This window comes from Vibrio barjaei, assembly GCF_001639065.2.
Lineage (GTDB): Bacteria > Pseudomonadota > Gammaproteobacteria > Enterobacterales > Vibrionaceae > Vibrio > Vibrio barjaei.
The window spans coordinates 1-57,671 of sequence record NZ_LQXO02000005.1 but is presented as its reverse complement, the minus strand read 5'-3'; the positions used below and the strand labels follow the sequence as shown (position 1 = coordinate 57,671).

Sequence of the window (57,671 nt, the reverse complement as noted above, 5' to 3'; positions counted from 1 at the left end):
GTACTTTGGTAGGCAAACGCCAGCCCACTTCCAATGATTAAGCCCGTCACATTAACAATCTGCCTGCATTATAAATTTGATGGCATATTACTCAGCCACCAAGGCATATAGAATAATATAATAATTATATTGCTAGATATGGGACGGGGTTCATATTAAAAGACCGAAAAAACACACAAAATAGAGCTAAAGGTTTAAGTTGTAATCTCGCCACTATTTGAGCTTTATGCATTGGTTCTCATTTGAAAATCGCCGATTTTCTATATTCAAAAGCGACAATATGTTTACTGAAATATTCAAATTCGATGCTTTTTTAGTCAAAAATGTACAACAAAAAGGGTGCTTATTGATTAAGTGGTATTGTCCTTTTCAACGAAACATAGACCGCTTAGTTTTTTTCCACTCGAGTAACCGTTCTTGTGGAAACATTGGTTAATTTGACGGAATCGCTGATACTTAACTCATTGATGACTTTTAACTGATAGATTTTTCGTGAAGCTCTCGTTCGACTTGTTGTCCATGATACTTTCCTTCTTCTCGATCCTTTATGATTACCTTGATCATAGAGCCAGCATATTCATCAGTGATTTGAGGAAAGAATGCAATGTGATTGGTCGGTAACGCCGTTGACTATACTTGAGCTGGTGATTCACGCCTGTATTAGTTCGATGATCGAAAGCTGGTGCGATTAAGCGATGAACACGCTTCGTGTAAGACTCAGTTGACAGAGGCATCTCGATCTGAGGGAAAGCATTAACCCACCCACAGCGCAATTTAATTACCCAAGGTTTGGGTATGAATAAGCCATTAAAGCCAAGCATCGCGAAATTTTATCCATTCCTGTCTAGGTCGTAAGTGCTTTGCAATGACGGGAGAGCTATATGCTTAGTGAGAAAAATATTGCCAAAGTCTTTGAACTGCCTTCCATAACAGAACAAACCGAAGCATTAAAAGCTGCCCTTTTAGCTACTGAGGCCAGTGATAACTTTACTGCAATCCTAGTCTCTATTGAAATAAGTGATTATGCGCTGTAAGTAGACAGGTATTATCTCTGTCTATGTCGGGTTTTATAAAGTTACATTTATTACTTTAACTAATTAATGTCCAAAACTTTTCTAGAAATTGATTAAAATTTAGTGCTCATACCGTGATGGGGCGCGTGATAAAGCTGCTTACCTGAATCAACTGTAATATCCACCAACAATTATCTAAAGAACATAAAGTGATGACAAATTTAGGAGAATAAGAGGTTCTGTGAGTTGCCTCTTAGCAACTCACTTTTTTATATCTATTGGCTCGTTTTCTCATATCGCGGCATGACGATCAACTATCGCTATCACATCCTGCACCGACTCCACGACATAATCCGCAATTGAAAACGCAGGGTTATTTTTAAAAGGCATAGCAATGGTGGCTAGTTGCGCAGCAACAGCGGCTTTCACACCTGTTAGGCTGTCTTCTAATGCGAATGCCTGATCCACTGGAATATCTAATCGCTGACAAACTGCCAAATACACATCGGGAGCGGGTTTGCCGTTTGCTACGTCTTCTGCGCTTAACATCAAATCAAAGCTTTCCTGTATGCCTAGTTTTTCCGTCACCGCATGAATAATTGGATAAGCAGAAGAACTGGCTAGAGCGAGGCGAAAGTCTCTTTGTTTCAAGTCTGAAATCAGTGTCGGAATCCCCTCAATCGCCTCGCCTTCCTGCTCGACAAGTGCAACTACTCTTTGCATTATCTCTGATTCCAGCACCTTGGCATCCACACTCAAGTTAAACATTTGAATCCATGTAGCAGCGATATCGTCAAGTCGTTTTCCCATAGTGTTTTCAATACAGTCGTCAATCGTGGCGCTTGCTCCGTAATTAGCTAACACTTCAATCTGCGCCTTTCGCCAAAAAGGTTCTGACTCAATAAGTACGCCATCCATATCAAACACAAAAAGTGACTTTGTCGTCATGTCTTATCCTACTTCAATCTGAATAAACTCTATGGATAGTATAAGGTTATCCCGGCCAGTGGAATAGAAAGGTAGGCCGCAACCGACACTTGATTGCAGCACTTTGTGTTTTACAATTTGCTCATATCTAGCTTGTGACCCAGAGGCTCGACTTGCACGTCGGCGTAGCCCATTGTCACCGCCTCAAATTGCTTACTCATTTCCAAAGCATGTGCGGCATCTTTAGCAAGCACCGCCACCAAATAAGTGGGTCTGACAACACCATTCTCTAAATTCTGAGTATTGATGTACGACGAGGTTACCGTGCCAACTTGATTAAGTGCTATCACTCGCTGTAAATCAATGCCCAATACTCGGTCAATTTCCAAAGGCTCTAACCCAGACTTCCAAATGAAGGTGAGGCCAAAATTATTCGCTTGCGGTGTGTTGTCTAACCACTTTGAGCCCAACAGCTGAATGTGGTTTATTCTTACCAAATTTTGTTGGTACAAAGGTAAACTTGCTAACTGGTCACGCACCGATTGCTCGCTTTCTGCTTCCATAACGAATTTTAGTAGCTGCGTTTTCTGTCCGCCTACTAGGCTATTTTCGACAAACATGTCTTTGATTTTTCCGTTATCCACCAGCTTCTTGAATGATGCTCGCTGTTCCGGCATCGTCTTAAGTACTTGTGTGATATCATCAGTGTTCCACTTTAACTCAACGCCATAATCGTACGCATAAGCAGAGCCAGCCCCTACAAGAAGTGCACCGATAACAAATAGATTTTTGATTATTTTTCTCATGACTTTACCTTCTAATTCAAATGATACTTCTTACCAACGTGAGCGATAGCTGCGGTGACAACTTTTACACGTAGATTCCGCGGCCTTTAGCCCCTTCTCGACTTCTTCAATAGATTGATTTTGCGCACCAAGCGCCACCTGCTGATAACCTTGTTGCATCTGTTGCATTAATCGATTGAATTTATCCGGCTTACTCCACACGCTTTCTTTCGCCTTACTTCCTTCTAGAGTCCCTAAAGCAAAGGCACCGTTTAGCGCATCACTGTTAACCACAAGTTGCTCGCTCGCTTCTAACAAAGTCTGCCAGTCGGGATCACTGCCATCGAGCGTTTTTTTAACGGCCTTAGTTTGTGACTCAAGGGCTGTAAAGGCTTTTTGCCGCGCGTCTATGATGTCTAATGTTGCTGAGTCCGGAGCGGAATACGCTAGAGATGAAGTACCTGTCGATAATACGAGCAAGAATACTAATTTGGTCGTTGAATGATGAGTGAACATATTTCCTCCACCTGATTTGTACATCGTTGTTGATGCATTTAATTTACACAACAATTATTGCATACGCAACAGTTGTTGTGTAAATTAATGTCAACTATTTAAGACTAAAGGATCAAATTATGCAAAAAGTTAAAGTTTGGGATCTTGCGACTCGACTCTATCACTGGATTCAAGCCCTTGTTTTTGCGGGGCTAGTATTCACTGGCTTTAGTAATCAAGGGCCCCATATTCAATTGGGGCTAGTTTTATTTACATTACTGCTTTGGCGCGTGATATGGGGTTTTATTGGTAGTGAAAGTAGCCGATTCCGTTCTTTTCTTAAGCATCCAAAAACAGTTGTCCGATATACATTCGGTAAGGCAATCTCATATGTTGGGCATAATCCGCTAGGTGCAGTCATGGTTGTTGCAATGATCGGTACATTACTCATTCAGTGTGTTACCGGCATGCTTTTAGCTGGAATATTTGATGGTTTGGAGAGTATCGGCATTTTTATTCCCGAGCCTCTTTATGACATTGCAGACACCATTCACGTAGTATTCGCTGACATGTTACCAATCATGGTCGCGCTGCACGTTGGAGCCATCGTTATCTACAAACTACGTGGCAAGAGTCTACTAATGTCTATGTTTACAGGACAGCAAGCGCTCAACGCAGATGTACAATCTCCTACTTTATCGAGCAACTTTAAAGCGTTGTTAGTGCTAATCATCTCAATATTAGTTACGATGACAATAGTTGCTTTTTCAATGGTGTAAAAATGAAGACAGAATTCGAACGCCAAACCAGCTTTGGTTGGCTACTAAATGTTGTGGCAAATCATGCATCAAAAGAGTTTGATAAAAGATTAAGAGAAAAGGGGCTGACGCTCGCGTTGTGGCCAACTCTAATGTGTTTGTGGGAAAAGGAAGGCGTCACTCAGCGAGAAATCGCGCAGATGTCCAAGGTAGAAAGCTCAACAACGACTAGAACACTCGATAAATTAGAAGCTCTAGAATTGGTCGAGCGACGTGCCGACCCAGAAAGCCGTCGTTCCTTCAGGATCTTTCTGACAGGCAAAGGGAAAGCCCTTAAAGAGGAAGTCATTCACCTACCGGTCGAAGTTAATCAAGCGTTGCTAGCCGGGCTTGAAGAAGAAGAACAAAGAACTTTGATCGCGACATTACAGAAGCTAGTAGGGCGTATTTAAGTCCATCGGAGCCACTCATATCGCTTTAACTGAATTGTTTGAATGCTTATGAGTGGCACAACGGTTCGACTCCAGAAACACGTCAATTATCAATAATGGTTTGATAATCTTTCAAATCTCTCATTATTTTTGTTTTATTTAAGCCAAGATAAGATGTTGTTACCCAGTTACTACCTACCAAAAGATCCATTCTAACGAGGAAATACCATGGCCAAGCTGACTATTGTCGCTAACATCATTGCAAAACCTGATCAGATTGAACTTGTGAAAGCAGAGCTTCTCAAACTCATTGATATCACACGTAAAGAACAAGGTTGTATAAACTACGATCTACACCAAGATAATGAAAATCCTGCGCACTTTGTATTTTACGAGAACTGGGAGTCGCGCGAGCTGTTAATGGCACATTTAGCCGCGCCACATATTGCTCAATACAAAGCAGCAACCGACGGCGCCGTTGAGAGTTTTACGCTTAACGAAATGACTCAAGTTGGCTAATTGCCACCAAACTATTGGCCAAATAGTAACGCCCTAATGACAAAAATCGCCCAAATTTGTAAGGCAAGGTATTCTAGCTTTATCCATAAATCCATAGTTTTACCGCAGTCCATTGTATGAACTTTTACGGTAACAAGGTATGTGAGGATTGACAGTGAAGAATTCTCAGAACAATGAATACAGCGTGAAGGTTATTAATAGTGCTGTTAGATGCTGGTCATTAGGGTAACAACTAAAGTACGCCCAAACGATAGTTTGGGCGTACTTTTACTACTGTTTCTCAAAAGTTCCTGTACTTTTGATCATCACATCTAGAAAGCCTGATGCGTTACTTTTATCAGAGGCGGAGCTTTTCATCTGGCTCTGTGCGCCCTTCAAGCGAGCCATAAGCTCTTGTCGCTGCTTCTCAACATCACTAAGTGTTTCTTTTTTATCAGTCATGATAGCGTCTCCAAATAAGTGAGAGAATGCCACCTAAACTAATTTCATTCACACAAGGTAACAAGGCTGTACCTATTCACTATCCAATTAGTTCCACCCATCCACCTTTCAAACGTTGTAATATGTATAAAAAGTTATATTCATTTCAATGACCTACTCAAACTCTATGCGGTGGGCTATCTATTCGGTTTTAAAATACACCTTAGTCAACAATGGTATCGAAACTCACTTTTTGCTGTCTTTATCCTTTTTGTTAAACAGTCCATCTAAATACTCCATTGGCATAGGGAATAAAATGGTGGAACTTTTCTCTCCAGCAATTTCTGTCAACGTTTGCAAATACCTTAGCAGCATGGCATTAGGCTCTACAGACATCTTACTCGCAGCTTCAACCAATTTATCAGACGCTTCCATTTCTCCAGAAGCATGAATAACCTTGGCACGTCGAACTCGCTCTGCTTCTGCCTGCTTGGCTATTGCTCGAATCATACTTTCATTGAGATCCACATGTTTGATCTCAACGTTAGACACCTTAATACCCCAACCATCAGATCTAGCGTCTAAGATTGCTTGGATGTCAGCATTTAACATGTCTCTGTTGGCTAGCATTTCATCTAGCTCGTGCTGCCCTAACACCGAGCGCAGTGTTGTTTGTGCTAACTGCGATGTCGCCGCCATATAATCTTCAACATTAATAATGGCTTTTTGTGAATCAACCACTCTGAAATAGATCACTGCGTTGACACGAACCGACACGTTATCTCTACTAATGACATCTTGACTAGGCACATCCATAACCACGGTTCGTAAATCAACCTTTACTATTTGTTGAATCAAAGGAATGACAATAATTAAGCCCGGCCCTTTCACTGTTTGAAATCGACCTAGAAAAAAGACCACTCCACGCTCATACTCTCTCAAGATATGAAACAAACTAAACGCCACAAGTAGCGCTAGGACAATGAGTGCGACTGGGGTTAGTAGGCCATGAGTTATTACTTGTTCAATCATGCGCTTTACTCCCTGATAGTTTTTTTACCACCAACGTTAGTCCGTTGACTTGAGTAACCTCAACCATGTCTCCTGTCTGAACAGGCCTATCGCATATTGCGGCCCAGCGTTCACCTTCAAGCCAAATAAACCCCTGATCATCTATGTTTTCTGATGCCTCGACTAACGTACCTAATAGCGCTTCCTCTCCGATTACCGCCTGTTTTTTTCTTAACAACCAAGCACGTCGCAATACAAATATAACGAATGTCAAAGACGTTAATGCAATAAACAAAATCAACTTGACCGAGACTTGAAAAGCAGGAAGGTCAGTATCAATCAGGAAAATAGAGCCTAGTACAAACGCTACGATGCCGGAAAAACCAAATAATCCAAAACTTGGTATGAAAGATTCGGCTATCAACAAAGCAATTCCAAGTACCATTAACCCAACTCCCACGTAGCTCACTGGCAACATCTGCAGAGCATACATAGCGATCATAAGACATATCGCCCCAGTGATACCTGCAATACCAAAAGAGGGACTATAGAACTCCAGAATCAAGCCGTAGATTCCAATCATCATCAATAGGTAGGCGATATTCGGGTTAGTGATGGTAGAAAGAAACTTATGCCGCCAATTAGGAGCCTTAGGGACTAGCTGAGCTTCCTTGAGGTTGAGTTGTACGGTTTGCTCGTTGAACACCAGTATTTGATTCTCTAGTTGTGAAACCAGTTGTGCTGGCGAATCGGAGATGTAGTTAATCACGTTAAGCTCTAAAGCCTCCTGAGAGGAAAGTGTTGCCGCCTCTTTTACCGCCTTTTCGGCCCATTCAATGTTCCGCCCCCGTAACTGAGCTAGAGAACGAATGTAAGCAATAGAATCGTTGAGGATTTTTTTCTCCATTGCAGAAGGAATCTGGTTCTGGTCTTCGCCTTTTTCTGGTTCCGAGCCTGCAATATTCACAGGAGTCGCGGCTCCCAATGTTGTTGCAGGTGCCATAGCGGCGATATGACAGGCGTAGAGCATATAGGTGCCAGTGCTAGCAGCTCTGGCACCTTTAGGGTAAACAAGGCAGAGGATGGGTTTGGAAGATGCGAGTATTTCTTGATTGATATCTCTTAAACTAGAAACCAAACCGCCGGGAGTATCTATCGTGATGATAACCGCTGAGATCTTCGGAGACAGGTTGGCACTTTCGAGCTCTTCGAGCACATACTCCCCTACAGCGGGACCGATGGCTCCACTGATACTAAGAATGGGTATGGTTGTTCTGGTTTCCTGAGCCAAAGGTATATTGGCTGTCATACTACCGAGAATGAGCAACAGGAAAGCCAGGACGCTTGCTGTGGCTGTTCGACGCATATCCCCTTCCAAAGTAGGGTTACTGTTTAAGTGTAGTTCTCAGTCGAGAACTACTCAAGAGAGCGCCAAATCGTAGAGTTCACTTAATCGCTTTAAAAAAGCGGAGAGGACGATAGACTACAAACTGTAATCGTTACGTTCATCATTTTGTTCAGAAAAGTACTCCACAAATTCAAATTGCATATTATGCGTATCCATATAGTAAGCACTACGTCGATGTGGGTGGTCGCCCCCCCAATGGTCTAATTCATATCCAGCCTGCTTTAGCTGCTCCACTGTCTGATTCAGATCGTCAACGACAATTCCAATGTGCTTTACCCCAGTCCAGTGTGTATTCCAATCTTCCACTTGTTTATCGCCACCCGACTGTAGAGCAATATAAGAGCGATCATCTCCGACATGAAACCACTCCACTTCTTTGCCATACCATTCTTCCATCTTTCCCTGACCTCTAACGCGCCAATCTGGCAATGCTGCCAATAAAAATTCTATCGTTTTCTTAGGGTTAACTAGCGTAATGTTGGCATGTTCAATATATCCATTCATTGTATTATTCCTTCTTTTAGTGATTGAATCTTAGCTTAATTCCTCAAGTTAACTTGAGGTCAAGAACTATTTAACAGCGAGGTCATAAGTAGAAGTTATCAGACTATTAATAACTGATGATTAGTGTCTTTTTAACTAATCATTAAACTAGCCCTCATCGAAACAGAGCACGGAATGCAAACCACAAGCAGGATTGCTTTTACAATTAAGGGTTAGTAATGAAAAAGTTATTTCTTGCCACCGCTATCGCAGCAATCTCAACTGGCGCAATTGCAAATGCAGATTTTAGTGGTCACCGTGTTGGTATAGGTGCTTCAAACCTAGAATTTAGTGATTCAGCGGGAAGCTGGAATTTAGGAACGGGCGTTAAAGTTGAATACGGTTATGACTTCAACCAAATCTTTGGTATCAACGTGTCATATGCATGGAACCAGGACGATGTTTACGTTCCATTCTACGACGAGACATTGGATTACAAAGCTCGTACCTTAAAAATTGATACCGATATTGGTTACGCCTTTGACCTTGGTCAAGCGTGGATCAAACCTTACGGTGTAGTTGGTCTTGCTTTCCTAGGTGATGAAGTTAACACATCGAACTTTGGCAAAATAACTGGCAATGACTCAAGTGTCTATTTAGGTGCTGGTGTTCGTGGCCAATTGGACATGGGGCTGTATGCTGACCTTCGCGTCGACTTACCAATGTACGGTGATCTTGACGCGGACTACCTATCATTTACGGTTGGTTACAAATTCTAACCTATTAAATAACAGGCAGTTAAACCACCTATCCCAAGCCAATGTGATTCCACGTTGGCTTTTGACGTATTTCTAACATTGAGAGTGCTAACATTCCCATGCCATCCATAAAACTGAGTAATCCAGTGGCTAAAGACCGCTTTGCTAATCTCGATCTTAATCTTCTTCGCGTCTTCAAGGTGCTTTACGAAGAGAAAAACATGCGTAAAGCGGCGGAACGATTGTACGTATCTCAACCAGCCGTCAGTCAATCACTACAAAAATTGCGTCATCAATTTGATGACCCGTTATTCGTTAAAGTGAAATCAGGTTTAGCACCAACACCATTTTCTGAGCAGCTATCGAGCTCGTTACTCCCTCTACTGTACGATATTGAAAATGTCATCAATGATAGCGATGTCTTTGACCCCGCTCAGCTAGACCAAGACATTACCATTGCTCTCTCTTCGAGTTTTGTTTTCTCCATTTCTGGTGAGTTGTATCGCTATTTTCGTGAACATGCTCCGGGCCTGCGAATCCATATAGCATCGTGGAATGATCAAACGGTAACCGCTATTGAGAAGGGAGAAATACTATTAGGGATCAATGCTGAACTAACCGACAGCTACCCGTTCATGGAAAAGCGAACAATTGGTGATATTAACGCCTGTCTGCTTGTTAGAAAAGACCACCCGATTACTAAGAAAAAGGTAACGGTTGAGTCTATGTCGAAGTATCCATTAGCACGACTAATCGTCAGCAACTACAGTAAGTATACAAGCCCTACCGTTGAAATCTTTAAAGGGTTGGGGCATCCACTCGAGGTGGGATTTAGCTCTGAATACCCAGTCGCACTTATTGATGTAGTTCAGCAATCAGACATGTTTATGGGAACCTCAAACTGCTTCCCAATACATAACTATCCAAATTTAGTCATGCTCAGCCCTGACCAAGTGTTACCAGAAGCGCAGTATCCTGCACTGTCCTATTTCCACAGTCGCCACCAAAACAGTGCGTTGGTCAACTGGCTCAATGAGTCGATTACCCATATTTTTCAACAACGTAAAACCGAAAATGCGAATTACCACCTATCATCGGTTAGCAACCCGCTAGAAACAGCGTAACGCACTCTTCTATGTATTGTTTGCGCTGCACTTCAGTTTGCACACCACTCTCGCCCAAAAACGCCCAATAAGCTGCTTTTCCGTGAAACATCAGCAGAAGTTGCATCGCCGCGTTTTCTGAATCATTGGGAAGAGAAATCGTGCCTTTTTCGTGGTGGCGTTGAAGATAATTGGCTAGAACATGGAGCGTTTTTTCTGGACCAGATTTTAGGTATAGCGCAGAAATTTGAGGGTGAGACTTCACCTGTCCTACTGCATTTCGAAACGTTTGCAGAACTTGCTCTTCAAGATGCATGTTCTGAAAACGAACACCAAACTCTACCAACGTAGGCTTGATCGGACTATCCAAACTTAACGCCGATTCATCAATCGCGCGCTGCTCACATCGGTATTGGATGCAGGTTTCGAACAACAGGTCTTTAGTTTTGAAATGAGAATAGACGGTTTGCTTTGAGACATCGGCTAGTTTAGCGATCTGATCCATACTCACCTTGTAGCCATGTTCGCAAAACAACTCACCCGCCGCTTTTAATATCTGTAGTCTCTTCTGTTCACTTTTTTGGATCATGCTCACAATACCAGTAGCAACCTTTGGAATAACTAATTTTTAACACAATCAAACTAGACAGTCTAGTTTGATTGTGATTATTCTATGACCAATAGGTTAGGTTTATAGGATGTCTATGATGCAAACAAAGCAATTACTAACAAAAGCATCAGCACTAGCAATTCTGATTTTGCTGCAAGGTTGTCAAAAATCAGAACAACCAGAGGTAAAGGCGGTCGATCCTTTGACTGTCTCCACCACTGAAATTACGTTAAGCCCTTCATACAAAGTTCAAAGAGAATACGTTGGAACGGTGAAAGCAGGTCAACAAGCTAATCTTGGCTTTGAGCTATCTGGTAAAGTGGATGCGTTGTTTGTCGATGTGGGTGACGTTGTTGAAAAAGGCGCACCACTCATTAGGCTCGATACTGATTTATTGGTCACCGAAGCTAACCAGTTGAGGGCGCAAAACAATGAAGTGCGAGCCCAGCTAAAGCTCGTTGAAGCCAATCTAAAGCGTCAACAGTCTCTTAAGTCGAAAGGCTTCAGTGCAGAAGCTGAAATAGATGCTCTCACCAGTCAAGAAGGTGTATTGCAAGCCAATCTTGTACGGTTACAAGCCGCGTGGAACGCGAACAAATTAAAACAAGAAAAGTCGACCATCCTTGCCCCTTATTCAGGCGTTATAGCCAAGCGACATGTCTCTCTTGGAGATGTTGTCAACGTCGGCACACCAACCTTAGTACTGCTCGCCAGTGCCGGTAAAGAGGCCTTTATCGGTATTCCAGCTCAACAACTTGAGCGCGTTACCCAACTGACGTCTCCTGACGTACGAGTCTCTAGCACTCATTATGGCGTCACACTTCTTAATCCGGGAGCGATGGTAGACACCAAATCACGCAGCGTGTCACTTCGCTATCAGTTTCCCGAAGATGCTCATGTTTTGGAAGGAGAACTGGCCTATTTGGCATTCGAACAAACGATTGACGAATCAGGTTACTGGGTTCCACTCACCGCGCTTATTGATGGCTTGCGAGGAGTGTGGAATGTTTATGTCATAGGCGCCGATAGTAAAGTAGAGCGTCGCAGTGTGAACGTCTTATACGCCGATAGCCAGCGTGCCTTCATCAATGGTTCACTTGCCAATGGCGAGTCTATCATTGCCAGTGGCCTACACCGTGTTGTTCCGGGGCAACCCGTACAAATAAGCTCTCAATAGGTGGTGATATGAAAGCAGTTCAAATCATTACCAATACTCGGTTACTCATTTTAATGACCGCTCTGTTGATCGTAAGTGGTCTCGCCGCATTTTCGTCATTACCAAGAGCAGAAGATCCCATTATCACGAACCGTTTTGCCAATGTAACGACAAGCTTTCCGGGCGCAAGTGCCGAGCGAGTCGAAACCTTAGTTACTGAGGTAGTGGAAAACAAACTTAGGGAGCTTAGTGAAGTCAAACTACTAAGTTCAACATCTAGGCCAGGCATCTCTATTGTCACAATAGAGCTGAAGGATGAGATTACGGAGCCAGAGCCAGTCTGGTCCAAAGCAAGAGATAAACTGTCCGACATCACCCCTGTTTTGCCAACTGGTTCAGGCGCCCCTGATTTAGACAGTGACCACACCTACGCCTTTACCATCATTTCCGCGCTAACTTGGGACGGCCCTGGTAAAACAGATATTCTAACATTAGGACGTTATGCTAAAGAGTTAGCTAAAAGACTCAGAACATTATCAGGCACTGAGTTTGTTGATGAATACGGCATGCCAAAAGAAGAGATTCAAGTTAACCTGCGTACCGCTGACACCGCGGCGTTTGGTCGCTCAAGTATCAACATCGGTGATAGCCTAACAGGCGCAGACGCGAAAAACTCTGCCGGGCAACTGGTCAGCCATTTTGCCCGCTTTGGGCTGGAAATTGAGTCCGAGTTAGATTCTATCGAGCGAATTAAACAAGTACCTTTAATCGTTGACGATAACGGTCATATTATTCGACTCGAAGATGTTGCCAGCGTCACCCGCAGTCCTAAGACACCAGAAAGTGAAATGGCGCTCATTGATGGCGAACCCGGTGTTATTGTTGCAGCTCGAATGGTGCCTGAGTTACGTGTTGATCAATGGACCGCTAGAGCAATGACGGTCATTGAACGTTTTCAGCAGGATTTACCCAGCAATATCAAGGTTAACATACTCTTTGATCAACAAGGTTACACGACGACACGTTTGGTCGATCTAGGGCAAAGCTTGCTTATCGGTTTTAGTCTGATTCTGATTGTACTGTTTGTGACTTTAGGCGTAAGAGCAGCCGTGCTGGTCGCTATTGCGCTGCCCCTGACTTCGATGTTTACCCTGTCACTAATGAAAATGACGGGCATCCCTATTAACCAAATGTCGGTGACAGGACTTATCGTCGCATTGGGAATCATGGTGGATAACGCAGTGGTCATGGTGGACACCATCCAAAGCTATCGATTAAAAGGTCAGGCTCGCTTAGAGGCGACCATCAATGCACTGTCACATCTATGGGTGCCATTGTTAGGTTCAACACTCACCACCATTCTCGCCTTTGCTCCAATTATTCTGATGCCCGGCGCTACTGGAGAATTTGTAGGCGCAATTGCGATCACCGTGTCCTTTTCTTTAGTGGGTTCTTATATCCTCTCACACACCGTCATTGCTGGGTTCGCGACTATGCTATTGCCTAGCCACGCGTCGGGAGACCATTGGTACAATACAGGGCTTCGCATTCCCGCTTTGACCCATGCTTTTGCTCGTTCAGTAAAACTGGCGATCAAACACCCTGCTATTTCTTTGCTGCTTGTCTTAGCCGTTCCCATTACTGGCTATTGGAGTATTTCTCAACTGACTGAACAGTTCTTTCCACCTTCGGATCGAGACATGTTTGAGGTACAAGTATTTTTACCTCCACAAGCCAGTATTTACGCGACTGAGGCGTCTACGGAGCTTGTGGACAACATCATTCGTTCCTATGAAGGTGTAGAGCGAGTCGATTGGTTAGTTGGCGCTAACTTCCCATCGTTCTACTACAATTTACAAGCCACGCAAAACAACGCGCCGTACTTCTCACAAGCCATGGTTAAAATGGATTCATTCCAAACCGCTAATAAAGTCATTCCAGAGCTTCAGGAGAGGTTAAACAGAGAAATCCCTTCCGCTCAAATTTTGGTGAGAAAACTAGAACAAGGTCCTCCGTTTAAAGCACCAATAGAGTTACGAGTCTATGGTGAGAATCTCGATACGCTCAAATCTATAGGAGAGGATATCCGTCTCATTCTTGCCAATACGCCTCATGTCACACACACCAGAGAAACTCTACAACCTGGTACACCAAAAGTCTGGTTAAAAGTGGATGAAGATACTGCCAAGCTCAATGGCATTACGCTCAACCAGTTTGCCAACATGTTGCAAGCGACATTAGTCGGGCGAGAAACTGGCTCAGTCACTGAAGGCAGCGAGTCTATTCCTATTCGTGTACGTGTTGCTAATGAAGAGCGAGAAAACCTGTCACACCTTGGCAATTTACGTCTGCCTATTTCTTCCAACACCTATACCACAGGAGTCAGCGTCTCGACACTAGCCGACCTTGAACTCACCACCAGCCGTGGCGCAATCACCAGACGCAATGGCGAGCGCGTTAATACCATTGAGGGCTATATCCAAGCGGGAGTGCTACCACAAACGGTACTTAATGAGTTCCAACAACGTTTGTCCCAATATACCTTACCGGCGGGTTATCATATCGATTTTGGTGGTGAGTCCGCAGAGCGAGACCGCTCTGTAAGTCTGCTTATTTCGAATATTTCGGTTGTAGTGGTCTTGATGATTTTGGTCGTCGTCATGTCGTTCAATTCGTTTAGACTAAGTACGATCATCTTTATGGTAGCGGGATTAGCTGGAGGATTAGGGCTGCTCTCTGTGTGGGTCTTCAACTATCCATTTGGCTTTACCGTCATCATCGCGATGCTGGGCATCATGGGACTAGCTATTAACGCGGCTATCGTAATTTTGGCGGAGTTGAGATTAGATGAGAAAGCTTCGTCAGGCGACATCGATGCTTCCGTCGATGCAGTTATGGCATGTACTCGCCATATTACCTCAACCACTATCACTACCGTTGGCGGATTTATGCCATTGATTATCGCAGGAGGAGGCTTCTGGCCACCATTCGCCGTGGCTATCGCAGGTGGTACCGTCCTCACGACATTGATCTCTTTTTACTTTGTTCCTGTTGTTTATCGAATGATGGTTAAACCTCGCAAGCAAAGAAGCCTTAAGCCAGAAGCTAAACAACAGGCGCTTTAAGCAGTGCTGAAAGAAACAAAAAACACTCACCTCAAAGACTGGGGTGAGTGTTGTTTTCTCTTAACAGCGGTCGTGAGTATTAGACCAACTCCCTTAATAATTTAAACGACTCAGGTGCTCGGCCTCGTGTCGCGATAAAACCTATCATGTCATCGTTGTCATTAAATGCGGTAGCTAAAATACCATTAGTACTAGCGTCGTAGTTCCAGCGAGTAACCTGTTTATCATGGACAACGCCAGCAAACTGAATTGGGTAGTTTGGCGTTTTTACCTTAGTCAGCATAGTTGGTAATGTCAGCTTTGTGGCGTCTCCCGTCAACGTTTTAGCAAGAGCACTCGCACTCATCACGATAGGTTGTAAAAACGCCCTTACTTCTCCTTGAATTTCAGCACAGTCACCTAGGGCGAAGATATTGGCAGTGGAAGTACAGAGGTAATCGTCAACGATAATACCTTTGTTCACTTCCAGTCCCATGTTTTTCGCTAATACCGTGTTGGCCCGAAGACCAGCACACACGAGTATTTCATCGACCATCAACTCTTGACCTTGATTCAAAGTAACAAGTTTTGCTTCTGGACCTTCATCAATATGAGTCACAAACGCATCGGTGATAACCTTAATGCTTTCTTGTTGCAATGCCTGCTTGAGTTTCAATTCGATGTAGTCAGGTAATTGGTTCTGCATTAATCTTGTAGCAGGTTCAACTAAGAAAACCTGCTTTCCAACACTCGCAAGATCCAGTGCCACTTCCACGCCAATTAACCCACCACCCAGTACTAATATACGAGATGCGTTTCGCCAACGTGTTTGATTTTTCTCGTAGTCAATTAACGAATTGTGAGTAAGGAAATCTTGGGATGCAGAGCCTTTAAAGACTGGAATAAAGGGACTCGCTCCCGTCGCTAAGACCAGTTTTGCAAAGCCCAGCTTTTCACCCTCCACTTCAAGAGTCTGCAGCTGAGGGTCTACATGCTCGACCCAAGTGTTGGTATATAGCGCAATACCATACTCTTGTGCGAACGGTTCTGCCCGCTTAATGATGACCTGTTCAGCGGTTTGCATTTTGGTGAATACATGACTTAAATCTGGCTTGTTATAGTCATGTCCGTCATCACCCGTCACTACAGCCACTGAGACTGAGTTGTCGATACGCCGCAATGACTTAACCAATTGATAGGCAGCAAAACCGCTCCCTACAATGACAATGTCGAACTGCTTCATGCCACGCCCTCTTTAGTGTGAGGTGCAAATACGTCTTTCCCTAGGTTACATTCTGGACACAAGAAATAGTCAGGCACATCGTCCCAAGCCGTCCCTGGTTCAACACCTTGATTCGGTTCTCCTTGAACTGGATCATATACCCAATTACATACCGTACAAATCATGCATTGGCAGTCGGAATCATGGGGTAACTCGGACGTAGCTTTACCCTCATCGCTCGCCGCCGTATTGAATTCAATAGGAGTGACATTGAGATCGCTCAATGCCCACTGCTTGGCGATCTTTTGCCCATAGGCTTTGCACTCTCTCATTGCTTTGCCATCGGGACGCCATTTAGTTTTAATACTCTCGGTTGTTTCAAAGCCTGCGTCTGTCAAGCGTGTATGAATACGGTCAACAGCACCACCGTTCCAACCATAACTACCAAACGCAGCTGCTTTCTTTTCTTTGAACCTTAAACCTGTTATCTCTTCTAGCATGCCCGCAATTTTCGGCATCATCACATTATTCATGGTCGACGATCCTACGAGTACACCTTTCGAACGGAACACATTCGCCAGTATTTCATTCTTGTCTTGGCGCGAGACATTGAAGACCTTCACTGCGACGCCTGGATCCACATCGTGAATGCCTTGTGCGATGGCATCAGCCATCATTCGAGTGTTATTCGACATGGTGTCGTAGAAGATAGTGATGCGATCTTCTTGGTAGTTATCCGCCCATTGCAAATACTTCTCGATAATTTGAATCGGATTGTCACGCCAGACGATGCCGTGAGAGGTCGCAATCATGTCGACTGGAAGATTAAAACTTAAAACTTCTTTGATTTTCGCTGTCACTAAGGCACTGAATGGCGTCAGAATATTAGAGTAGTAACGAAGGCATTGCTCAAACAGTTCCGCTTGGTCCACTTCATCGTTAAATAGGCGCTCATCACAGTAATGTTGACCAAATGCGTCATTACTAAATAGCACTGCGTCTCCTGTTAGATATGTCATCATACTGTCCGGCCAGTGCAACATTGGCGCTTCAACAAAGATAAGCTGCTTGCCATTGCCAATATCAATGCTATCGCCCGTCTTGACCGTTTTAAAATTCCACTCAGGATGGTGATGGTGACCCACAATAGAATCGATGGCGGCTTCTGTGCAGTAGATTGGCGTATTGGGGATTTTTTCCATTATCGCAGAAAGTGCACCTGAATGATCTTCCTCAGCATGATTGATGACGATGAAATCGATAGAGTGCAAATCGATCTCCATTTCTAAGTTTTGCAAGAACTGATAACTAAATTTGTGGTCAACAGTGTCAATCAATACTGTCTTTTCTTCACGAATAAGGTAACTGTTGTAACTCGTCCCCTTTGTCATTTTGTATTCTGTTCCATGGAAGTCTTGAACCTCCCAGTCGCGTTGTCCTACCCAATGAATGTTGTTTTTTACGTGAATTGTCATGTTACTACCTTATACATAATCAACGTGGCATTTAATCTATCTCTTCTATTGCATCGAGTGTGCCAACTTTTCATGAAAACATATCTCATTGTATTTAAAGGATATTAATTCTATTTAGCATGTAAAATTATCTTTATGACAAGACTTAATAGTAATCATTAAGACTAAATATTGTTTATATGACAAACCAAAAGATAGAAAAAGGCTCCTGTATGAGGAACCAAAATGGCCTGGAGGCCTAATTCATTGATTTTTCGATCACCGCGGTTAGTGCATGATGATTACGACTTAGCGTGGAACATTGTTTGGCCTTGCTTATCACTCTCAGACCAGAAATTAATATTAAACTGAGCATCATCACTTATCTCAATGCGATGCCAGTATTGTGGGGGGCTGGTAGCAAATTGTCCTGCATGAATGACAACTTTTGTTTCTGGCTCTACCGCATTTTCATCCGCAAACCCATAGTAGGTGACTGTACCTTCCATAACACATAACTGTCCAAACACACCCTTTGCAGTATTGTGATGGGTGAGTAACGCCTGTGGCACAATGTCTGAGGTGAAAAATGGAGTAGAACGTTGAATGGTCCAATGTGAAGGAATTCTTAAATGGCTCATGGAAGTCTCCAATACTTTTATCAGTAAAATTAGAATGTTAGAAAACGTGATAGCAGTGTAGCTAGCCACGACGATGTTCGGTTTGAAACAGCTCTTGGTGTGACTTCAAGGCTGGTAATTTGATACCACTCTGCATTCGCCTCTTGCAAAGGACTGTCTAAGTGTAATTGTGTCATAACAACCTCACCTCTACGCTTAAATAATAATGATTATCTTTACTAATATTAAGCATATCGCGGGCCATGGAGACAGAAACAAGCACTATTTTTGCTAACTACCTGAATACATTTATGAATAAGGCTTATCAGATAACTAAACACTCATCTTTCATATCTTACTTTGTTTATTCGATAATCCTTAAACTTGGTCATTATGATAAATAATTTGTTATAGTGACAAAATTAGCACTGGTAATGGAGCTTCGTTATGAGCCAATTTCGTTCGGCATGGTTGCAGATTGCCCTAGACATCACATCCGGTATTTCAGAACAAGATCGCTTTGATCGTTTACTTTCCACCATTCGCCAAGTTCTTCAGTGTGACGCAGCGGCACTACTCAAGTTTGATGGTAAGTCTTTTGTTCCCTTGGCTACTGATGGACTGAGCGCGGATGTATTAGGCCGCCGTTTTGAAATAGACAATCATCCTCGATTTGAAGCAATTGCGAGAGCAGGAGACATTGTTCGTTTCCCTGCAAACAGTGATCTCGCCGATCCCTATGATGGACTTATCCCAAACCATGAAGGCAATCTAGAAGTTCATTCTTGTGTCGGTCTCCCACTTTTACTACAAGATAATCTCATCGGGGCGATCACCATTGATGCTTTCAATCCAACTCAATTTGATACGACCGCAGACAAAGATCTCAGGATACTAAGTGCCTTAGCTGCCAATAGTCTTCATACCGCTTTGTTAGTAGAAAAGCTCGAGCGTTCTGGAGGAATTTCAGAGTCCTCCAGCTCTACTAAACTGGCCCGTCAGGATGCAGCAGATATTATTGGTCAGTCACGACCTATGGGCGCATTAAAACAAGAGATTTCAGCGGTTGCGGATACCGATCTGTCGGTACTGATTATTGGAGAAACAGGAACAGGTAAGGAGTTGGTAGCACAGTCTATCTATTCACAATCCTCTCGCAAGGACGAAGCTTTGGTTTATCTCAACTGTGCTGCACTGCCAGAGTCCGTCGCAGAAAGTGAGCTATTTGGGCACATCAAAGGCTCATTTACCGGCGCTATCAGCAATCGCAAGGGCAAGTTTGAATTGGCTAACAAGGGAACGTTGTTTTTGGATGAAATTGGTGAACTTTCTCTCGGATTGCAAGCGAAGCTATTACGAGCGTTGCAATACGGCGATATTCAAAGAGTCGGTGACGATCGAAATATCAAAGTAGATGTCAGAATCATTGCCGCTACTAACCGTGTCATGCACGAAGAAGTGAAAGCAGGCCGCTTTCGAGCAGACCTTTACCATCGACTCAGTGTTTTCCCTATCTTTGTCCCACCACTAAAAGAACGTGAGGGTGACATCGTTTTACTGTCTGGTTTTTTCGCAGAGCGATGCCAACATAAGCTCAAGGTGTCTAGCATTAGTTTAAGTGATGAGGCACTTTCCAAATTACAGGCATACGACTGGCCAGGGAATGTGCGAGAGCTTGAACATGCTATTAATCGAGGCGCTGTCATTGCTAAAGCACAAAGTACCTCGTCGCATGTTTCTATATTAGCGCAACACATCACACTAGATGTTCAATCAGAACAACACCAGCGTGAGACAGAGCCGCAGTTCACTTCTTCCGGCCATACAACACGTACATTGAGCACATCCGCCTCGCTCAAAGATGCTGTCGATGAGTTCCAAACTCAATATGTTCGAAAAGCCTTTTCGGATAATAATCAGAATCTAAGTGCCACGGCAAAACAGTTAAGCGTTAACCCGGGTAATCTGCATCGTCTAATGAAGCGCCTTAACCTGAAATAGACTCATATTTATAGGCATCATCAAGGGCATCATCGTGTGCCCTTTTCTTTTGCCTACAGAAGATTCGATAACAATTTCTCACCCGAACGATTAGAAAATGTCGTGTGTAAAAGCCACACAATAGGAGTAGAGATCAACATGTAACAAATTTTGTCTGTTAACATTTATCTGGATATTTAAACCACTTCCTAATAAATACTAAGGATAAAATTATGTGGAATAAACTAAACAAATCCATGATGTTCTGCCAAATGATGTTTGGCCTTTCATTTTATGGGGTGATGGTCATTCTCACGAGGTTTTTTCTAGAAAATCTCGATTACAGTGAAGCGGACACTATGATGGTAGTGGGTGCGTTTTCATCAATCGGCCCCTTATTCGCTATCGCAGGTGGCTTTATAGCCGACAAATTTTTAGGTGCGTACCGCTCATTGACGATTGCTTATTTCGGATTTACTTGTGGCTATGTATTGCTTGTCGTCGGAGCTTCAACCGTCAACATCCCTTTAAGCCTGGCAGGTATTGCTTTAGCAAGTTATGGACGTGGCTTAATGTCCCCTTCTTATCCAAGCCTTTACAAGCGTACGTTCAAAAGCCAAGAAGACTTCGAGAATGGTTACCCTGTAAATTACTCAGTGAACAACATCGGTGCTTTATTAGGTCAATACCTATTCCCAATGTTCGTTCTCGTCATCGGTTTTTACGGTAGTTTCTTGCTATCTGGTATCTTGGCGTTTGCAGCGCTATTCACGTTAATGACATTCCGCAAACAGCTTCAGGGCGTTGGCGCAGACATCGACCAAGCATCCGTCTCTAACGCAAACTGGATTAAGTTCGGCATTACGTCCATCGCCATGGTTGGAATGGTGTTCTTTATGTTCTCCAACATGGACATCGGTAAGAACATTGTTTATGCCATTGGTTTGGCAGCAATTGGCTATTTCATTTCTCTGATGTTCAAAGCAGAAAAAGCGGACGCGCTGCGTATGGGCACCATTTTAATCGTAACGGTTCTGACTACTGCATTCTTTGTCTACTACGGCCAAATGATGACTTCGATGACCATGGTAACCATCAATACTATGCGTGGTGACCTGTTCGGTATCATTCCAATCGCACCGGAAGCGTCAATGTCAATGAACCCATTATGGTGTATTGTTGCAGGCCCAGTTATTGCAGCTACCTTCTCGAGTTTGGAGAAGCGTAACATCCATTTCACCACAGCAACCAAAATTGGTTTCTCTTTCATTCTGACTGCCATTGCGTTCGGTATTCTGGCGCTAGCCGTAAAAAACATCGGCGAGAGTGTCATCATTCGACCTGAAATTTTCTTAGTTATCCACTTCTTCCAAGCCTTTGCAGAAGTGATTGTCGGTTCACTGGTTGTGGCATTTATTCTGTCTGTAGCACCGAAACATATTGAGAACTTCTCCGTGAGTTTATTCTCTGTGGCGATTGCACTATCTGGGATTGTGGGCGCTGTGTTCTCAACCTCTATCGCAGCGGAAAAAGGCCAAGAAATCACTCAAGAGTTTGTTAAGACAGTATATGGCGACTACTTCTCACTACTTACTGTACTCGCAGTAGTGATGGTAGCAGTAGCCTTCACTGCATCCATTGCTATTCGTAAGATGCTAGCAGCCGCTGATAAACACCAGCCTCAAAGCGAAGCAGAGCTTACCGAAGCTGAAAGCTAAATCAAACAAATAGCGTAGCTAATTGGTCAGCGGTTACTGGTTTACTAAACACGTAACCCTGACCATATTCACAGCCATGAGAGCGCAAGTATTCAACTTGGTCTCCATTCTCAACACCTTCTGCCACGATCTTTAGAGAAAGCGTTTCCCCCATGACAATGATCGCCTGCACGATAGCGTTGCTGTCATTTTCATCAGGAACATCGCAAATAAAAGAACGATCGATCTTTAGTTTGCTGATCGGTAATCCTTTTAAATACGACAACGACGAATACCCGGTCCCAAAATCATCAAGCGAAATCTCGATTCCCAACTCTCTGATTTGATTCAAGGTATCTACCGCAAGTTGGTGATCGATAAGTAAAAAGCTCTCGGTGATTTCGATCTCCAATCGCTCAGCTGGAAAATTAGTGTCTAGCAGTTTTTGTTTGAGCTTGGTGACAAAGTTAGGATGTTGCAGCTGTAACCCAGAGACATTAACCGCAATTTTACCGAACGCGACACCCTGATCGAGCCAGCGGCGACCCTGTTCACACGCTTCACGTATTACCCAAGCTCCAATTCGCTGGATCAGCCCCGTTTTCTCCGCAATGGGGATAAATTGAGCTGGGGCAATCACACCTAATTCAGGATGATTCCAACGTAACAAGGCCTCTACCCCTATCAGCGTATTATTCGTCAGATCATATTGAGGTTGATAAACGAGGGACAATTGTTGCTTCTCAACTGCATCATGCAGCGCAGACTGCACACGTACATGGAGAACCGAACTGTAGGTTAAGTCTGGAGAATAAAACGCGTAGCCATTGCGACCGTTTTTCTTCGCTAAATACATGGCAGTGTCCGCGTTCTTGAGTAAGGTTTCGCTGTTTTGACCATCTTGCGGGTACAAGGCCACACCAATACTCCCGGACACTCGTAGCGACTCTTGCGCATCTAACTCAAAAGGGCGATTAAACACACCAAGCGTTTCATCGATTGTGTCCAACAACTGCGCTTCACTGTCATAATCAGTCAGAATAATCACAAATTCATCACCACCAATACGTCCAATATTTGCTCGGTGATGAAGAACGTCCGTCAATCTGTCCGCTACTTGCGACAATAATCTATCGCCATATAAGTGCCCCTTACTGTCGTTAATGTGCTTGAAGTGGTCTAAGTCTAAAAACAGTGTCGCAAATTGCTCGCTATGGCGCTGACCACCTTCAATGCTCTGCTCTAATATACTTGTTAGATGAGAACGATTCGGCAGATTGGTAAGAGGGTCGAAGAATGCCATTTTGCGCAGTTTCTCTTCATGCGCTTTCTGCTTTGAGATGTCCTCAAATACACAAATGTAATGCAAAAGCGAATTGCCATCGTCATTGATGGTACTTATCGTCGCCATTTGAGGATAAATGCTGCCGTCTTTTTTGCGGTTAATAAACTCGCCTTTCCAAAGACCCGTTTCTGAGAGTTGTTGCCAGAGGTTTTGGTAGAATTTATCGTCATGGTGACCCGATTGTAGGAATCTGGGGTTTTTACCGATCACTTCAATAGCTTGATAGCCCGTGACTTCTGAGAAAGCGCTGTTTACATCCAAAATCTTGCCATTTTGGTCGGTAATCATCATACCTTCTTGAAAGTTATTGAATATTTCTGATGTGATCGACAGTCTGACTTCGACTTGTTTCCGACGGGTGACGTTTCTCGTCATGCCAATGATACCAATTAGCTCCCCATCTGGTTGCTGAATTGGTGATTTGATGGTTTCTAGCCAGACATCATGACCATATGCGTCACGACTGGCGCACTCTTCCACAGTCTCTTGGGCGCCAGAGTCTATGACTCTATCGTCGGCTTTTTGGTAATGCTCTGAGCGACTTTTCGAGAAGAGCTCAAAGTCAGTCTTACCAAAAATCTCCGAGCGAGGAAGGTTCCATGCGGATTCTACGCTTTTGTTGACGGCGATGTACTTCCTATCCGAATCCTTCACCCACACATGATCGTCTAAAGCATCAATAAATTGTTGTAGGGATGGGATTTGTTTTGAAGACATGATGATATAACTCGAACCAAACGTGATGAAGTCGCCACCTAGATGACGTTTCAACACATCGTACTAAATACTGAACAAGTTTTATAGCAAACCGCTGTTTAATTAACCAAAATGTGCAGACGATATATAAATCCAAATGCACATCTTAGTTTACATTGATATTACCATCACGCTCATCATACATATCTGGGGTGACATGAAGACCGCCCGAATATCCGGCTTTTTCCAGCATTTCACGCACTTCTTTCACATCATTTGCAGTAACAACGTCTTCTCTAGCCCCTAAATATGACCTCACGAAGGTGATCAATTCAGCTAATCGTGTATCCGATAATACGTCCTCGAAACTTGCCATAGGCATAAAGTTTCTGTCCTTATCAATGTACGTTGGCTGAAGTCCGCGAATCGTTACTGCAATCGTGTTGAATGGGTCACTGTGCATAATGATGCCATTGTTAAGTAGTGTTGGAGCGATAGGATCACGCCCCTTACCATCTTCCCCATGACATGCACCACATGTTTGGTTGTAAGTGGTATAGATCTCCGCAGCGTAGGCCGCCGCATCAAAGCCGGTGGGTTGTAACTGCACCGCATTTTCATCAATAAAATTGTTAGTGTCTCCGCTCAACAGATAGTAAGACATGGACTCAATGTCTTCGCGAGTCATAAGACTCAGACTGTTTTTGATCACATCTGCCATCCCTGCAAATGCCGTCCCTTTCGAGGAGTGACCGGTATGAAGGAAGTCTGTCAGACTTTGAATATCCCATCCGTCAACGTATAGCTCAGTAGCTGTGATATTTGGAGCATTCCAACCATCTATTAAATTGCCTTGGAAGATTCTGTCGTTTTCAAGCGCTTGAGCGATGTTCCTCGGTGTGTGACATTCGGAGCAATGCCCTAATCCCGCCACCCAGTATTTGCCAAGCTGCCATTTATCTACATCATCTACTTTATCTTTCAGCTCATCAGGCACTTGGTAATCAATTGGCGTTCTATCCGCAAATACAATGTCCCAACCAAGTAAGCCAAGTCGGATATTTGAAGGAAACATCATCTTATTGGGGTCATTTTTGCGAGCAACCGCCGCAATGGACTGCATGTATTCCCACAGATCGCGCATATCCTGCTCATTAACGTACTGATAGGAGGTAAATGGCATCGCAGGATACAAGTAGCCATGTTGACCTTTGCCATCAACCAACGCTGCACGGAAGTCTTCGTAGTCGTAACTACCTATACCTTCTGAAACGTGGGGTGTTATGTTGGTCGAATAAATGGTGCCGAAAGGTGTAACGAATGGCAGACCACCAGCAAACGGCTCTCCCCCTTCAGCACTATGGCAGGCGACGCAATCACCTGCATGCGCCAGATACTCTCCACGCTCCACTGACGACGCATCAAGCTTGGCAAGTCGAGAATTGTTGTCCAACCGCGCTTTGGTTATGTATGCACCAATAGCCAAAATTTCATTCTGAGAGAGCTGCTGTCCAAAGGCTGGCATAACATTGTTTAGGCCTGCACGAATGGTGTGCTGAATTTCCTCTATACTGCCACCATGTAACCAGATGTTGTCAGCGAGATCAGGTACGCCTTGCTCTATATTCGGAACTCTGCCATCCCCATGGCAGGAAACGCAATGTTGTATAAATAGCTCTTTCCCCAATTGGACTTTGATTTCAGGTACATCGGTATGGCGTTGATTTAAAGAAGCTAAGTAATACGATATTTTGGAAATTTCATCCGGTCGCAATACATCAATCCACCCCGGCATTGCACCGTTTCGACCTAATTCTATAGAGTGAATAATGGCAGCATCCGATCCTCCATATAGCCACTCATTATCGATAAGGTTTGGAAAGTGTTTTGCGCCTTGTGCATTGTCACGATGACACGCCGCACAATGAGTCTGAAAAAGCATACGTCCAGATTTCACTATATTTGGCTCATTCGCTAAGGCCAATAACGAGTCATCAGTAAGTTCGGAAAACTGCTGCGCTAGTGTGGTATTTGGACGACTCAGTTTATCGTTAGCTTGGTCGTAATCCATCAGCCCTTTCCAACTGCCGACTCCGGGATACAAGATCAGGTAACCAACAGAAATGGCAAATGCAACAAAATACGAAACAAACAACAATTTTGGTGGCGGCGCATCGTTCTCATCAATGCCATCAAAGGTATCTAACACTCTGTCTTTGTCAGCTTTGTGATTGTTGCGCCAGTACTTAACGACCACCAGCACCATTAGGATGAAAAATACAACAGTGCCGACAGCAGCCCAAAGGCTCCAAAAATGACTCATTGTCCATCCTCCTCTGCAGTATCTACACCCAAACTTTGAAGGTAGTGAATCAGTGCTTCACCTTTTGTTTTTCCTCTCACTTGCAGTCGAGCATTGGCAATTTCATCATCAGTATAAGGAACACCTAAGAACCTAAGGGTTTCCATTTTCTCTGTGATGTCATCTCCCGTCAGAACCTGTTCGAACAACCAAGGGTAAGCAGGCATAATGGAAGTAGGCACAACTCTGCGAGGGTCTATTAGATGTATTAGGTGCCACTGGTCAGAGTATTTTCGCCCGAGATTAGTCAAATCGGGTCCCGTGCGCTTCGAGCCCCATAAGTTGGGAAACTCATAGATGTCATCCGGCTCTTGGTTAGCCCTGCCGTTTCGCTTCATTTCGGGCTCAAGCGGCCTCACCATTTGAGTGTGACAGACATGGCATCCTTCGCTGATATAGATATCACGACCAGCCACTTGGATCGCCGTAAGCGGTTTGGCAGTGCTGTTCGCAACAAGCTCCGGTGTTCGCAGTAAGTTTGGAAGTACCCATACTAAAATAGAGAACGACGCGACCACTATGGTAGAGACAATTAATATGAAGACTGACTTGGTAAAATCTGCACTCATGTTAAGCCTCCTTTGCGATTAACGACATTGGCATTTTGACGGTCTTGTATATGTTTACAGCCATGAGCAGCAAACCAAGCACAAACAGCGCACCGCCAAAGAATCGAAGGAATAACCAAGGTGCTTTAAAGTTCATCGCTTCCACAAAGCTGTATACCAATTCACCATTATCGCTTTGTGCTAACCACATATAACCCTCACCTATACCTGCTACCCAAAGCGAAATGGCATAGATAGCGACACCAGCATGAGCAAGCCAGAAGTGCCACTTTATGAGACGCGGCGACCACAATTCTGTTTTCCCCCATAGTCGAGGAATGAAATAATAGAATACCGCTATACCCGACATTCCAACCCATCCAAGAGCCGCTGAGTGAACATGCCCTATAATCCACTCCGTGTTGTGTGCAACCATGTTGAACCAACGAATCGCGAGTAAAGGCCCCTCAAATGTCGCCAAGCAGTAGTAAAGAATGGCTGAGAAGAAGAACAGCATGATGTAGTCAGATTTGAGCTTTTGTTTGTTCTGAAGCAGGGTCATGGCACTGTTAAATGCGCCCCCCCAAGAAGGTAACCAGAGGATCAAGGACATCACTATACCGATGTTCTGAACCCACACAGGTACAGAAGAGTAGACCAAGTGGTGAGTACCCGCCCAAGTATAAAATCCGACCAAGCCCCAGAAATGAATTATGGACAAACGATAAGAGTAAATCGGACGTTCAGACACTTTTGGGATGAAATAGTAGTTCATGCCAATGATGCCGGCAGTGAGCAAGAAACCAACGGCATTATGTCCCCACCACCACTGTACGATGGCATCCTGCGCACCTGCGAAGACAGAATAGGATTTCATTAATGAGGCGGGCATCGCGAGGTTATTGACGATAAATATCATCGCAATAACAATAATGAATGCTGCAAAGAACCAGTTAGCAACGAAGATATGAGAAACTTTCCTTTTCGCTATTGTTCCAAAAAAGAGCACAGCATAAAGCACCCAAACTAAGACAATGAGAATATCAATCGGCCACTCGAGCTCCGCATATTCTTTTGAAGTTGTATAGCCAAGAGGCAATGAAATCAGTGCAAGCAACAGCACTAATTGCCAACCCCAAAAGACCATCCAGGCAAGGCTCTTGTTGAAAATCTCACACTGCCCAGTTCGTTGAACAATGTAGAGCGAGGTACCCATTAAGATATTGACCACGAAGCCGTAGATAACGCCTGAAGTATGAAGCGGTCTAAGTCGTCCAAACTGGAAATACTCGGAATCAAGGTTGAGCGCAGGCCAATAGAGCTGAGCTGCCAAAATAACGCCAATTGTCATACCCGCCACAGCCCAAATCAACGAGGCGATGATGAAGTATCGAACAACTTTAGTGCTGTAGTTAGGAGATGTCGTATCCATAAAAGCTCTCCTTATTGTTTAGCATCATCAGAGCCAAGTTGAGAGTAGTAATAAGCAATGTCGGAGATGTCTTGTTCGCTCAAAGCATCGGCTTGCTGCTGCATAAGGACAGCGAGTCCCCCTGAACGTTCTCTAGTTTGATAACTGCGAAGCGAGGTCATGAGATACCCCATTTTTTGACCCCGCAGATTTGGATAGGATTCAATGCTGGATATGCCGTCGGCGCCGTGGCAGGTCATACAAACTTTTGCTTTCTGTTCTCCAACTTTGAAGCGTTCATCTGCATGAGTGAAAGAAGAAGCACTGAGTGCTCCGAGAAAACAAAGTAAGGGTATGGAAGAGACATATTTACCCATGACACAATTCCTTATGTGGCCTGTGTGATAAAGCTACTGCGTTACTTCAACTTTATTCGTCTGTATAAAATCTAGCTGATTCAGTACGTTGTTAGTGTTGAATGGCACTCTAGGGTGCCAAGAAACGTTGCTCTAGTAACTCCTACGCCTACTTGTACGGTGTGGCGCAATAAATGGGGCAAACTTTAGTTGTCTCTAAAACATAGGAAGGGTAAAGCGGATATTCAAATATTGAGAGGGATTAAATCGCCTTCGCAATTGACGAAGGCGAATGGAGTTTAGGCAAACAAGGTGGTTTTTAACTCAGCAAGAGACGTTACTTCGTAATGAGGTGCAATACCTTCTGGTCGCGGATGACCTTGTGTATTTAACCAACAGGTTTCGATACCAAAGTTAAGCCCACCGAGTACATCGGAATCAGGGTTATCACCAACCATCAGTATCTTTGATTTACTCGGGAGGCCCATTAATTGGTGGGCGTGCTGAAAGATACCGTGGTCAGGCTTCGCCACACCTACTTCTTCCGAGATAACCACATGCTCGAAGTAGTCACTTAATCCAGTACGCTCAAGACGAATCGCTTGTAGTTCCGTAAAACCGTTGGTAATGATGCCAAGTTTGGCTTGACCATTTAATGCATCGAGTAGCTCCTTCGCACCCGGCAGCAAGGTACAAATATCAGCCATAGCTTCTAAAAATGCACTGTTCATTTCTAGCGGAGTGATACCAAGTTTAGTCGCCCAACCTTCAAAGCGAATATGTTTGAGTTGTTCTGCGGTGATTTTTCCGTCTTGGTAATCAACCCATAATGGTTTATTAACCAACTGATACTCTTCGTAGTCATCACTAGAGAAGTTTACGCCAAAACGTTCAAACATTAGTTTCATACCACCAAAAGAATCAAAGTGGAATAAGGTTTCGTCGGCGTCAAACAAGATCCAATCGTACTTCATTTTTTGTTTTCCATTCTATTTACCGCGAGATTATATACCTAACTCAACTCACGGTGCATCTTGAGATTGTCACTCTCCGTGACAGAGTTCGAATACATGCATGCTATGCATAGATTAATTCACAAAATGTCATTTGAGTCATTCAAACCAGATCATTACACTTCGCGCTCTTTTTAAACCACTATTGAGCGTCATGTTTTCACAATCCATTTTTGCTCAACTCGTGAGAATGTTGTTGCTATTGGTTATCACCCTAACCGCAGTGCACCACTCTCCTGTATTGCTGGAGCTTATTGCAAAACAGGCAGTGCATACTGGGTGCCACCAACAGAACCCAACCGATCCTATGGATCATTCTCATCACCATCATTAGAGCGTAATTATTAATGAGTATTTTTCGTTTTCCCCCATTAGTTTGGTTGGGTATCGGCATCTTGATTGTCAGCTTGGGTATACGACAGTCATTCGGTATTTTCATGATGCCTATTTCCGAGCACTTCGAAACTGGGCGAGAGTTCTTTAGTTTTGCGATCGCATTGCAAAACCTTTTGTTTGGCCTTTTCCAACCCTTTGTCGGGATGGCGGCAGATAAATGGGGTTCAAAACGCATTATTTTAATAGGTGCTATCGCCTATGCATTAGGTCTCTATCTGACCTCAATAACGAATGAAACCAGTGTTCTTTATCTATCACTAGGTGCGCTTGTTGGTCTAGGTTTGAGCGCGACAAGCTACGTCATCATTCTAGGAGCAGTCGCGAAAGTCGTACCGGCGGAACACGCCGCAAAAGCATTTGGCTTAACCACAGCGGCCGGATCATTCGGTATGTTTGCCATGATCCCAGGTGCTCAATTAATGTTGGATGACATGGGTTGGCAAGGTGCATTACAAGGTTTTGCTGCCTTGTGCACTCTGATGGTTGCGTTTTCACTATTTATGAAATCCTCACGTCAAAATAACGCAGGTAAAACACCGATTGAAGACAACGAGCTAACGCTAAAACAAGCACTAAAAGAAGCATTTCATCACAAAGGTTATTGGTTAATTCATGCTGGCTTCTTTGTTTGTGGCTTTCATGTGATGTTTATTGCTACGCACTTGCCAAGTTATCTTGCCGATAAGAACCTGCCAGCAAACAGCGCAGCCCTTGCGCTTGCCTACGTCGGTATTTTCAATATCTTTGGTTCGTATTTTTGGGGGCTAATGGGTGACAAATACAGTAAGCGCCATGTCATGTCGATGCTGTATTTATTCAGAACAGTAGTAATTGCTGCTTTCGTTTCACTTCCCGTAACAGAGTACACAGCGGCGTGGTTTGGTGGTGCGATTGGCTTCTGCTGGCTTGGCACAGTACCACTTACTTCAGGTTTAGTTCGTCAGATTTTTGGTGCTCGCTATCTTTCTACTCTTTACGGCTTGGTGTTCTTCACGCACCAAGTGGGAAGCTTTTTAGGGGCATGGGCTGGTGGTAGGATTTACGACTACTATGGTTCCTACGAACCGATTTGGTGGTCGACAGTAGTCCTAGCCTTTGTGGCAGCACTGATTCACTTGCCGATAAATGACAAGCCATTACGCGTTGCCGCTACTGCTTAATTGAATAAAAAAAGCCCCTCTAACAAGAGGGGCAACAGTACCATCGCTTATAGTTATAGTGATATGCCAATAAATTCGGGTCACTCGCTAATTGTTTGATTCAATGGAATCGCGCGATAACTGGAAATTGTGTTCAAATGCGATTAACCGAAGTCACCATTTACATAACCTTGAGTACGGTCATCCGCTGGGTTTGAGAAAATAATCGGTGTTTCATTGTGCTCAACCAGTTCTCCCATTAGGAAAAATGCCGTACGGTCTGAGATACGACGCGCTTGCTGCATTGAGTGAGTCACGATAACGATGGTGTAGTCTTTCTTAAGCTCTTCCATCAACTCTTCAATTTTATGTGTCGCGATAGGGTCAAGTGCCGACGTTGGTTCGTCCATCAGAATGACATCTGGTTCCATTGCAATAGTACGTGCAATACACAGACGTTGCTGCTGACCACCAGATAAACCAAATGCATGCGACTTAAGACGGTCTTTCACCTCATCCCAAAGTGCGGCACCACGCAAAGAGCGCTCTACCACCATATCAATGTGCTTCTTATCTTTGATGCCTTGAGCACGCAGACCATACGCCACATTCTCGTAAATACTCATTGGGAATGGGTTTGGTTTTTGGAAAACCATACCGACTTTAATGCGAAGATCAGCCACGTCGATATTGCCATAGATGTCAGTACCATCCATTTCCAGCGAGCCAGTGATTTTCACACCTTCGATCAGATCGTTCATACGGTTTAGACAACGTAGTAACGTTGATTTGCCGCAGCCAGAAGGACCAATCAACGCCGTCACTTGGCGAGTTGGAATCGGTAGGTTGATCGATTTCAGTGCTTGGTTTTCACCGTAGAAAAGGTCTAGGTTTTCAATATTAAATTTGTTCATAGTCTTAATCTCTAAATTCTTTATCGTGCAATGTCGTCATGTTGGGAGTGGCGAGGCTCTTTATGTTCTGGCTTTGCCACTCAACGTCAATAATCTCTGTTAGTACGTTGCTGTATTGAAGCGGCTAGCGATAAGCTTAGTCAGCATATTGATAAGTAGTACAACTACAATCAATACCGTTGCTGTGCCATAAGCTTGATTCCACTCTTCTATTGTGAACAGTTCCGTTGTGAGTTTATAAAGGTGAACCGTTAGTGTACGACCTGAATCCATCAATGAATCCGGAATACGTGCCACCATACCAGCCGTTAGGAACACTGGAGCAGACTCACCAATTACACGACCAATACTAAGAATGACCGAAGTTAAGATACCTGGCATTGCGCTTGGCAAAATAAGGCGCCAGATAGTGTAGATTTTTGAAGAACCAAGAGCGTACGAACCTTCACGATAAGTTTGTGGTACGGCCATCAATGCTTCTTCTGTAGTACGAATAATAACTGGCAGGATCAAGATACTCAGTGTTAATGCACCGGAAAGAATCGAGAAGCCAAAACCAAGAATAACCACGAAGAACGTCATACCAAACAGACCGAAAATAATCGACGGAATGCCAGCCAACGATTCAGTACAGAATCGAATGACCTTCACTAACTTACTGCCAACTTTGGCATACTCCGTTAAGTAGATTGCGGTCATGATGCCTAGCGGTGCAGCTACTGCAATCGAGGCGATAACCATGTAAATGGTTGACACAATCATCGGGAAAATACCGTGCTCATCGCCAGTACGCGTATAGTTATCGGTAATAAAACTCCAGCTTACGTGTTGAAGACCATTTGAAAGGATGTACCAAATAATCCAGAACAAGAAACCCACAGTAAGTGCAGCAGCGGCCCATACAAATGCATTCAGAACCGCGTCTTTATTTTGGCGCGCTTTTTTTAGTTTAACTGTATCCATAATGATTACTTCGCTTTCTCACGGTTCAAGTAAAGTAGTGCAGCGTTTAGCATCATGATAAACACCAATAACACTACGCCAGTCGCATACAATGCATTAGCGTGAACACCACTTGCGTAAGACATTTCGATCGCAATGTTTGCGGTTAGAGTACGCGCTGAGTCGAGGATACTTCCCGGCATCGCAGGCGCATTACCCATGACCATGATGATTGCCATGGTCTCACCAAGTGCGCGACCGATACCTAGAATCACACCCGTCATAATGCCCGAGCGAGCAGCCGGTACGAGTAGTTTGAAAATGGTATAAATCTTTGAAGCACCAAGTGCTAGTGAACCTTCTTTATAGGTGCGAGGCACTGCACGAATCGAAGTTTCAGATACGGTAATAACCGTTGGAAGAATCATCACACCCAACACAATGATACCCGCAAGAATCGTGTTACCCGCAGGAACATTAAAGATTTGCTGAATCAAAGGCACAATGATGACTAGACCGAAGAAACCGTAAACAACCGAAGGAATGCCTGCCAATAGTTCAACCGCAGGGCGGATAATGTCCGCCAAACGCTTCGGGGCAATTTCTGCGATAAAGATAGCCGTTAGTACACCTACTGGAACACCGACGACAACCGCACCGAGAGTAGAAACCACCGACGCTACAATCATAGTAGCAACACCGTAAAGTGCTGGTGGAAGCCAGTTTTGGCCTAAAACAATGCCAGAAACGCCCACTGCTTGGAAAGCAGGAAGACTTTCTTTGAAGATAAAGTAAGCAATAACCGCTAGCGATACGATACCGATAATTGCACTGGTAAGGAAAAGTCCATGGAAAATTCGTTCTTTCCAATCCACTCGTTTTTGAGCCTTAAGGCCGCTGCCACGAGTTACGGACTGAGTCGCTTCATTACTCATAAGCTTCTCACTATTTGTTGCGATGGTCATAATTAATTTCTACTCGTCGAAAGTTCGAGTTAGACATATAAAAGGCTCAGCCCTAAACGGTGGGCTGAGCAAGGTATTCAATATTTACTGGTAGAGATTAGTTTACTGAGATGTAACCTTTCTTCTCTACGATTGCTTGAGCTTCGTCAGTTAGCATCCAGTCAAGGAACTTCTGAGCTTCAGCAGATGGCTTACCTTGTTGGTAAAGCACTAGGAAAGGACGAGCTACTTTGTATGAGTCGTTCTTAACATTGTCTACAGTCGCTGGCGTGCCATCGATTTCTAGAGCGTGTACAGAAGTATCAACTGTACCTAGAGAGATGTAGCCAATTGCGTATGGGTTGCTTGCTACCATAGTCTTTAGTGCACCGTTACCGTTAGCAACTTGAGCGCGCTGAGAGATAGCCGTTACTTTCATGCCGTTGATTTTTTGCTTCAGGCTCATGATGTCTTCAAATGCGCCACGTGTGCCAGAAGCTGTATCACGAGTGATAGCTACGATAGGTTTGTCTGCACCACCAACTTCTTTCCAGTTGCTAATTTCGCCTTTGTAGATTGCTGTTACTTGCTCAGACGTTAGACCTTTTAGGTCGTTCGCTGGGTTAACAACAACTGCGATACCATCGCGAGCAACAACTTCTTCTACTAACGTTGCTTGTTTTTCATCTTCTTTTAGTGCACGAGAAGACATACCCATGTCTGCTGAGCCATCTTTAGCTGCACGTACGCCCGCAGAAGAACCTGGTCCTTGTACTTCAATGAAAACATTTGAGTTTGCTTTCATATATGTTTCAGAGAAAACTTCCATCAGTGGAGTTACGCTGCTAGAACCTACCGCAGAGATAGTTTCTTTAGCTGAAGCTGGAGTCACTGCTAGTGCGCCTAGTAGAGCGATTGCACCGATAACTGTCTTTTTCATCACAATTTCCTTTATTGGCTTGATTGCCGAGTTTCATTTGAACGCTGACAAGATTAGTGCCCGAATATGACAGTTGTGTTTCACTTAGTTGAAAGGTGTATGACAAATGACAAAAACGTTGAGAGAAGCAATTGGGATAAGATCACTAAAAAAATCAGTAATTTAGTGATAGATTTGACTGTAAAACCAAATATGACAACAAAATTATTTCGATTCTATAACTGTCATATAACTGACGTTTTCAGTTTGAGTAGGATAAAAAAAGAGCCTTGATAAGGCTCTTTAGTGGATATGATTGATTAAGCGTCTTCGGCTGGCTTCGGCTTTTTCTTAGGAATAAAGACCGAATCACCCACAGCAACATTTTTGTAGAACGTTTTGTCGCGTTGCGCCGGCTTCTTAGTCGTCGCTTTCTTCTGTTGAGGTTTACCCTTAGTAGCAGTCGCTTTCTTGTTAAACGCAGGTTTCTTAGGTCTAAAGCCTTTGAACTTACCTTTAAGCCCTTCTAGCTCAGAGAAAGTCAGGTCTTGTTGTAAGAAGGCTTCAACACGTTTAAAGCTATCCCAGTCTTTAGGTCCCACGAGAGATACCGCATCGCCTTTGTTACCAGCACGACCTGTACGACCTACTCGATGTACGTATTCTTCCGTATGTTTTGGCATATCAAAGTTAATTACGTGCGTTACGCTCGCAATATCAATGCCACGCGACGCCACATCGGTAGTCACTAGGATCTTAAATACATGACGCTCGAACTGACTCATAATCGCGTTGCGTTGAGTCTGATTGAGATTTCCACTTAATGCGACTGCTTTAAGCTTCTTCTCATTGAGCCATTTAGTAAGACGTTCCGTATCGACACGTGTCGCAGTAAAGATGATGACTTGCTTATACTCTGCTTGCTCAAGAATGCGTTCTAGAATCGCTTCTTTATGATCAAGGTGATCACATAGATAGAATTTCTGGGTAATGTCTTTGTGCTCTTCATTCGATACGCCAATCGCAATTCGTTTTGGCGCATCTAACATCTCAGCTGCAATATCATTTACTTCAGCATGGTCAAGTGTTGCTGAGAACATCAACGTTTGGCGACGACGGTGTTTAGCCGCGTTATGAATACGACGCAGCTCTGGTGCAAAACCAAGATCTAGCATGCGATCCGCTTCATCAAGAATGAGCGTATCTAAGCCATCAAGGAATAGAGAGCGATGCTCAAGGTGGTCAGCCAAACGTCCTGGTGTCGCGACGATAAATTTTGGGTAACGACGCAGCGCTTTTACTTGATCGTTAAAGTTCTCACCACCTAAGATCAGCGTGGCATCGTAAGATAGGCCACCAAGCATCGATTTTAGTTCGCCATAAACTTGCTTCGCCAATTCACGTGTTGGTGCAAGAATAACAGCACGAGGATCTCTTGCTGAGAACGCTTTGCTCTTGAGCGCTTTATGGAGCATCGGCAATACAAATGCCAAAGTCTTGCCAGAACCAGTCTTCGAAGATGCCAACAGATCCTTTCCAGCAATAGCTACTGGAATAGCTTGCTTTTGAATATCAGTCGCTTTCTTAAAGTCATAATGACTTAAGTTCTTCAGTAGTCGGTTATCAAGGCCAAGTTCTTTAAATTGCAATGCGTGTACTCCTAAAAGGTCGTGCAGATAAAAATGAGCGCGCATAATACCTGATAATTGTCATGGTAACCAGCAATGTCAGTAACCCAGAAATTTGCGTCCCCTTGCTTCATTGTAGGAGATGTCCCACTTAATATGGCCCAAATTCTGCTTTCATTAGATAAAATCTGACGATACAGTGACTTATCGTGTTCTCGCGTTATAATTTTGACAGAGATCACATTATCCTATGCCAAATTATTCTCATAATTAAGAAAGAGGAAGTTTAACCGCAAAATCGCGTAATTTTTTGGTTTTTCTGACTTTTAAATAATTTGCGTTCTTAAAATTAGGCACTAAACTCAAAAATAGCCTCAATGCGATGAATTAAGTAGCAGGGCTGTTTTAAATACTAAATCCTGAAGGAGCTTATAATGAAGAAAGTTTTAATTGCAGCAGCAGCGTCATCAGTTCTACTACTAGCTGGTTGTGCATCTGGTCCAGACGAAGCAACAACAGCAAAAATGGATGACCTAAGCAACCAAGTAAGCCAACTAAGCTCTGACGTGCAAGCACTGAAGAACGAAGTTCAAATGGGTAACAAAAACGCAATGGCTGCTCAAGAAGAAGCTGAGCGTGCAAACGAGCGTATCGACAACATCGCTCAGTCTTACACTAAGTAAGTAACAAGAATACTAAGAAAAACACCCGCTTGATGCGGGTGTTTTTTTATATCTGTAAATCGACCTGTTATTCTAAGTCATCCATAGCCGGTACGACTTCAATCGGCACACCATTTTGTGCTAACACCGCCGCGCGAGCAATTCGGTCATTAATACCGTACTCGTCAAGCCACCACGTCAACTCTTGTGGGATGTCCATTTCCTTTTTAGTTCCGTCACTGCGGGTCAAAGGTTCGTGTGCTTCAATAAACACGCTTCTGTCTGGCTCTAATGCGATCTTTATAGGCTCATCAATGATTCTTACTTGCATACCTATTTTCGCTTGGTGGAACAACCAATCAATGTCTTTTGGGTCCATTCGGATACAACCAGCGCTTACCCTCAGACCAATACCGAAGTCTTTGTTAGTACCATGGATCAAGTAAGAACCTGTCCCGTACGCGAGTCGCATCGCATAGTCTCCGAGTGGGTTTTCCGGACCAGCGGGAACGACTTTAGGTAGCTCGACACCTTTGGCTAAATACTCTTTACGAATTGAAGTAGGCGGCGTCCAAGTTGGAGCCTCTCTCAATTGGCTGATTTTCGTTGTCATTTCCGGTGTATCTTGACCAATTCGGCCAATACCTACAGGAAAGATGTGAACCAGACTTTTGTCAGGTTCAAAATAGTACAACCTTAGCTCAGCCAAATTGATCACGATACCTTTATAATCGACATGCGGCAAAATAGCCTGACTGGGAATGGTCAGCACGTAGCCTTCTTTGGGTAGGAAAGGATCCACACCCTTGTTTGCTGCCATAAGAGACAGAAAGCCAACATCATACTGCTTTGCAATATCCGACATGGTTTCCCCAGCCACCACACTGTGATACTGCAACGTTCCGACCATATTGCTTCCGTCAGTCGGGAGGTTGTAGGTAGCGGCACTCAACCAGTGTGAAAAGCCCAAACAGGCAGCCAAAAGGGTTTTACGTAACATCAATGTTGGTCCTTTGCATCTTTATACAAAGCTAAGGTTATATCTCTTTGTATCTTATGATCAACTATCGGCTTCGGATAATCGACATTCTCGAACTCATTCCAAAGCCAGGGTTTGTGTATAAATTTGTTAGGAACTGAGTTAAGTTCAGGAATCCACGCTCTTATGAACTCGCCATTGGCATCGAATTTTTCCCCCTGACTTATTGGATTAAAAATACGAAAATAGGGTTGACCATCACAACCTGTGGATGCGCACCATTGCCATCCACCATTGTTGGCAGCAAAGTCACCGTCAATGAGTTGTGCCATAAAATACTGCTCCCCCAACTTCCAATCCAAATGCAAATCTTTAGTCAAGAAACTGGCTACTACCATTCTCAATCGATTGTGCATCCACCCTTTAGTATTGAGCTGCCGCATAGCGGCGTCGACGATTGGATAACCTGTTTTTCCCTCACACCACTGCCTAAAATGGTCAAGCTTTCCGGTCCACTTCAGGTTTTTCTCCCATGATAAGTATCCGCGATGTTGACAAAGCTTGGGTTCGAAATAAATAAGGTGTTGGTAAAATTCTCGCCAGATGAGCTCACTCAACCAAGTCTCGGCACCAGTTGATAACGAACAATTGACCGCATCATACTTAAGCCTAGCGACACATTGACGAGCTGATATTGCTCCAATGGCAAGATAAGGGCTTAACATACTTGTACTGTCTAAGGCAGGGAAGTCTCGCTCGGCTTGGTAGAAGCTCGCTTTATCAGCAGAGAAGTCTCGCAGCCGCTGGATGATCTCGTGGCTATCTACAGGCCATTCTGAGCTATCTCTGGTTGGATACGAAAATGAGGAACTGGAGTCGTACAAGAGGTTGGCAGGCACAGTCACTAATGCTGAAACCTGTGGTTTACGCACTATCACCTCACCAACGATTTTTAACCACGCCTTTTTAAAAGGGGTAAATACCTTAAAGTACTCCCCCTTTTGATTAAGTACCGATCCGGGTCTTAAAATACACTTATCATCAAACGTCCTCACACTCCATTTTGACCCAGCTATCTCTGACAATTCCATAACTCGTTTGGCTTCATTAATCTCGTAATCGCAGTTCAAAAACACCTCTTGAACAGCAAATTGATCACAAATGTCAGCCACCCACGTATTCGCAGCAGCATAATCTTGAGCTTCATGGTAGATAAGAGGCACATTGAGTTGTTTTAGCTCACTGTCCAAAGCTGTGAGGCGTCGCCAAATTAAATCAGCTTGAATGGGCGAGAGCGAATGACTTTTCCACTGTTCCGGGGTAGCAACAAAAGCAGCAATGACTGGGGTTTCGCCATCTATTGCTTCAATTAATGCCGTATTATCTGTGACACGTAGATCTCGATTGAATAGAACTAGCCTCATGAAACGGCCCCTTTGCGTACGTCCATCAAATGAGCGATGACAGGAGAAACTCGAATATTGTTTCCTTCCCTTTGCTGTGCTTCCACAATGGTATCCAGCTGTTTCTCTGGCAATGATTTTTGGGCAAATACATAGATAGTTTGATATTGCGTCACATCGGTGAAAAGCGCACTCGTCTCCTCTACCCCATCTAAAAAAACAACGCTCTCACCCTGTTCTATCAACTGAGCGTAGTAGAGCCACGCGTAGATGTTTCCCGCTTCATCCAAATTCACCATTAATTTATCCAACCGGTGACCGCGTTTACTCTCTGAGGTAACCATTAGGGTCAGATGCTTAATAAACATCGTTTTGAACAACGCCAGCTGCAAAGTGCGAGGTCCAAGCTTCAAGAACTGGATAGCTCCCAAAATGGGAATAACGAATTTTGATTCCACAATGATCAGTGGGTACTCCTTGAGTACCATTGCTATCAACCGATCTGTTTTTCCACCGTCTAAATCCGCTAAAGCATCCAAAATATCTGACACTTCTTCCAATTGATTGGCATCTTCCACAGCACTCGAAACCACTTCAGATTCCAATAAAGACTTTACCTTGCCGATCGACACGCCCTTGTTGAGCCAACTCTGAATCGTTTTTATCTTTTCTAAATCATCCGCAGTGTATAGTCTGTGACCCTTTTCAGTGCGAAGCGGCTGAACCAAATTGTAACGACGCTGCCATGCTCGTAAAGTCACAGGTTTAATACCGGTCAAATCTGCTATTTCTCTGATGGCGTACCGTTTTTCATTACAGTCCATATCTTAAACGCATCTCTTCTGGGTGTGGTTGAAGGAAAATTTGGCTCGCCAAGTAATCGTCTGGGTAAGTGCTCAAATAATGCTTTAACAAGGTTAGCGGTGCTAAAATAGGTAACAATCCAACACGGTAATCATCGATAACTTTAGCTAGTTCTGCTTTTTCATCTTTGTTCAATGCCCGCTTAAAATACCCCTGGATATGCATTAAGACGTTAGTGACATTTTTTCTGCTTGCTCGATTTTTTAGCGCATCCATCAAACCATTACGGTACTCGGTATAAAACTCATCTGGAGCGTAGTCACTTTGGTGAGCAACAAGGCGACCAAGCGATTTGTAGGCACTTGGATCATGTGCCATTAGTGTCAATTTATAGCGAGAATGAAAGGCGATAATCTTCCCAGGTGTCGGCTTACCTTCCATTGAACGATAGAAGTCTTTCAAACTGTAAATACGTGAAATGAAGTTCTCTTTTAGAACCGGGTCATTCAATCGTCCGTCTTCTTCTACAGGTAGCCACGGCATCTGTTCCATGAGGTGCTTAGTATACAACCCCACTCCATCTGTAGATGCATGCCCTTTGCTGTAGACTTTAACTCGCTCCATCCCGCAGCTTGGAGATTTTGCACAGACAATATAGCCACACATTTCCGTGTCTTTTATTTCGGCAATCTTCTCTCGGGAGAAGTGCATCATGCCATCCGTATGGTCACGTGTACTGTCTTTCGTATCCACCAACGCGATACGTTCTTCATTCGTCATCAAACGTATAGTTGGTCTGGGCACAGGGAGGCCCATGCCGACCTCTGGGCAAACAGACACGAATTCAAAGTAGTCCGCTAACTCTTTATTAACGTAACTACTTTGCTTATGGCCTGAATCAAAACGGACTTTCTCACCTAATAAACAGGAACTGATGCCCACTACAATTGCGTCTTCCATGATAAACCCCTCGCTACGCTCGTCTATTGGCATTGCATGTTATTGGCCAATAAGTGATACAAAATTTTATCTTGTACAATTGTATGTATCGAACCGCAATTTGGTTCACTTCTCCACGAGAAATTTTCTCATCGAGTGGTTTTTGCAGAAAAAATCGATTGCCCAACCAATTTCAACAGGTTTAGTTATCATTAACTGCCTTTTATATAATTACCGACAAAAATGTGATTAAAATCTCATAGAACGCCAATATATCGGTATAAACTCCCCTTCAACGACGAACAACACGTTCAACAGAATTAGTTAAAACTTTAGGAGTGATACAATGGCTACCCCACACATTAATGCTAATCCAGGTGATTTCGCGGAAACTGTACTAATGCCAGGTGACCCACTTCGCGCGCAATATATCGCGGAAACTTTCCTTGAAGACGTTGTAAAAGTGTGTGACGTTCGCAACATGTTCGGCTTTACAGGTACTTACAAAGGCAAGAAAGTGTCTGTTATGGGCCACGGTATGGGTATCCCATCATGCTGCATCTACGTTCACGAGCTAATCAAAGATTACGGCGTAAAAAATGTTATCCGCGTTGGTAGCTGTGGTGCTGTACGTGACGACGTTAACCTTATGGACGTTGTCATCGGTATGGGTGCATCAACGGATTCAAAAGTGAACCGTATCCGTTTTAACGATCACGACTTTGCTGCTATTGCAGACTACGGCCTACTTGAAGAAGCGGTGAAGCAAGCACGCTTGCAAGAAGTACCAGTCAAAGTGGGTAACATTTTTTCTGCGGATCTTTTCTACACTCCAGAAGCAGACATTTTCGATAAAATGAAGCATCTGGGCATTCTTGGTGTAGATATGGAAGCGGCGGGTATTTACGGTGTAGCTGCTGACTTAGGTGCTAAAGCACTAACTGTACTGACGGTGTCTGACCACATTATCCGTGGTGAGAAACTAAGCTCAGAAGACCGTCAAAAATCATTTAACGACATGATGGTTGTAGCACTAGAGACTGCAATCAACATATAAAGAACAAAGCCAGCTCAATGCCTGAATGAGCTGGCTTTTCTTTGCCAAGGAATCGACCGAACCATAGGGGGTGAACGTGTCAGAAGGCAGACTGCCGTTAGCCGCAAATGGATTACAGCTCAATTTTTGTAAAACATTGGCGTGTGACAATTTTGGACGAAGTGATGCAAACCTCTATATCCTGCAGCACAGTAATCCTAAACGGCCAGCGATGGTATGCCGAGAGTGTGGCGCGTTTCCCCCCCTACTTAATAACCGAGAGGTTCTTAACGAACTTGATCGCTTAAGCCAACATCACCATGACGGCCTTCCCTCTTGTAAGGACGCTCAATGCGAAAACTATGGCCTGTCCGTTCATACTCATAAAGATCGTTACCATGCTTTTGGCTTTAGCGGTGATCGTCAACGTTACCGTTGTAAATCCTGTCAAGGTACTTTTGTCGATCGTTGGTCTGGAACCAACAAAAAACTCACCTTTCAAGAGACACTCTTAGGCTTATTGTTCACTGGCTATTCAGTAAGAGAGATCTGTCGAAAGCTCGAAATCAACCCGAAGACTTTCTATGATCATATTGATCAAATCGCCAGTCGATGCCGACGCAAGCTTGCTGATATTGATGCTAGATGGATTAATCACGCTGATGAATACCAACTCACATCCAATTATCGTACGCTTCAGCCACTAAGTAACAATGGCGTCTTCTGGTTCGCAACCTGTGATGCTAACTCGGGTTATGTATTGTGTCAGCATACCAATTACTCTGCTGATGCCACACCAACTGGCTTTACCGACCACAACGCCTTTCAAGTGGACTGTCAAATTGTTCCATCCGACTACAGTGCAGAAAATAATAGCGAAGTAAATATACCTACCGATAACTTAAAGAGTCGCATCGATGTTAAATATCAGAACATTCTGGCGCGTAGCAATGTCGAAGATCCTCTCGGTAATTTTGCGGCGTTTAACTATCCAGCCGTAGGAGCGCTGATACGCGCACCTTATACCTCTTATGCGCATTATTTGCATATTTTAAAGTCGTTAACCGATAACAAGCGGGTTTCGATTTATATGCCGCAAGATCCCGTATTGCGCTCTGCTGCCCTAACGATTTGTTTGCCTCGTATTCAAGCTGGCACTGTCGATCTTATGTATGTTGAACAGGATGAAAATTGGGCTGATTCTGAACCATCAGAGATGATCGACGTCGTACTGATGGGATGGTGGCGTGACCGCTGGGCAGTGACTCAACAACCTTCCGGTGCAAGTAAAGGAATCTGCTATTTAGCTGGGAGCAATCCGAACGTTCCTTATTGGTTAAAAACGGCTTCAACAAAGCAAATCGATTTTTACCAAGACCGATTCCAGTTGCTTTTTGAGAGCTTTATCAACGAACCAAGAAGAAAACTAAGACCTGCCGGAATCCATCCGCTATTGGATATCTTCAGAGCATGGCATAACCTTTGTTACCAAGACAGATGTGGTCAAACGGCTGCACAACGTTTAGGCGTTACCGACTCGCCTATGACACTAAAATGCCTACTGAGTTAGTAGGCATTTCGATATTTTCTGTTTCTCCCTGTATCTGATTACAAGAAAAACAGGGAGATTCCTCCCAATGCACATAATGTCCCGAGTACACTTCGTTTAGTCACGCGTTCCCCACGAATCACGTAAATGATTAGTATAAACAACGGACTGGTCGCAATCAGCGTTTGGGCAATGGCAGGGTTGGCATGCTTTAAGGCTACCTGCTGTAACCACAATGCTAAGAATGTTCCTACAAATATTGCAGCAAGCAACCAGCTCCAGTTCTTTTTCGACATATCTCGGCTTTGAGTAAGAATCGTCGAAAATGGCTTTTTCTCGACAAAGGGAATGATGACTGCAACCGCCATTACACCGATGACTAATCGAATGAGTGCACCTAGCAACGGAGGAAGATCCCCTTGCACCAGAGCAAAGTGGGAAATCACCACTCCTGAAGCCTGACAAACGCTGGCGACGAGCCCATACCCAACACCATGAAGATTGAGAGCCGAACCGTCATTTTCGTTCGGTTGGAATACAACTGCTGTCACCGCGATAGTCGTAATGACAACGCCTAACCAGCTTTGTAGTTGCAGTGCTGCGCCAAGAAATATAAGCGCGAGAACCCCCGACAACGGCGGTGCCAAAGATTCCAGCAACAGGGTTTTATTAGCACCGATTCTTTTTAAAGCCGCAAAGTAGGCACTGTCACCAATGGCTATACCTATAACGCCAGAGATACCTAAAACCCATAAATACTTAGGTTCGATCGCGACCTCCGGCATTGGAGTAAATGGCAGAACAATCAACATCATCAACGACGCGATTGATCCTTTAATGATATTAAGTTGTAACGCAGTAAAGTGATGTGAAAACTGGCTGTATATCCACGTTGCAATCGCCCAAACCATCGCAGCGCCTACCGCAGCTGCTTCTCCAATAAATCCCACTTTCTATCCTTTTAATTACCGCACAGTGTTGTTTAATACATAAATATAACAGATACTTAACTTACCGAATGAACACATTGTTCTCTTCATCACTTGTTAGCAAGGATGCATTATGTTTCTTGATTATTTTGCTCTAGGCCTTCTTGTCTTCGTTGCTCTGGTTATTTTTTATGGAATTATCGTCATTCACGACATTCCTTATGAAATAGCAAAAGAGCGTGACCATCCTCATCAGGATGCCATACATGTTGCTGGTTGGGTAAGCTTATTTACGCTTCACGCAATATGGCCATTTCTTTGGATTTGGGCAACCTTATGGCGTAGTGAACGCGGTTGGGGTTTTCATAAATTAGAAGAAGAGCAACACGATCTTCATCACCGACTCGAGCGTCTTATCGATCAAGTTTCCGAACTTGAGCAAGAAGTTACTTATCTTAAAGGCAAGCAATCTAACGCTGCCGTTCAACAACAAGCAGAGGAGAAGTAATCCATGGATTTATTACTGATACTCACTTATGCGGCGCTGTGTATTGCCATTTTTAAGATCTTTAAGATTCCTTTGAACAAATGGACAGTGCCCACTGCGGTGCTCGGTGGTGTGGTACTAATCGGTACCCTTATTCTTTTGATGAACTATAACCACCCATTTAGTCAAATCGGTGGACAGGTCTACAGTACTACACCAATTGTTTCCAGCGTGCGTGGCAAAGTCATTGAGGTAGATGTCGAAGCGAACCAACAGCTTAAGAAAGGCGATGTATTGTTCCGCATTGACCCTGTTCCATTTGAAGCGGAAGTGATTCGTGCAACAGCCGCGCTTGCAGACGCAAAGCAAGATGTACTTCAATTGGAAAGTGCATATAAAGCAGCCCAATCTGACACAATCAAAGCTCTAGCAGAGCGCGATAAAGCTGAACGAGAGTATGCTCGTTATCAAAAAGGCTTTAAGAAAGGTGCTTTTACAGCGCAACAAGTCGATACTCGTTTACAAACCTTCAAAGCAAATCAAGCCGCTTTAGAAGCCTCTCAAGCAAAGGAAGAGAGTGCACGTTTAGCGTTTGAGTCGCAAATCTACGGTGAAAACACTACCGTTGCTCAACTTAAAGCTCAATTGATACAAGCTGAATTCAATCTTAAAGAAACCGTGGTTCGTGCCCCAACAGATGGCTTTGTAACACAGTTGGCTCTTCGCCCTGGCATGATGGCTGTTCCGCTTCCACTTGCTCCTTTGATGACATTTGTCCATACCGAAGAAAATTTCTATATTGGTGCATTTCGTCAAAACTCCTTGCAACGTCTTCAGCCTGGATTTGAAGCTGAATTCTTATTTAGAGCACTACCGGGCAAGGTGTTCAAAGGTAAAGTCGTAGAAGTACTTCCTACTATTCCCGAAGGACAAATTAGCGCCAGCGGCACACTTAGAACCACTCGGAGTTTCAACACTATGGGGCGTGCTATGGTGAAATTGGTGATCGAAGATGATATGAGTCAGTATGTCCTCCCTACAGGTTCTAACGCAGAAATTGCTATTTATTCAGATAGTTTCACTCATGTTTCTATTATGCGTAAGGTTTTGATACGAATGAAAAGCTGGCAGAATTATCTGTATCTTGATCACTAAATAGATATTTGTATTAGAAACTAGGTACATATTCTCAAGGGCGCCAAATGGTGTCCTTTTTTTGTACTCTAATTCCGACAGAGAAAAGTGAGCTTTGGCACAGTTATAAAAAGCCACACAATTAGTAAGCCTATCTATGATTCAAATCAAATCCAAACATACTACTAAAGGAGTAGCGTTATAAATAATCACGAAATGACACATTTATTAATAAAAACCTATGAATCTAAAAAAACGATATATTTTGCTCATTACCTGTGTGGGAATATTAATTGGTTGGCTGAGTTTTGGCGGCACTGCTGCAATTATGCACAAAACATCCAGCACCGAATTTTGTCTCTCCTGCCACACGATGCAGATTCCTTACGAGGAATATCAAGGCTCCATCCATTTTACTAACGCAAAAGGTATTCGAGCTGAATGTTCAGACTGCCATATACCAAGCGACCCGCTCGATTACGTCATCACTAAAATCCGTGCTTCAAAAGATATCTATCACGAGTTTGTGACTGGCAAAATTGATGATGAAGATAAATATGAAGCACATCGCATGGAGATGGCAGAAACAGTTTGGGCTCAATTACGCGCGAATGACTCCGCCACCTGTCGCTCATGTCACTCATTTGATGCAATGGACACCTACGAGCAATCTGAAGATGCCGCAAAAATGCACGAGTACGGTGTCGCTAACAATCAAACATGCATTGACTGCCACAAGGGCGTCGCTCACTTCGCACCTGAACCTGAACTTGATACCGAAGTTTATAACCGTGTCGTCGCACAAACGGATAACACGCCAGCAGACGCAACGACGGTTTACTCCGTAGGGCCTATAGCTCTACAAGAACTCGGAACCATCAACCCTGCAGTTGAGATGTCCGTGGTTAACCACACAGACACCATTCGCACTGTGGCTCTGTCAGGCTACCAAATGAAAGGGGCAGAACAAGTCCTTTATATGGGTAAAGGGCAGCGAAACATCATCGCAACACTTTCAGAAGCGGGTCAACAAGCACTGAACGTTGGTGACTTCGAAGCAGACGAGTATGGAAATGAATGGCGCACTGCCACCCTCACCACCGACATTACTGAACCAGTATTAGGCAGTCCAGATGCATTGTGGGGCTATGCCGAAGAGCTAGACAATGTTTACTGCTCGACGTGCCACGCAAAAATCCCAGCCAACCACTTTACGGTCAATGCATGGGGACCTGTTGCAAAAGGTATGGGTGATCGCACCGATATCTCAGCTCTTGATTTAGAAATTCTCACTAAGTTCTTCCAAAACCACGCAAAAGACGTGGCTGGTCACTAAAAATAAGGAAAGCGTTATGACAGATATTACACGTCGTGGATTCCTCAAAGGTTCAAGTATGGCAGCAGGTGCGCTCGCTTTTACTTCCTTGACTCCCCTATCCGTTTCAGCAGCATCAAAAAGAGGCTCTGGTGTTTTAACCGCAGGCCGCATGGGGCCGATGCTTTGTGAAGTGGTTGATGGAAAGCTGATTTCCACTAAAAATGCGCTTGCTCAAACGGTGCCAAATAGCTTGCAAACTACGGGCCCAGATCAGGTATACACTAAGGCTCGTATCAAGTATCCAATGGTGCGCAAAGGGTATCTGGAAAACCCTGAAGCACCAGCAGGTGAACGTGGCAAAGACGAGTATGTTCGCGTGTCATGGGACGATGCCTACAAGCTGATTCACGAGCAGCATATGCGAATCCGTAAAGCTAATGGCGCAGAATCGGTATTTGCCGGGTCGTACGGTTGGCGTTCATCAGGTGTGCTTCACAAAGCACAAACTCTCCTACAACGTTATATGAGTTTGGCAGGTGGCTACTCAGGTCACCTGGGTGATTACTCTACTGGTGCAGCGCAAGTTATCATGCCTCACGTTATGGGCTCGATTGAGGTGTATGAGCAGCAAACCACACACCCAATGGTGCTCGAAAACAGTGACGTGGTTGTGCTTTGGGGTATGAACCCGCTGAACACCCTTAAGATCGCATGGAGTTCAACGGACTGCTCTGGTTTGGAGTTCTTCCACCAGCTTAAGAAGTCCGGCAAAACCGTTATCGCTATCGACCCAATGCGCTCCGAAACCATTGATTTTTTCGAAGACAAAATCCAATGGATCGCGCCTCGCCCTATGACAGACGTTGCTATGCTCATGGGTATCGCACACACATTGGTTAAGAAAGGTAAGCACGATAAAGCGTTCCTAGACAAGTACACCACTGGCTATGACCAGTTCGAAGCTTACTTGTTAGGCAAAGAAGACGGAGTAGAGAAAACTTCAGAGTGGGCGGCGGATATCACAGGCGTTCCAGCTAAACAAATTGAGCTACTTGCTGACATCTTCAGCGACAATCGCACCATGCTTATGGCTGGTTGGGGTATTCAACGTCAACAATTTGGTGAGCAGCGTCACTGGATGATTGCTACATTGGCGGCAATGCTAGGTCAAATTGGTCTTCCTGGCGGTGGCTTTGGTTTCTCTTACCATTACTCAAACGGTGGTAACCCAACACGTGATGCTGGCGTACTTCCTGCAATTTCTGCTTCGATTGGCGGTGGTTCGTCTGCGGGTAATGACTGGGCTATTTCAGGCGCAGTCAATTCATTCCCAGTTGCTCGAATTGTTGAAGCACTAGAAAACCCAGGTAAAGCGTACCAACACAACGGTCATGATAAAACCTTCCCAGACATCAAGATGATTTGGTGGGCTGGCGGTGCGAACTTTACTCACCACCAAGATACCAACCGATTGATCAAAGCGTGGCAAAAGCCTGAGCTTATTGTTATCTCTGAGATCTACTGGACCGCAGCAGCGAAACACGCAGACATTGTACTGCCTATCACTACGTCGTTTGAACGTAACGATATGACGATGACGGGTGACTACAGTAACCAACATCTCGTACCGATGAAGAAAGTCGTTGAAGCTCAAGGTGAAGCGCGTAATGACTTCGACGTGTTTGCCGATATGTCTGAGCTTATCAAAGCAGGTGGCCGCGATGTTTACACCGAAGGCAAATCTGAAATGGATTGGCTAAAAGGTTTCTATGAAGCGGCTCAGAAAGGCGGTCGTGCTGCACGCGTTCGTATGCCAAACTTTGGTAAGTTCTGGGATACCAACGAATTGATCGAAATGAAATTCAACAAGAAAGCAGCTGGCTTTGTTCGCCATGCTGATTTTAGAAAAGACCCTGTGATGAACCCGCTTGGCACACCAAGTGGCAAAATTGAGATCTATTCGAAAACCATTGAAGGCTACGGCTACGAAGATTGTCCAGCACACCCTACTTGGATGGAGCCGACTGAGTTCTTTGGCTCAGCTAAAGATGGCGAGCTACAGCTAATGACAGCGCACGCTGCTCACCGCCTACACAGTCAATTTAACTACGCTAAGCTTCGCGAAGAATATGCAATTGCTAACCGCGAGCCGATTTCAATTAACACTGAAGATGCTAAGAAGTATGGTATCAAGTCTGGCGATTTAGTTCGTGCATACAATGACCGTGGCCAAGTGTTGGTTGGAGCACTAGTTACCGATGGCATTAAACAAGGTTCTGTTTGTATCCATGAGGGTGGTTGGCCTGACCTTGACCCTGAAACTGGCATGTGCCGAAATGGGGGTGCGAACGTGCTGACTAGCGATATTCCAACTTCACGTCTTGCTAACGGATGTGCAGCGAACTCTTCATTAGTCCGTATAGAGAAGTACACTGGCAAAGTGCCGGGGTTAATGGCATTCACTGCGCCAAAGAATGCGTAATGTAATTCAGTAAGCAAAACGGGAAACCTTTGGGTTTCCCGTTTTTTCATCGTATATATGACGCGTCAGTCGTTATTTAACCTGAACAATCGTAAACTGCTCTTCGGGCGCCACGATCTCTTCCTGAGCTGCAATAGTTTGTAGCTCCCATTCTTGACGGTTTTGCGTCTCTTTTAAAATGGCATAGCTGGCATTATTCGCGTGAGCAAAAGCTTGTTCGGCAGTCCAGCCCTTTAATAGCCCAGCTGTGAATAACGCTGAGATCAAATCGCCAACACCAACCGGTTGTTTTGTAAATGTAAGATGCGGACGTTGAGCAATAAAGCAGCCCTCCTGCGTCGCCAACATCATGGTAAATTTATCGTTAGAAATACTATGTAGGTGCTTCACCAGTACCATCTTAGGTCCCAATGTCAGCGCTTTCTGACACGCCGCTACAGCATCTTCTAACGATTCAATATCCATCTGGGTGAACTGGCTGAGTTCAAACTGATTAGGAACGATAACATCCGCCATTGGCATAACGTCATTAACTAAATATTCGGTGGTTCCTTGAGGAACAATACAACCTTTCTCTGGGTCGCCCATCACTGGGTCACAGACATAAATAGCGTCGGGGTTTCTCTGCTTCACTTTAGTAACGGCATCCTTAACCGCTAGGCACTGCTCTGCACTACCTTGGTAACCAGACAACACCGCATTACAGTCCTTTAGCTGACCAATATTGTCGATACCTGCAATCAGCTCTGAAATGTCTTCTGCCGAAAATGCTTTCCCTGTCCAACCTTGTTGATATTGAGTGTGGTTTGAGAACTGCACGGTATGAATTGGCCACACTTCAAAACCCATTCTCTGAAGTGGGAAAACGGCAGAGCTATTGCCCGCGTGACCGTAAACCACGTGTGATTGAATAGAGATAACACCTTTCATTGGAACTCCTGCACATTATTGTTCTGATTTAATTCATTGTAATTTCAATATGAGCGCCATCTTGTCAGCAAACAAGAGAAAGGTAATAAATTTCTTATCAGATTTTCATAAGTTTCTTTAAACTGTATTGGAAACAAAAGCGTACACTTGTTTCTTCGTCTACGCTTTTTACATAGAACTACTCCAAAAACAGTCTAACAATATTAAGAACCAAGGACTTTAGTTTGATTGAACACCACTTTCGCAACTTTGTTTCAGATAAATTGAACACCTATATGTCAACAGGCGAGCTCGATGGCGGAACGATGACACTCGTGTTGATCGTCATAAGCTTGGCCATTGCGTTAATATGTTTTATGGTTGCCCATCATGTGTTCGTACGCTTTTTTAATCACATTCTGCTCAAAACTAATAAGCCTCTGGCGGAATGCGTCACTAATAATCGTGTTTTCGAAAAACTCTCTATTCTCACACCTCTGTTAGTACTAAACATCTTCATCCCAATAGCCATCAGCCACTACGACATTTTGTCCACGGTAATTGACCGAGTATTAGCTATCTTAATATTGCTGGTTATTCTGTGGATGGTGTATTGCTTCTTAGATGCGGTCAACGATCTGGCAACTTACAAAGGCATCACACGTCGAATGCCCATAAAGAGTTTTGTTCAGCTTATTAAGTTGTTTACCTTCTTTATTGGCGTCATTGTTACTATTTCCATTTTGGCAAATGAAGCGCCAGTAATCTTGTTCTCTGGGCTTGGGGTGGCGACTGGTTTTGTCATGCTGGTCTTCAAAGACACTATATTGGGGTTTGTTGCCGGTATTCAGCTTTCAGCTAACAGAATGGTGAGTCTCAATGACTGGATACAAATGGACTCCTATGGTGCAAACGGTACAGTGGAAGAAATCTCACTCACTACCATTAAAGTTCGTAACTTTGATAATACCGTTAGCATGCTACCTGCTTATGCATTAGTGCAAAATGCCTTCATTAACTGGCAAGGGATGTCTGATTCTGGAGGACGTAGAATTACTCGCTCAGTCAATCTAGATGTAACATCAATTCGGTTTGTTTCGAAAGAAGAAGTTGAAGAGCTCACCAAACTTCGTTTATTGAGGCAGTATATTTTTGAAAAGTCTAAAGAGATGGACGATTACAATCAGAGCTTGGAGCAAGATGACTTAGAAGCGAATCAACGCAGTTTTACCAACATCGGTCTATTTCGTGCCTATTTGAATGCCTACTTACACGCAAACAAAGACATTCATCAATACATGTTGATTATGGTCAGACAACTTCAGCCAACACCAGAAGGCATACCGCTACAGATCTACGGTTTCACAAACACCACCGATTGGGGGCTCTATGAAGGCATTCAATCTGACCTTTTCGATCATATCTATGCCATCATGCCGCAGTTCGGACTGAGACCATTTCAACAGCTTACTGGCCATGATTTCGCTGCCAGTAATGGCTCACTCTCTTCAAAAATCTAACCTCATATCTCTAAGCTGAGGCGTAACACGCCTCAGCCTCAACCGATAAAACTTTTATAAAACCCATATTATTTAGCATTTAAATCGTTAAATTTTCTATCTAAATATATTGTTTATCGTTTGCTAACTAGCTCGTTATTTCAGCATTAATCACGCCTGTTATGCTCCCCTTCCAACAATAGCATTGGTAGTAAACACTTGCCTTTTGGGACATTACTTACTCGTAAGGTTACCGAGTCGAACACCATCAGATTCGATGTTTTAGTGCCATAGTTTGCCCAATCACATTGTAAGTCGACGCTACAGGATGAAAGCCGTCGTTACATTCTCAGCGTTAAGGATGGCACAGACAATCGAAGTTAACTATGCACAACACTATTACCATTGATCCATTACAGTCGTTTTTGATCGCGATTGTTGTCCTGTTCGTCGGTAACTTTCTTAAGAAAAGAGTCGCCTTTCTCGACAAATACAATATTCCTGAGCCAATCATAGGCGGTCTTATTGCTGCTATCTTAATTACGGTTCCGCATTTAAACGGTACCGCAATTGAATTTTCACTGCCGTTAAAAGATACCTTTATGATGCTGTTTTTCAGCACCGTAGGTTTGACAGCCAGTTACAAACAGCTTGCTAAAGGTGGTTTTAAAGTCTTTTTGTTTCTGTTTGTCGCAACGGTCTACATCATTATTCAAAATGGTGTAGGTGTAGCGCTAGCATCAGCGCTTGGCTTGAATCCACTTATGGGATTAATCGCTGGTTCAATCACGCTTTCTGGTGGGCATGGCACTGGCGCAGCATGGGCGGGCACATTTACCGAGCAATATGGCATTCAGAATACACTTGAGCTTGCTATGGCTTCCGCCACATTTGGTCTTATCATTGGTGGCATCATCGGTGGTCCAGTTGGGAACCGACTAGCAACCAAGAACAAGCTAAGTTCAGAGTTTGGCGTAAAGCATGATATTCACGCCTCACACCCAGAACTTATGACATACGACGAGGCTCAGCAAGACAAAGTCACCTCTAAAAGTATCGTTGAAGTGATTGGTCTGCTTATGATTTGCGTCGTAGGTGCTAAAACCCTCGGACCAATAATTAAGTCGCTTGGCATTCGGTGGCTTATGATCCCTGACTTTGTCTACGCACTCTTTATTGGGGTCATCATCACCAATCTATTTGAGGCAACAGGGATTAAACGTATCAATATGGAAACGGTTCATATATTAGGAACGACTTCTCTCAACTTCTTCTTGTCGATGGCCCTGATGAGTTTACAGCTTTGGGAGATATACAATCTCGCGGTACCGTTCCTGATAATTCTCACGGTTCAAACTATCGTAATGGCATTATTTGCGTATTTCGTGACGTTTCGAGTGATGGGAAAGAACTATGATGCTGCAGTCATCGCCAGTGGACATTGCGGTTTTGGGATGGGAGCTACACCGACTGCCGTGATGAATATGGGCTCAACAGTAAGCCGTTTTGGGCCATCACCAATGGCTTTCATGGTCGTACCTATTGTAGGCGCTTTCTTTATCGACTTAACCAACCTAATTATCATTCAAAGCTACATCTTCTTTATTGGTTGATACCGCTCACGATAGGCCCAGAGCTTGGATAATCATCTTTGGCTCTTGGGTCTCTTCTATGTCGAACCGTCTACAACTGTTTTTCTATCATTTGGGTGATTTTAGTGTCAGTAGGAGAAATACCTGAAGAGAATACACCAACCACCGCACCATTTTTGTCGATAAGATACTTGTAGAAATTCCACTTTGGGGAAACCCCGCTCTGCTTAGCTATTTCGGAAAACACCGGGTTGGCTTGCTGTCCTTTCACTGAACTGCGCGCCATCATTGGAAATGTGACGCCAAAATCGAGAAAGCAGACTTTCGCGGTATTCTCTTCGCTGCCACGATCTTGGTTGAAGTCGTTCGATGGGAAACCAACAACACTAAAGCCCTGGTCCTTAAATTGATTATGTAGCTGTTCTAATTGCTCAAACTGTCCAGTAAAGCCACATTGACTCGCGGTATTAACTACCAATAGTACTTTGCCCTGAAACTGCTCACACAGATTGACATCATTCGTCGAGTTTAAGGCTCTTTGAGTTGAATTGAGTATCGTAGGACAAGAGGCTGCCAATGTCTCTTTCGCTATTAAGCCAAATAGTAGTCCTAAGACCAATGCTTTTAAAACCATGCTCATACTCACCTCCCTTAGACAATGATTTGTTTACGGGTAAGAATAAGAATAGTTCATCGGCAACGATGCTCAAGAATTGAAATAATCACTTATTTGATGCATAAAAATTCAGCCACATAAAGTGGCTGAATTCTAATACGTTACATTGTAATGCGTTGGCTTTAAGGCGGGCTTAGTTCATTTTACTTTAAAAGACTAAAGCGTTGTTCTGAATTGTTCTAACAACTCACGCTGTGCATCGGTCAGATTGGTTGGTGTTTCAACTTGAATCTTCACCAATAGATCGCCCGTTTCACCTTTACGATTTGTTATGCCTTTGCCAGTCATCTTGAACTTGCGCCCAGTTTGCGTACCCGCAGGGATTTTAAGCTTAAAGCGACTGTCTAGTACATTCACTTCTACTTCCCCCCCCAAAGCTGCAGTGACCATATCAACCTTGGTATTGCAGATAAGGTCATTACCATCGCGATCTAAAAACGCATGTGACCTGGTTGCAATAACGAGTAGTAAATCACCCGCAGGCCCACCATTGACACCTAATCCACCTTTACCTGAGTAGCGAATCTTTTCGCCATCTTTGATACCGGCAGGGATCTTTACATTGATCTTTTTCTGTTCACCATTGATTGGCAATTCGACCGTTTTTTCAGCCCCTTGAACCGCATCAATAAAGTCGACCGTCAGAGTATATTCTTGGTCTTGCCCTTTTTGAGCGCGCGGACGCCCACGACCACCTCGAGCTTGTGAGAAGATATCCTCAAAGCCACCAAAGCCGCCGCCACCGAAGCTACCTCCGCCAAAACCGCCACCTCGTTGACGGAAGGCGTCACCGAAGATGTCTTCGAACCCACCGCCGCCATGACCACCGTGACCGCCATGTCCACCAAAGCCGCCACCTTCGAATGCCGCATGACCAAATTGGTCGTACTGACTACGTTTTTCTTTGTCCGTTAGAATTTCATAAGCTTCTTTTACTTCTTTGAAATTCGCTTCTGCCGTCGCATCTCCGGGATTTTTATCGGGGTGATATTTCATCGCCAACTTCTTGTAGGCTTTTTTAATATCTTTCTCTGAGGCTCCCTTGGAGACACCTAGCACGCTGTAATAATCTCGTTTTGACATGCTAAAACCTCACTCAATTTCTCACTCAAACGGAAAAAAGGGCGTATGAGTTCCCTCTTACGCCCTGAATACCGATAAGTTTATGTATTTATGAACATAACTCAACTTTTAATTGCTCGAAAACAATTATCTGTCGGTGGCGTTACTTCACTTCTTCGAAGTCAGCTTCAACCACATCGTCATCAGCATTTGATTTAGCTTGAGCCTCACCATTTGCTGCTTGAGTTTTCTGCTGAGCGATTTCCATTAGCTTTTGAGCCGCAGCCATTAGCGATTGCACTTTCGCGTCGATCGCTTCTTTCTCTTCGCCCTTGCGAGCTTCTTCTAGCTCAGTGATCGCTGCTTCAATCTTCTCTTTCTCTTCTGCAGGTAGCGCTTCACCAGCTTCTTCTACTTGCTTACGAGTACTATGAATCACTTGGTCAGCTTGGTTACGTGCCGTTGCTAGCTCTTCGAACTTTTTGTCCGCTTCTTTGTTAGCTTCTGCTTCTTGAACCATTTTCTCAATGTCTGCATCGCTCAAGCCACCTGAAGCTTGAATAGTGATCTTTTGCTCTTTGCCAGTCGACTTATCTTTCGCAGAAACATTCAAGATACCATTGGCATCAATATCGAACGTCACTTCAATCTGTGGCAATCCACGTGGTGCAGGCTGAATACCTTCTAGGTTGAATTGACCTAAAGACTTGTTGTACATCGCTTGCTTACGCTCACCTTGAACAACGTGAATAGTCACCGCGTTTTGGTTGTCTTCTGCGGTTGAGAATACTTGATTCGCTTTAGTTGGAATCGTCGTGTTTTTCTCAACAAGCTTAGTCATGACACCGCCCATAGTCTCGATACCTAGAGACAGAGGAGTCACATCTAATAGCAATACATCTTTGACATCACCAGCTAGTACGCCACCTTGAACAGCAGCACCCATAGCGACTGCTTCATCAGGGTTCACGTCACGACGAGCTTCTTTTCCGAAGAACTCCGCCACTTTCGCTTGAACCATAGGCATACGCGTTTGACCACCCACAAGAATGATATCGTTGATATCACCAACCGTTAACTCGGCATCCGCAAGTGCGGTTTTCAATGGCTCAATTGAACGCATCACGAGATCTTCAACTAGAGATTCTAGTTTCGCACGAGTCACTTTTACGTTCATGTGCTTAGGACCCGTTGCATCAGCTGTTACATACGGTAGATTCACATCAGTTTGAGAAGTAGAAGAAAGTTCGATCTTCGCTTTTTCTGCTGCTTCTTTAACACGCTGCATTGCTAGTGGATCGTTTTTAAGATCAATGCCTTGCTCTTTCTTAAACTCATCAACCAAATAGTTGATTAGACGGTTGTCAAAGTCTTCACCACCAAGATGTGTGTCACCATTAGTTGCAAGAACTTCAAAGGTTTGCTCGCCTTCAACTTCATCAATCTCAATGATAGAGATATCGAATGTACCACCACCAAGGTCATATACAGCGACAGTGCGGTCACTACCTTTCTTGTCTAGACCGTAAGCAAGCGCCGCTGCTGTTGGTTCATTGATGATACGTTTAACTTCTAGTCCTGCGATTCGGCCTGCATCTTTAGTTGCTTGACGCTGTGCATCGTTAAAGTAAGCAGGAACTGTGA

General features: G+C 44.0%; 54 protein-coding genes (1 of these 54 running past the window's edge). 21 read left to right on the top strand and 33 right to left on the bottom strand.

What is annotated here, in order from left to right; genetic code table 11:
• Positions 1-50, bottom strand: the beginning of a protein-coding gene (gene lnt, locus AWH66_RS01190) for an apolipoprotein N-acyltransferase (RefSeq protein ID WP_240495582.1). 1,438 nt of this gene lie to the left of the window's left edge; 50 of the gene's 1,488 nt are visible here — the first part of the coding sequence; it begins with the start codon at positions 48-50; the stop codon falls past the left edge of the window.
• A gap of 831 nt (positions 51-881) precedes the next feature.
• Between lnt and AWH66_RS25825 the strand changes: the two genes are divergently transcribed.
• Positions 882-1,034, top strand: a complete 153-nt coding sequence (locus tag AWH66_RS25825; protein ID WP_167360918.1) for a hypothetical protein — start codon at positions 882-884, stop codon at positions 1,032-1,034.
• A gap of 270 nt (positions 1,035-1,304) precedes the next feature.
• Here the strand turns inward: AWH66_RS25825 and AWH66_RS01180 are convergent, their stop codons facing one another.
• The 3 genes from AWH66_RS01180 to AWH66_RS01170 all read right to left on the bottom strand — a co-directional run bounded on the left by AWH66_RS01180 (position 1,305) and on the right by AWH66_RS01170 (position 3,241).
• Positions 1,305-1,961: an HAD family hydrolase gene (locus tag AWH66_RS01180; protein WP_063604892.1), complete on the bottom strand. Its 657-nt coding sequence runs from the start codon at positions 1,959-1,961 to the stop codon at positions 1,305-1,307.
• Between the two features lie 110 nt (positions 1,962-2,071).
• On the bottom strand, positions 2,072-2,746 hold the full coding sequence (locus AWH66_RS01175; RefSeq protein WP_063604891.1) for a hypothetical protein: 675 nt from the start codon (positions 2,744-2,746) through the stop codon (positions 2,072-2,074).
• 30 nt (positions 2,747-2,776) lie between these two features.
• Positions 2,777-3,241, bottom strand: a complete 465-nt coding sequence (locus tag AWH66_RS01170) for a c-type cytochrome (RefSeq protein WP_063604890.1) — start codon at positions 3,239-3,241, stop codon at positions 2,777-2,779.
• Positions 3,242-3,360: 119 nt separating this feature from the next.
• Between AWH66_RS01170 and AWH66_RS01165 the strand changes: the two genes are divergently transcribed.
• From AWH66_RS01165 to AWH66_RS01155, 3 genes are all read left to right on the top strand, one after another.
• On the top strand, positions 3,361-3,999 hold the full coding sequence (locus AWH66_RS01165; protein WP_063604889.1) for a cytochrome b/b6 domain-containing protein: 639 nt from the start codon (positions 3,361-3,363) through the stop codon (positions 3,997-3,999).
• Between the two features lie 2 nt (positions 4,000-4,001).
• A complete protein-coding gene (locus tag AWH66_RS01160; RefSeq protein WP_063604888.1) occupies positions 4,002-4,430 on the top strand; it encodes a MarR family winged helix-turn-helix transcriptional regulator in 429 nt (142 codons plus the stop codon).
• A gap of 207 nt (positions 4,431-4,637) precedes the next feature.
• Positions 4,638-4,928 (top strand): putative quinol monooxygenase, encoded by a 291-nt coding sequence (locus tag AWH66_RS01155; RefSeq protein WP_006069292.1) that lies wholly within the window; start codon positions 4,638-4,640, stop codon positions 4,926-4,928.
• A 270-nt stretch (positions 4,929-5,198) separates the two neighbouring features.
• Here the strand turns inward: AWH66_RS01155 and AWH66_RS25820 are convergent, their stop codons facing one another.
• From AWH66_RS25820 to AWH66_RS01140, 4 genes are all read right to left on the bottom strand, one after another.
• Positions 5,199-5,369 carry a hypothetical protein gene (locus AWH66_RS25820; protein WP_167360917.1) on the bottom strand — a complete coding sequence of 57 codons (171 nt, stop codon included), beginning with the start codon at positions 5,367-5,369 and terminating at the stop codon, positions 5,199-5,201.
• A 225-nt stretch (positions 5,370-5,594) separates the two neighbouring features.
• On the bottom strand, positions 5,595-6,380 hold the full coding sequence (locus tag AWH66_RS01150) for a slipin family protein (protein WP_063604887.1): 786 nt from the start codon (positions 6,378-6,380) through the stop codon (positions 5,595-5,597).
• Positions 6,373-7,725, bottom strand: a complete 1,353-nt coding sequence (locus tag AWH66_RS01145) for an NfeD family protein (RefSeq protein ID WP_063604886.1) — start codon at positions 7,723-7,725, stop codon at positions 6,373-6,375. The genes AWH66_RS01150 and AWH66_RS01145 overlap by 8 nt, the downstream gene beginning before the upstream one ends.
• A gap of 117 nt (positions 7,726-7,842) precedes the next feature.
• A complete protein-coding gene (locus AWH66_RS01140; protein ID WP_063604885.1) occupies positions 7,843-8,271 on the bottom strand; it encodes a VOC family protein in 429 nt (142 codons plus the stop codon).
• Positions 8,272-8,489: 218 nt separating this feature from the next.
• On the opposite strand from AWH66_RS01140, the gene AWH66_RS01135 reads away from it, so the two are divergent.
• Positions 8,490-9,029, top strand: a complete 540-nt coding sequence (locus AWH66_RS01135) for a porin family protein (RefSeq protein WP_063604884.1) — start codon at positions 8,490-8,492, stop codon at positions 9,027-9,029.
• 98 nt (positions 9,030-9,127) lie between these two features.
• Positions 9,128-10,132 (top strand): LysR family transcriptional regulator, encoded by a 1,005-nt coding sequence (locus tag AWH66_RS01130; RefSeq protein ID WP_083399919.1) that lies wholly within the window; start codon positions 9,128-9,130, stop codon positions 10,130-10,132.
• On the opposite strand, the gene AWH66_RS01125 is transcribed toward AWH66_RS01130, so the two are convergent.
• Positions 10,107-10,706 carry a TetR/AcrR family transcriptional regulator gene (locus tag AWH66_RS01125; RefSeq protein ID WP_206360029.1) on the bottom strand — a complete coding sequence of 200 codons (600 nt, stop codon included), beginning with the start codon at positions 10,704-10,706 and terminating at the stop codon, positions 10,107-10,109. The genes AWH66_RS01130 and AWH66_RS01125 overlap by 26 nt on opposite strands.
• 109 nt (positions 10,707-10,815) lie before the next feature.
• Between AWH66_RS01125 and AWH66_RS01120 the strand changes: the two genes are divergently transcribed.
• Together AWH66_RS01120 and AWH66_RS01115 are read left to right on the top strand one after the other, a co-directional pair.
• On the top strand, positions 10,816-11,898 hold the full coding sequence (locus AWH66_RS01120) for an efflux RND transporter periplasmic adaptor subunit (RefSeq protein ID WP_063604882.1): 1,083 nt from the start codon (positions 10,816-10,818) through the stop codon (positions 11,896-11,898).
• Between the two features lie 8 nt (positions 11,899-11,906).
• Positions 11,907-15,002 (top strand): efflux RND transporter permease subunit, encoded by a 3,096-nt coding sequence (locus AWH66_RS01115; RefSeq protein ID WP_063604881.1) that lies wholly within the window; start codon positions 11,907-11,909, stop codon positions 15,000-15,002.
• Positions 15,003-15,081: 79 nt separating this feature from the next.
• Here AWH66_RS01115 and norW read toward each other — a convergent pair whose 3' ends face one another.
• From norW to AWH66_RS25815, 4 genes are all read right to left on the bottom strand, one after another.
• Positions 15,082-16,224 (bottom strand): NADH:flavorubredoxin reductase NorW, encoded by a 1,143-nt coding sequence (norW, locus tag AWH66_RS01110; protein WP_063604880.1) that lies wholly within the window; start codon positions 16,222-16,224, stop codon positions 15,082-15,084.
• Complete coding sequence (gene norV, locus AWH66_RS01105) at positions 16,221-17,678, bottom strand: anaerobic nitric oxide reductase flavorubredoxin (protein WP_063604879.1); 1,458 nt, start codon at positions 17,676-17,678, stop codon at positions 16,221-16,223. Before norV ends, norW begins: the two co-directional genes overlap by 4 nt.
• A 281-nt stretch (positions 17,679-17,959) precedes the next feature.
• Complete coding sequence (locus AWH66_RS01100) at positions 17,960-18,298, bottom strand: TehB family protein (protein WP_063604878.1); 339 nt, start codon at positions 18,296-18,298, stop codon at positions 17,960-17,962.
• 29 nt (positions 18,299-18,327) lie between these two features.
• Complete coding sequence (locus AWH66_RS25815; RefSeq protein WP_164491498.1) at positions 18,328-18,474, bottom strand: hypothetical protein; 147 nt, start codon at positions 18,472-18,474, stop codon at positions 18,328-18,330.
• Between the two features lie 250 nt (positions 18,475-18,724).
• Here AWH66_RS25815 and norR point away from each other — a divergent pair, with 250 nt between their 5' ends.
• Together norR and AWH66_RS01090 are read left to right on the top strand one after the other, a co-directional pair.
• Positions 18,725-20,278: a nitric oxide reductase transcriptional regulator NorR gene (gene norR / locus AWH66_RS01095; RefSeq protein WP_063604877.1), complete on the top strand. Its 1,554-nt coding sequence runs from the start codon at positions 18,725-18,727 to the stop codon at positions 20,276-20,278.
• 212 nt (positions 20,279-20,490) lie between these two features.
• Positions 20,491-21,975, top strand: coding sequence for a peptide MFS transporter (locus AWH66_RS01090; protein WP_063604876.1), 1,485 nt, complete (start codon positions 20,491-20,493; stop codon positions 21,973-21,975).
• 1 nt (position 21,976) lies between these two features.
• Here the strand turns inward: AWH66_RS01090 and AWH66_RS01085 are convergent, their stop codons facing one another.
• From AWH66_RS01085 to yjjG, 6 genes are all read right to left on the bottom strand, one after another.
• A complete protein-coding gene (locus AWH66_RS01085; RefSeq protein ID WP_240495589.1) occupies positions 21,977-24,016 on the bottom strand; it encodes a sensor domain-containing protein in 2,040 nt (679 codons plus the stop codon).
• Positions 24,017-24,161: 145 nt separating this feature from the next.
• Positions 24,162-26,318, bottom strand: a complete 2,157-nt coding sequence (locus AWH66_RS01080; protein ID WP_063604874.1) for a cytochrome c — start codon at positions 26,316-26,318, stop codon at positions 24,162-24,164.
• Entirely contained in the window at positions 26,315-26,926 is a 612-nt protein-coding gene (locus AWH66_RS01075; protein ID WP_006069308.1) for a cbb3-type cytochrome c oxidase subunit II, read from the bottom strand. Before AWH66_RS01075 ends, AWH66_RS01080 begins: the two co-directional genes overlap by 4 nt.
• Before the next feature lies 1 nt (position 26,927).
• Positions 26,928-28,337, bottom strand: coding sequence for a cytochrome-c oxidase, cbb3-type subunit I (gene ccoN / locus AWH66_RS01070; protein WP_063604873.1), 1,410 nt, complete (start codon positions 28,335-28,337; stop codon positions 26,928-26,930).
• An 11-nt stretch (positions 28,338-28,348) separates the two neighbouring features.
• On the bottom strand, positions 28,349-28,693 hold the full coding sequence (locus AWH66_RS01065; protein WP_062458556.1) for a c-type cytochrome: 345 nt from the start codon (positions 28,691-28,693) through the stop codon (positions 28,349-28,351).
• 278 nt (positions 28,694-28,971) lie between these two features.
• Positions 28,972-29,646, bottom strand: coding sequence for a pyrimidine 5'-nucleotidase (gene yjjG, locus AWH66_RS01060; protein WP_063604872.1), 675 nt, complete (start codon positions 29,644-29,646; stop codon positions 28,972-28,974).
• A gap of 193 nt (positions 29,647-29,839) precedes the next feature.
• Between yjjG and AWH66_RS25275 the strand changes: the two genes are divergently transcribed.
• Together AWH66_RS25275 and AWH66_RS01055 are read left to right on the top strand one after the other, a co-directional pair.
• Positions 29,840-30,019 (top strand): hypothetical protein, encoded by a 180-nt coding sequence (locus tag AWH66_RS25275; RefSeq protein ID WP_081836405.1) that lies wholly within the window; start codon positions 29,840-29,842, stop codon positions 30,017-30,019.
• 13 nt (positions 30,020-30,032) lie between these two features.
• Positions 30,033-31,241, top strand: coding sequence for an MFS transporter (locus AWH66_RS01055; RefSeq protein ID WP_038227264.1), 1,209 nt, complete (start codon positions 30,033-30,035; stop codon positions 31,239-31,241).
• Between the two features lie 143 nt (positions 31,242-31,384).
• Here AWH66_RS01055 and pstB read toward each other — a convergent pair whose 3' ends face one another.
• The 5 genes from pstB to AWH66_RS01030 all read right to left on the bottom strand — a co-directional run bounded on the left by pstB (position 31,385) and on the right by AWH66_RS01030 (position 36,633).
• Positions 31,385-32,134 carry a phosphate ABC transporter ATP-binding protein PstB gene (gene pstB, locus AWH66_RS01050; protein WP_006069313.1) on the bottom strand — a complete coding sequence of 250 codons (750 nt, stop codon included), beginning with the start codon at positions 32,132-32,134 and terminating at the stop codon, positions 31,385-31,387.
• A gap of 99 nt (positions 32,135-32,233) precedes the next feature.
• The gene (gene pstA / locus AWH66_RS01045; RefSeq protein WP_006069314.1) at positions 32,234-33,097 is read right to left on the bottom strand and encodes a phosphate ABC transporter permease PstA; all 864 of its coding nucleotides are present in this window, start codon (positions 33,095-33,097) and stop codon (positions 32,234-32,236) included.
• Positions 33,098-33,102: 5 nt separating this feature from the next.
• The gene (pstC, locus tag AWH66_RS01040) at positions 33,103-34,041 is read right to left on the bottom strand and encodes a phosphate ABC transporter permease subunit PstC (RefSeq protein ID WP_006069315.1); all 939 of its coding nucleotides are present in this window, start codon (positions 34,039-34,041) and stop codon (positions 33,103-33,105) included.
• A gap of 97 nt (positions 34,042-34,138) precedes the next feature.
• Positions 34,139-34,960: a phosphate ABC transporter substrate-binding protein gene (locus tag AWH66_RS01035; protein WP_006069316.1), complete on the bottom strand. Its 822-nt coding sequence runs from the start codon at positions 34,958-34,960 to the stop codon at positions 34,139-34,141.
• A gap of 299 nt (positions 34,961-35,259) precedes the next feature.
• Positions 35,260-36,633, bottom strand: a complete 1,374-nt coding sequence (locus tag AWH66_RS01030) for a DEAD/DEAH box helicase (protein ID WP_050798564.1) — start codon at positions 36,631-36,633, stop codon at positions 35,260-35,262.
• A gap of 368 nt (positions 36,634-37,001) precedes the next feature.
• Here AWH66_RS01030 and AWH66_RS01025 point away from each other — a divergent pair, with 368 nt between their 5' ends.
• Positions 37,002-37,250: an Lpp/OprI family alanine-zipper lipoprotein gene (locus AWH66_RS01025; RefSeq protein ID WP_006069318.1), complete on the top strand. Its 249-nt coding sequence runs from the start codon at positions 37,002-37,004 to the stop codon at positions 37,248-37,250.
• Positions 37,251-37,317: 67 nt separating this feature from the next.
• Here the strand turns inward: AWH66_RS01025 and AWH66_RS01020 are convergent, their stop codons facing one another.
• The 4 genes from AWH66_RS01020 to AWH66_RS01005 are packed head-to-tail and all read right to left on the bottom strand — an operon-like array spanning position 37,318 to position 41,375.
• Positions 37,318-38,229 carry a L,D-transpeptidase family protein gene (locus tag AWH66_RS01020; RefSeq protein WP_038226132.1) on the bottom strand — a complete coding sequence of 304 codons (912 nt, stop codon included), beginning with the start codon at positions 38,227-38,229 and terminating at the stop codon, positions 37,318-37,320.
• A complete protein-coding gene (gene phrB, locus AWH66_RS01015; RefSeq protein ID WP_063604871.1) occupies positions 38,229-39,632 on the bottom strand; it encodes a deoxyribodipyrimidine photo-lyase in 1,404 nt (467 codons plus the stop codon). Before phrB ends, AWH66_RS01020 begins: the two co-directional genes overlap by 1 nt.
• Positions 39,629-40,435, bottom strand: a complete 807-nt coding sequence (locus AWH66_RS01010; protein WP_063604870.1) for a MerR family transcriptional regulator — start codon at positions 40,433-40,435, stop codon at positions 39,629-39,631. Before AWH66_RS01010 ends, phrB begins: the two co-directional genes overlap by 4 nt.
• Positions 40,425-41,375: a YbgA family protein gene (locus tag AWH66_RS01005; protein WP_063604869.1), complete on the bottom strand. Its 951-nt coding sequence runs from the start codon at positions 41,373-41,375 to the stop codon at positions 40,425-40,427. Before AWH66_RS01005 ends, AWH66_RS01010 begins: the two co-directional genes overlap by 11 nt.
• Before the next feature lie 325 nt (positions 41,376-41,700).
• Between AWH66_RS01005 and deoD the strand changes: the two genes are divergently transcribed.
• Together deoD and AWH66_RS00995 are read left to right on the top strand one after the other, a co-directional pair.
• Positions 41,701-42,411: a purine-nucleoside phosphorylase gene (deoD, locus tag AWH66_RS01000; protein ID WP_006069323.1), complete on the top strand. Its 711-nt coding sequence runs from the start codon at positions 41,701-41,703 to the stop codon at positions 42,409-42,411.
• A 76-nt stretch (positions 42,412-42,487) separates the two neighbouring features.
• On the top strand, positions 42,488-43,960 hold the full coding sequence (locus AWH66_RS00995) for a hypothetical protein (protein ID WP_063605155.1): 1,473 nt from the start codon (positions 42,488-42,490) through the stop codon (positions 43,958-43,960).
• 38 nt (positions 43,961-43,998) lie between these two features.
• On the opposite strand, the gene AWH66_RS00990 is transcribed toward AWH66_RS00995, so the two are convergent.
• A complete protein-coding gene (locus AWH66_RS00990; RefSeq protein WP_083399918.1) occupies positions 43,999-44,889 on the bottom strand; it encodes a DMT family transporter in 891 nt (296 codons plus the stop codon).
• Positions 44,890-45,001: 112 nt separating this feature from the next.
• Between AWH66_RS00990 and AWH66_RS00985 the strand changes: the two genes are divergently transcribed.
• The 4 genes from AWH66_RS00985 (at position 45,002) to AWH66_RS00970 (ending at position 50,289) form a co-directional block, all read left to right on the top strand.
• Positions 45,002-45,376 (top strand): DUF3302 domain-containing protein, encoded by a 375-nt coding sequence (locus tag AWH66_RS00985; RefSeq protein ID WP_006069326.1) that lies wholly within the window; start codon positions 45,002-45,004, stop codon positions 45,374-45,376.
• 3 nt (positions 45,377-45,379) lie between these two features.
• Positions 45,380-46,510 carry an HlyD family secretion protein gene (locus AWH66_RS00980; RefSeq protein ID WP_063604868.1) on the top strand — a complete coding sequence of 377 codons (1,131 nt, stop codon included), beginning with the start codon at positions 45,380-45,382 and terminating at the stop codon, positions 46,508-46,510.
• A gap of 220 nt (positions 46,511-46,730) precedes the next feature.
• Positions 46,731-47,825, top strand: a complete 1,095-nt coding sequence (locus AWH66_RS00975; RefSeq protein ID WP_063604867.1) for a NapC/NirT family cytochrome c — start codon at positions 46,731-46,733, stop codon at positions 47,823-47,825.
• Between the two features lie 16 nt (positions 47,826-47,841).
• Positions 47,842-50,289, top strand: a complete 2,448-nt coding sequence (locus AWH66_RS00970) for a molybdopterin guanine dinucleotide-containing S/N-oxide reductase (protein WP_063604866.1) — start codon at positions 47,842-47,844, stop codon at positions 50,287-50,289.
• Between the two features lie 72 nt (positions 50,290-50,361).
• On the opposite strand, the gene pdxY is transcribed toward AWH66_RS00970, so the two are convergent.
• Positions 50,362-51,219 (bottom strand): pyridoxal kinase PdxY, encoded by an 858-nt coding sequence (gene pdxY, locus AWH66_RS00965; protein WP_006069330.1) that lies wholly within the window; start codon positions 51,217-51,219, stop codon positions 50,362-50,364.
• Between the two features lie 224 nt (positions 51,220-51,443).
• Between pdxY and AWH66_RS00960 the strand changes: the two genes are divergently transcribed.
• On the top strand, positions 51,444-52,718 hold the full coding sequence (locus AWH66_RS00960; RefSeq protein WP_063604865.1) for a mechanosensitive ion channel family protein: 1,275 nt from the start codon (positions 51,444-51,446) through the stop codon (positions 52,716-52,718).
• 365 nt (positions 52,719-53,083) lie between these two features.
• Entirely contained in the window at positions 53,084-54,310 is a 1,227-nt protein-coding gene (gltS, locus tag AWH66_RS00955) for a sodium/glutamate symporter (protein WP_063604864.1), read from the top strand.
• Between the two features lie 70 nt (positions 54,311-54,380).
• Here the strand turns inward: gltS and AWH66_RS00950 are convergent, their stop codons facing one another.
• The 3 genes from AWH66_RS00950 to dnaK form a co-directional block, all read right to left on the bottom strand.
• Complete coding sequence (locus AWH66_RS00950; RefSeq protein WP_167360925.1) at positions 54,381-54,923, bottom strand: glutathione peroxidase; 543 nt, start codon at positions 54,921-54,923, stop codon at positions 54,381-54,383.
• Between the two features lie 198 nt (positions 54,924-55,121).
• Positions 55,122-56,048: a DnaJ C-terminal domain-containing protein gene (locus AWH66_RS00945; RefSeq protein ID WP_063604862.1), complete on the bottom strand. Its 927-nt coding sequence runs from the start codon at positions 56,046-56,048 to the stop codon at positions 55,122-55,124.
• Between the two features lie 142 nt (positions 56,049-56,190).
• A partial coding sequence (gene dnaK, locus AWH66_RS00940; protein WP_071487837.1) for a molecular chaperone DnaK occupies positions 56,191-57,671 on the bottom strand: 1,481 nt, incomplete at its 5' end.

Bases quoted from the DNA above. Each gene is read 5' to 3' on its own strand.
- AWH66_RS25825 (WP_167360918.1), top strand. From the start codon at position 882: ATGCTTAGTGAGAAAAATATTGCCAAAGTCTTTGAACTGCCTTCCATA.
- AWH66_RS01180 (WP_063604892.1), bottom strand. From the start codon at position 1,961: ATGACGACAAAGTCACTTTTTGTGTTTGATATGGATGGCGTACTTATT.
- AWH66_RS01175 (WP_063604891.1), bottom strand. From the start codon at position 2,746: ATGAGAAAAATAATCAAAAATCTATTTGTTATCGGTGCACTTCTTGTA.
- AWH66_RS01170 (WP_063604890.1), bottom strand. From the start codon at position 3,241: ATGTTCACTCATCATTCAACGACCAAATTAGTATTCTTGCTCGTATTA.
- AWH66_RS01165 (WP_063604889.1), top strand. From the start codon at position 3,361: ATGCAAAAAGTTAAAGTTTGGGATCTTGCGACTCGACTCTATCACTGG.
- AWH66_RS01160 (WP_063604888.1), top strand. From the start codon at position 4,002: ATGAAGACAGAATTCGAACGCCAAACCAGCTTTGGTTGGCTACTAAAT.
- AWH66_RS01155 (WP_006069292.1), top strand. From the start codon at position 4,638: ATGGCCAAGCTGACTATTGTCGCTAACATCATTGCAAAACCTGATCAG.
- AWH66_RS25820 (WP_167360917.1), bottom strand. From the start codon at position 5,369: ATGACTGATAAAAAAGAAACACTTAGTGATGTTGAGAAGCAGCGACAA.
- AWH66_RS01150 (WP_063604887.1), bottom strand. From the start codon at position 6,380: ATGATTGAACAAGTAATAACTCATGGCCTACTAACCCCAGTCGCACTC.
- AWH66_RS01145 (WP_063604886.1), bottom strand. From the start codon at position 7,725: ATGCGTCGAACAGCCACAGCAAGCGTCCTGGCTTTCCTGTTGCTCATT.
- AWH66_RS01140 (WP_063604885.1), bottom strand. From the start codon at position 8,271: ATGAATGGATATATTGAACATGCCAACATTACGCTAGTTAACCCTAAG.
- AWH66_RS01135 (WP_063604884.1), top strand. From the start codon at position 8,490: ATGAAAAAGTTATTTCTTGCCACCGCTATCGCAGCAATCTCAACTGGC.
- AWH66_RS01130 (WP_083399919.1), top strand. From the start codon at position 9,128: ATGCCATCCATAAAACTGAGTAATCCAGTGGCTAAAGACCGCTTTGCT.
- AWH66_RS01120 (WP_063604882.1), top strand. From the start codon at position 10,816: ATGATGCAAACAAAGCAATTACTAACAAAAGCATCAGCACTAGCAATT.
- AWH66_RS01115 (WP_063604881.1), top strand. From the start codon at position 11,907: ATGAAAGCAGTTCAAATCATTACCAATACTCGGTTACTCATTTTAATG.
- norW (WP_063604880.1), bottom strand. From the start codon at position 16,224: ATGAAGCAGTTCGACATTGTCATTGTAGGGAGCGGTTTTGCTGCCTAT.
- norV (WP_063604879.1), bottom strand. From the start codon at position 17,678: ATGACAATTCACGTAAAAAACAACATTCATTGGGTAGGACAACGCGAC.
- AWH66_RS01100 (WP_063604878.1), bottom strand. From the start codon at position 18,298: ATGAGCCATTTAAGAATTCCTTCACATTGGACCATTCAACGTTCTACT.
- AWH66_RS25815 (WP_164491498.1), bottom strand. From the start codon at position 18,474: ATGACACAATTACACTTAGACAGTCCTTTGCAAGAGGCGAATGCAGAG.
- norR (WP_063604877.1), top strand. From the start codon at position 18,725: ATGAGCCAATTTCGTTCGGCATGGTTGCAGATTGCCCTAGACATCACA.
- AWH66_RS01090 (WP_063604876.1), top strand. From the start codon at position 20,491: ATGTGGAATAAACTAAACAAATCCATGATGTTCTGCCAAATGATGTTT.
- AWH66_RS01085 (WP_240495589.1), bottom strand. From the start codon at position 24,016: ATGTCTTCAAAACAAATCCCATCCCTACAACAATTTATTGATGCTTTA.
- AWH66_RS01080 (WP_063604874.1), bottom strand. From the start codon at position 26,318: ATGAGTCATTTTTGGAGCCTTTGGGCTGCTGTCGGCACTGTTGTATTT.
- AWH66_RS01075 (WP_006069308.1), bottom strand. From the start codon at position 26,926: ATGAGTGCAGATTTTACCAAGTCAGTCTTCATATTAATTGTCTCTACC.
- ccoN (WP_063604873.1), bottom strand. From the start codon at position 28,337: ATGGATACGACATCTCCTAACTACAGCACTAAAGTTGTTCGATACTTC.
- AWH66_RS01065 (WP_062458556.1), bottom strand. From the start codon at position 28,693: ATGGGTAAATATGTCTCTTCCATACCCTTACTTTGTTTTCTCGGAGCA.
- yjjG (WP_063604872.1), bottom strand. From the start codon at position 29,646: ATGAAGTACGATTGGATCTTGTTTGACGCCGACGAAACCTTATTCCAC.
- AWH66_RS25275 (WP_081836405.1), top strand. From the start codon at position 29,840: ATGTTTTCACAATCCATTTTTGCTCAACTCGTGAGAATGTTGTTGCTA.
- AWH66_RS01055 (WP_038227264.1), top strand. From the start codon at position 30,033: ATGAGTATTTTTCGTTTTCCCCCATTAGTTTGGTTGGGTATCGGCATC.
- pstB (WP_006069313.1), bottom strand. From the start codon at position 32,134: ATGAACAAATTTAATATTGAAAACCTAGACCTTTTCTACGGTGAAAAC.
- pstA (WP_006069314.1), bottom strand. From the start codon at position 33,097: ATGGATACAGTTAAACTAAAAAAAGCGCGCCAAAATAAAGACGCGGTT.
- pstC (WP_006069315.1), bottom strand. From the start codon at position 34,041: ATGACCATCGCAACAAATAGTGAGAAGCTTATGAGTAATGAAGCGACT.
- AWH66_RS01035 (WP_006069316.1), bottom strand. From the start codon at position 34,960: ATGAAAAAGACAGTTATCGGTGCAATCGCTCTACTAGGCGCACTAGCA.
- AWH66_RS01030 (WP_050798564.1), bottom strand. From the start codon at position 36,633: ATGCGCGCTCATTTTTATCTGCACGACCTTTTAGGAGTACACGCATTG.
- AWH66_RS01025 (WP_006069318.1), top strand. From the start codon at position 37,002: ATGAAGAAAGTTTTAATTGCAGCAGCAGCGTCATCAGTTCTACTACTA.
- AWH66_RS01020 (WP_038226132.1), bottom strand. From the start codon at position 38,229: ATGTTACGTAAAACCCTTTTGGCTGCCTGTTTGGGCTTTTCACACTGG.
- phrB (WP_063604871.1), bottom strand. From the start codon at position 39,632: ATGAGGCTAGTTCTATTCAATCGAGATCTACGTGTCACAGATAATACG.
- AWH66_RS01010 (WP_063604870.1), bottom strand. From the start codon at position 40,435: ATGGACTGTAATGAAAAACGGTACGCCATCAGAGAAATAGCAGATTTG.
- AWH66_RS01005 (WP_063604869.1), bottom strand. From the start codon at position 41,375: ATGGAAGACGCAATTGTAGTGGGCATCAGTTCCTGTTTATTAGGTGAG.
- deoD (WP_006069323.1), top strand. From the start codon at position 41,701: ATGGCTACCCCACACATTAATGCTAATCCAGGTGATTTCGCGGAAACT.
- AWH66_RS00985 (WP_006069326.1), top strand. From the start codon at position 45,002: ATGTTTCTTGATTATTTTGCTCTAGGCCTTCTTGTCTTCGTTGCTCTG.
- AWH66_RS00980 (WP_063604868.1), top strand. From the start codon at position 45,380: ATGGATTTATTACTGATACTCACTTATGCGGCGCTGTGTATTGCCATT.
- AWH66_RS00975 (WP_063604867.1), top strand. From the start codon at position 46,731: ATGAATCTAAAAAAACGATATATTTTGCTCATTACCTGTGTGGGAATA.
- AWH66_RS00970 (WP_063604866.1), top strand. From the start codon at position 47,842: ATGACAGATATTACACGTCGTGGATTCCTCAAAGGTTCAAGTATGGCA.
- pdxY (WP_006069330.1), bottom strand. From the start codon at position 51,219: ATGAAAGGTGTTATCTCTATTCAATCACACGTGGTTTACGGTCACGCG.
- gltS (WP_063604864.1), top strand. From the start codon at position 53,084: ATGCACAACACTATTACCATTGATCCATTACAGTCGTTTTTGATCGCG.
- AWH66_RS00950 (WP_167360925.1), bottom strand. From the start codon at position 54,923: ATGGTTTTAAAAGCATTGGTCTTAGGACTACTATTTGGCTTAATAGCG.
- AWH66_RS00945 (WP_063604862.1), bottom strand. From the start codon at position 56,048: ATGTCAAAACGAGATTATTACAGCGTGCTAGGTGTCTCCAAGGGAGCC.